The organism is Clostridium oryzae, from assembly GCF_002029235.1.
Classification (GTDB): Bacteria; Bacillota; Clostridia; order Clostridiales; family Clostridiaceae; genus Clostridium_AE; species Clostridium_AE oryzae.
Map to the genome: position 1 here is coordinate 1 of NZ_MZGV01000027.1, position 57,671 is coordinate 57,671.

Consider the following 57,671-nt stretch of genomic DNA (forward strand, 5'->3'; position numbering starts at 1 on the left):
TATATAAACATTGGAGGTATGTTATGAGTAATATGTTTTTTAATATAATAAAAGGAAGACGTTCAATTTATGCTATAGGCAAAGAAAAGATAGTACACAATGATAAAATAGTAAATATAGTTAAGGAAGCACATAAATATGTTCCGGCTGCATTTAACGCCCAAACATCCAGGGCTGTGGTTCTATTTGATCAAAATCATGAGAAGTTCTGGGATATAACAAAAGAAGCTTTAAGAAAGGTAGTGCCTGAAGATTCTTTTGCGCCTACTGAGGAAAAGATAGATTCTTTTAAAGCAGGTTATGGTACTGTTTTATATTTTGAGGATTTAAATGTGGTTAAGGCACTTCAAGAAAAGTTTCCTCTATATAAGGATAACTTCCCCATATGGTCACAACAAGGAGCAGGTATGGTTCAGTTTGTAATATGGACTGCACTTGAAGAAGAAGGATTGGGAGTGACATTACAGCATTATAGTGAATTAGTTGAGCAGCAGGTAAAACAACAGTGGAATGTTCCGGATAATTATAAATTTGTTGCTCAAATGCCATTCGGAAAACCACTTGCTCCAGCAGGAGATAAAGATTTTCCAGACCTAGATGAACTTGTAAAATCATATTAATAAACTAAGAATGAAGAATTGAAAATTGAAGGAAAAAATCTGTTGTACAGAATTTCAAAAAATGTACGCTTAAACGGTGACAGTTAAATTTTTACAATTATTAATTCTTCATTCAATACATCTAATTTGTTTTTAGACCTTTCGAAGTAAACAAAATAGATATATAATAGTAGTAAGTTAATGGGATTAGATGAAAGGGGTTTTTAAAATGGCTTTAATTAAATGTGATTTTTTTTCTGAAGCTCTTGGAATGTCTACAAGTATGCATGTTATTTTACCTCAAAATACTCAGGGACAAATTGGAATGAATGGAGCAGAAAGCAAAGATAGATATCCTGTGCTTTATCTTTTGCATGGATTGTCTGATGATGACAGTATATGGTGCAGAAGGACTTCTATAGAAAGATACGTTTCTGAACTTGGAATTATAGTTGTTATGCCTAATGTAGGTAGAGGTTTTTATACTGATATGGAAAAGGGATATAAGTATTTTACGTTTATATCCGAAGAACTTCCAAAGGTCGTAGCGTCTTTTTTTCATGTATCTGATAAGAGGGAGGATACATATGTAGCTGGACTATCCATGGGAGGATACGGTGCTTACAAATTAGCCTTAACCTATCCAGAAAGATATGCAGCAGCAGCTAGTCTTTCAGGAGCTATGAATATCATGGAGACGAAGCATCTTGGAGAAGAATTTAATAACATATTCGGCGATGAAAAAAATGTTTTGGGCAGTAAAAATGATTTATATTATCTTGTACAGGAATTAGACAAAAAAAATATACAAAAACCTAGATTATTTCAATGCTGCGGTACTGAGGATTTTTTGTATCAGGACAATATTGATTTTAAAAATATGATTGAAAAGCGCAACTTTGATTACACTTATTTTGAAGAACCAGGTATACATGAATGGGGCTTTTGGGATAGGAATATTCAGAAGGTTTTAGATTGGATGCTAAAAAAATAAGACAATACATACTTTTTAATTATTTTTAATTTGTAATGGTTATAAAATTTATCTAGTGTTTAGAAGGAATCCAGATTGTTGGGTTCCTTTTATCTTTGTAAGATAACTGTAAGATTACAGTTATTGAGATAGTGAACTATTGAAAATATAATAGGGTATGTATTTAGATTCAGTATAAAGGGGTGTATATAATTGGAAATATTAAAAGTTGAGAATTTATCTAAGATATACGGAAAGGAGGAAAGCAGGGTCGAAGCATTAAAAAATGTTTCGCTGTCGGTTGAAAGAGGTGAATTTACTGCCATAATAGGAGCATCTGGTTCAGGTAAAAGTACACTGCTTCATATGTTAGGCGGATTGGATAGACCTACTTCAGGTAAAGTATATATAGATGGAGAGGATATTTATAGATTAAACGAAGAGAAATTATCAATTTTCAGAAGGCGAAAGATTGGATTCATATTTCAGTTCTTTAATTTAATTCCCGTATTAGATGTAGAAGAAAATATTTCCCTTCCGGCACTTTTAGATAGAGAAAGAATAGATCAGAGTTACCTAGAAGAAATAATTGAAATACTGGGCTTAAAAGAGAGAATAAACCATCTTCCTTCAGAGCTGTCTGGAGGACAACAGCAGAGAGTATCTATTGGAAGAGCGTTAATTAATAAACCTTCAGTGATTCTTGCAGATGAACCTACTGGAAATCTGGATAGTAAGAATAGTAAAGAAGTTATTGAACTTTTAAAACTTTCAGCAAAAAAATATGATCAGACACTTATTATAATAACTCACGATATAAGTATAGCAGAACAGGCTGAACGAGTTATTACTATTTCAGACGGTGAAATAAAATCGGATGAAAGGAGGTAAATGCAGTGCTTAAAGATTATAAACAAATAACAGACAAGTATTTAATGCATAACAGAAAGAGAACAGTATTTACAATATTAGGAGTCATATTGTCTGTTGCGCTGATAACCGCAGTTGGACTTTTTATGAGGAGTCTTCAACAGACTTATATTGATCAAGCTATAAAAGGGTATGGTTCTGCTCATGTTATAGTGCGGCAGGCTGACACAAATATGTACAATAAACTCAAAGGAAATGCAAAGGTTGAAAGTATAGGAGTAGTACAACAGAAAGGCGTCTACAAATTAAATAGAGAGAAAAGTATAGCGGTAAATAAATACAACTCAGTTTCACTAAAAGTATTACCTGATAGTTACAGAGCTATAAAGGGAAGACTTCCCGATAAAGCTGGGGAGATTGCTGTTGAAAAATGGAGTCTTAACTATTTTAATGGTACACCGCGAATAGGAAAAATGATAAGTTTAAAGGATTCAAATGGAAGTGCAAAAAAATATAAATTGACGGGGATTCTTCCTGATACAGGATATAGTCAGTATATGGGACAAGCATCGGGAATGATTTATGGAAATAAATTTGAGGCTGAAAAAGCCGATTTATATATATCTATATATAAGAAGGCGGGTATAGGTGCTACGGCTAGGAAAATAGCAAAACAATATAAAAATGCTTCCATAAATAGTGATCTACTAAACTACATGGGTCAGGGAACGCAATCAACAAATAAGAATCTCTATGCAATCGCCGCAATAATAATTGCTGTAATAGTTATTGCGACATCAGCTGTAATTTACAATTCATTCCAAATAAGCGTAATGGAGCGAATAAAGCAGTTTGGTCTAATAAGAACAGTTGGTGCAACCCCTAAGCAGATAAGAAAGATAGTATTAAGAGAAGCTGCTATCATAAGTTTAATCGGAATTCCGCTTGGAATTGTTTCGGGGATAACAGCATTACTTATTGTAGCAAAGATATTTAGTATAATGTCAAATGCAGCCTTCGGAAGTATGCATATAGTAATAGATTATTATACGCTAATTATAAGTGCATTAGTCGGAGTATTTTCGATATATGCATCTGCTATGCTGCCAGCAAGTTTTGCCGGAAAGATTTCTCCGCTGCAGGCTGTCAGCAGCAGAACATCTATAGTTAAGGAAAAGATAGGTAAAAAAAGGGGTAAAATTGCAAAGAAATTTTTAAATATAGAAAGCTTGATGGCTTTTAAAAACATAAAAAGGAATAGAAAGAGATTCAGAGTAACTGTATTTTCTGTAGTGTTAAGTATAACTCTCTTTATTTTCTTCTTTAGTTTCATAAACATGCTGGGTAATTTTTCAAATGGGAACTCAGAAAGCATCAAAATGCACTTTGAAATACGGAGTGTAGCAAGTAAGGATGGTACAAATACCATTAATGAAAATGTCATTAGAAAGATAGAGGATAATAGATATGTTAAAGATGTATTTAGGGCTTATGGAACTTATGCCTCAAAAGTATTGATTGATAAAGATAAGAGAAATAGTTTTATTGTAAGTAAAGAGCAAAAGTTTTATGATAACTTAAGCTATGCTGGAAGAGATATGTCAAGCTTACATGCACTGTTTGATATCTATGACAGTCATAAGCTAAGTTCAATTAAACAGTATGTAACTTCAGGAAACATAGACGAGGACAAAATGCAACTAGAGAATGGAGTAGTAATAGTAAAGAATACTACCTTTATAGTAAATAAAAAGTATTATCATGGAAATGCAACTCAACTTAAAAAAGGTGACAGTTTTTATGTAGACAAAGAGGCTCTTTCTAAGGGAAGGGTTGAAATGCCAATAATTACAGATAAAGATTATGTTAATAGCAACTATGAGAAAAAGAACATGGTTAAACTTAAAGTTGCTGGAATTGTAGAGGACTGTCCCTATGAATTCTCCAGTAGCAGACAAGACAATCTTTATGTTATAATACCTAAGAGTGTAATGCAAAAAGCTATAAACAAAAGAATAGATAATTTAGATGTTAAAATGCTGGATATAAGACTTAAAGATAAAAAGTATATAGATAAATTTAATAGTTTTGCAACAAAAATATGTGATAAGAATGGGTTGCAACTAATAGACATATCTACAGTAGCTGAGACACAGTATAACAGTTTTCTTCAGTTACAGGTTCTCGTATATGGTTTTATCGTAGTAATATCGTTGATTGGTGTAGTCAATATAGTAAATACGATAACCACGAATTTAATTCTAAGGAGGAAAGAAATAGCTACATTAAATTCTATTGGTATGACTTATAAAAATGTAAGCTTTATGATATTAATTGAGGGCATGCTTTATGGTGTGTATGGAAGCTTTTATGGTTGCATAGCAGGTACCGGCTTTTCATATCTTTTATATAGAGCTATGAACAATTTGATGAGCTTTAAATGGACTGTCCCTTGGAATGCGCTTATCATTTCTGTAATAGCTGCAGTTGTGGTAGGAGTTGTATCTGTTATTAAACCGCTTAATAGAATAAAAAAGGAAAATGTTATTGAAGTTATCAGAGAAGAAGCTTAAGGAAATTGCAAAGGAGATTTTTATGGGAAGGATATTGCTTTTGGAAGATGATGAGGCACTGGCACTTGGAATTGAATATACACTTTCTGATGAAGGGTATGAAGTAACGAGATGCTCATCAGTAAAATCTGCTAAGGAAACTTTTGATGAAACAAAATTTGATATAGCACTGTTGGATGTTATGCTTCCAGATGGAAACGGATATGATGTATGTAAATATATACGGACCACAAGCAAACTTCCTGTGATATTCCTTACAGCGTGTGATGAGGAAGTAAATGTGGTATTAGGACTTGAGATCGGCGGGGATGATTACATCACAAAACCTTTTAGAGTGAAAGAACTGATATCGCGAATAAAAGCTGTGCTAAGAAGAACAGAAAAAACAGCTTATAAAAAAGTGTCTTATAGATCTAAGGATATATTGTTTGATATGGATTCTATGAAAGTATATCTAAAACAGGAGGAAGTTGAACTTTCAGCTCAGGAATACAAATTGCTTCAAATTTTTATGGCTAATCCTAAAAAAGTAATGTCCAGAGAGGAGATTTTGACAAAACTTAGTGATGGTGCTGCGTATTTTGATACCAACACCCTCTCTGTTTACATAAAGAGGATTAGAGAAAAAATAGAAGTGGATTCTTCACAGCCTCAGTATATAAAAACTTTAAGAGGGATTGGGTATGAATGGGTTGTAGAGGTGGAGGCGGTAAAAGAATGACAAGATATTTTTTAAATCCAGAATTGAAAAGAAGCTCATTGATTATTGCAGCTAGTATGCTCATATTTACAGCTGCAATTTTTGTGCTCTTAAGTATAAGTTATGACAATATAAAGGATAGCTATATAAGAAATAATATGGCACTAGTGGGAGGAATAGTTGACAAGCATCCTGAACTTAAAGACGAAATCATACCTCTGATTACCCAAAAGCAGACATCTTCAAATATAGCTAAAGGAAAAAGAATTCTTAAGGATTTTGATTATGACCAAAGCTTAAATATAAGTCTTATACAGGGAATAAATAGTGATTATAATTTTATTAGAATAAGCTGTATTATCATTCTGTTGACATTAGGAATAGTTATAGTTATATTTAACTATATAAATCATGTAAACATGTATAAAAAAATAAGAAAGCTTATAGTTGCTTCAGAAAACATAGCAAATTTCAATTATAAAATTGATATTTATGAGGAGAAAGAAGAAGGACTTTTTTCGAGACTGGCAGTTTCTTTCAGTAATATGAGACAGATAGTAAAAAATAATTATGAGCAGGTAAACAAAGAAAAGAATTTCTTGGTTAATATTCTTTCTGATATATCTCATCAACTAAAAACCCCTATTTCATCGCTGATAATTTATAATGATATATTGTTGAATAGAAAAGTAAGTGAGGCCGATAGAGTAAAATTCTTGGAAAACAGTGGAAATCAGCTTAACAGGATTGAATGGTTAGTTAAAAGTCTGCTTCAGCTTGCAAAATTGGATGCTGGGGTAATAAAATTTCAAAGAATAAATAGCGATTTAACTGAAACAGTACAAGCTGCGGTGGCATCACTGGGAGCTAGGGCAGAGGAGGCTAAAGTTAATTTGGTATTTAATGGAATTGGTAAGCCAATTATGATGAAGCATGATACTAATTGGATGTGTGAAGCATTGATTAACATTATAAAGAACGCTATAGAACATACATCAGCTTTTGGAAGAGTTACTGTAATTTTGGAAAAAACTCATGTATGTGCAAGAATTATCATAGAAGATAACGGAGAAGGTATTGAAAAGGAGGAACTTCCGCATATATTCCAAAGGTTCTATAAAGGCAAGGAAAATAAAAATTCCGAATCAGTTGGTATAGGACTTGCTCTTGCAAAATCTATTGTAGAAAGCCATGAAGGGATTGTAAGCGTTGAAAGCTGTAAAGGTCAGGGCACTAAGTTTAGTGTTGTTTTTTTAGGATAAAGTAAAAAAGAGAAAAGAGTTAAGAGTAAAGAGAAAAGTGAAGGATGTAATTCAGCTTGCAGCTGAATTACAGAAAATTATACTTTGAAACTGAATATTGGGTGAAACTTCTAACAGAAACAGGTTACATAAAACAAAATTCTAGAAATTCTGCACAGCAGAATTTCTTCCTTCACTTTACTCTTTTCTCTCTGCTCTTTACTCTTTATTGGTTCTTTTTCCAATGTGATTCTTAAGTTTCTCATCAATTGAAAGTCCGTCTATCTTTTCGTCAATTCTTATTACTGTAATAACTCTTGTACAGCCAGAATTGAAAGGCATTTTATGAATCTTTTTCAGCAGGTCAAATACATCATCGTATTCGCCTTCTATTGTAGTGCTCATTGCACCTACTTCGTATTTAAGACCGCTTTTTCTAATATAGTCAATAACCTCGTCAACATATCCGTAAAGCTGTTCCTCACTTTCAGCGGGAAGCAGCGGCATTACTGCTACATCTGCTATTACCATTATTCATCACCTCTTAATGGGCGTCTTCCTTTTGTTACGATGGAATAGAGCCTGTCTACTGGTAATAAACCGATAATTATTACGCAGATAAGTCCTTCAATTGCGATAAATACACCATTCACCATTAATGAATATAACCAAGGATTCATATCACCTGCATAGCTAGCAAAGAAAACTATACCGGATATAAAGTGACACAAAAATCTGCCGAAAATAGCAACAATAGCACCTAAAACTTTATTATTTCTAAAATATCCTATAATTCCAAGTGCCATAAATGGAAGCGGATAATCAAAAAGAACTTGAACAGGATGCAGAATATAAGGATCCATTATTAATGTTATCATTCCATAAAGAAATCCAGTAAGGTAACCAACTTCTGCTCCATAGAAAAGAGCTATAAGGAGTATAGGTACCATGCTTCCGATTGTAATGCTGCCGCCTTGAGGCAAGTGGTAAATTCTAAAGATTTTAAGTACAGTTGCTAATGCTAAAGCTATACCTATTTGGGTGATCATTTGAGTACTAAGCTTTACTTTTCTTACTTTTATTGCTGCACCAATAAGCAATAAAATAGCTAGCAGTGTAAATAATGATGTTGGATGTGCAAAGATTTCGTTTAAATTTTTCATTAAGATACCTCCAATTTGTGCTTGAGATACCAAAGAAAGCGAAAAATAAAAAAACCGCTTTCCTAGGAATGCGGTTAAATAATCAAAATGATAAGACCAATGATTAAATCGCTTCCCTACGCTGGTATTATCCAGATCAGGTAAAAGGGTTTAGGAATGAAATTCCACGTCTCAGCCCGAGGGCACCCCTAGCACTTCTATTAATTTTTACGGGTTCATTATACTACACAAATATATTTTTGTATACTGTTTGAAATGAATTATTATTATAGAATAAATTAGATATAGAAGAAAATTATAATAGAATTTTACTCAAAAAATTGTAGAATTTTACACAATATGATATTATAAGTTATAAAAATGTTTTTAACTGGAGGATGAAATATGAAATTGAAAATCAAAGGAAAAATTAATGCAATGATAGCTTCTGTAATTGTAGTATTGAGTATTATAATTATGGTAGCCGTGTATTATAACGTCTTGAAAATGACTAACAGTATGTATGCTAGACAGCTTAGTGGGTATGGCTCATTAATGCAGGAAATGCTTAACGATAAATATACAGGCAACTGGAAAGTAGAAGGAGAAAATTTATATAAGGGAGATAAGCTTATTAATAATGATAATGAGTTTGTGGACATAATCAAACAGAAAACTGGAGAAGAAGTTACTATTTTTTCAGGTGATACTAGAGTAGCGACTACGATAATTAAGAATGGTAAGAGAGCAGTTAATACGAAGGCTTCTGATGAAGTGGCGAAAAAAGTACTAAAAGATGGGAAGCAGTATAATGGAACGGTGGAAATATTAGGACGTGATTATAAAACCAGATATATTCCTATAAAAGATGAGAGTGGCAACAATATTGGAATGCTTTTTCTAGGTATAGATAAAGGCGCAGTGAATAAAACTATCTTTACGACAGTAATATATATATCTGGTATATTAGCATTAATGATTATAGCAGCAATGTTAGTTTCTACAATAGTGTTAAACAAGATTGTAAAAGCATTGAACGCTGCAGTAGAACATATGGAAAAACTATCAGAGGGCGATTTCACTACTGAAATATCTGCTAAGCACCTTAAGCTCAGTGATGAAGTTGGAATACTCACGAAGAGTATGCAAAATATGCAGGTTTCTGTGAAGAAGCTTATTTATAATATTAAAGAAAACTTTAATGACATAGGAGAAGAATCTAAAACATTGCATTCTATATCAGAGGAACTGGCAAAGGCTTCTGGAGATGTATCAGAAACAATAAATCAGGTTTCTTATGCGAATACTGAGGAGGCTCATGAGCTTGTAGATATAAACAGTAATTTAAATATTTTCAGCGGTGAAATTGATAAGGTAGTAAAAGAATTAGAGGAAATGGATGACAATGCTAAGAACATTGAAAAAATGGCTGAAAACGCAAAAAAAGAATTGCCTAAGGTGGTAAATTCCATAAAATGGGTAAATGACTCATTTGGTAATTTCTCTACGAAAATGAGTGAGTTTGGAGAAAATATAAATAAGATAAACAGTATAATAAGTTTAATTAATAGCATATCTGACCAAACTAATCTATTAGCATTAAATGCTTCGATTGAAGCATCAAGAGCAGGAGAAGCGGGTAAAGGATTTGCTGTAGTTGCAGAGGAGATAAGAAAATTAGCAGAACAGACAAAGCAATCTTCCAGTGATATAAATAATCTTGTGAACCTGCTTTCAAAGGAAACTGCTACTATAATAAATGAAACATCGCAGCTGAATGGTGAGTTAAATAAAGAAGCTGCTGAGATGAAAAATTCTATTGAAGGGCTTAATAATATTACTGATGAGGTAGAAGAAATAATACCTAAGATCATAAACGCAAATAAGGCAATCGAAAATATTGATAAGAAAAAGAATATAATAGTTGATAGTATTGAAGCAACCACTGCTACGGCAGAGGAAATATCTGCATCGTCAGAGGAAATAGCAGCATCATCAGAGGAGATGAGTTCTTCTGCGGAAGAGGTTTCAAAAGTTGCAGCAAATATGAAGGAAATGACAGTTAGGCTTACTGAAGAAATAAATCAATTTAGAGTATAACCTGAATTTTGAAAATAAAGATTTAATAATAACATTTGCTAAGGAGATCAAAATGAGACAACGAAACAGATTTTCTATTTTATTACTAATTAGTTGTATGCTTGTAATGGTATCATGTACAAAGAAGAAATTTAATCAGATGGATAAACCTACTAGAAATGACGTTACCGCAGAGATAGTGACTAATAAGGGAACAATAAAAGTTAGACTTTTTCCTAATGTGGCACCTAAGGCAGTTGAGAATTTTACAAAGCTAGCTGAGAAAAAATATTATAATGGCGTTATTTTTCATAGAGTAATAAACAACTTTATGATTCAAGGAGGAGATCCTACTGGAACTGGAGCTGGCGGACAAAGCATATGGGGAAAGCCTTTTAAGGATGAGTTTAGCAATAAAGTTCATAATTTTAGAGGAGCTCTCTCTATGGCCAATACTGGTAAAAACACTAACGGAAGTCAATTTTTTATAGTTCAAGCTCCTAAAATATCAGATGACATTGAGGCATACATGAAACAAAATAAATTTTCAGAAGCTCTTATAAATAAATATAAAAAATATGGCGGAACTCCATGGCTTGATAATAAACATACTGTTTTTGGGCAAGTATATTCAGGTATGGATGTAGTAGATAAAATAGCCAAGCTGCAGGCCGATGAAAATGGAACTTCTAGCGAAAAAATTACTATTAAACAGATAATTATATCTAAATAAGGTTAACAGTGTGAAGAGAAGCTGCATATAATGTAAGTAATAATATGGTTGGAAGGTATGATATGGCCATGACTGCACTGATACTACAATATGTGCTTTTAGTTTTCTTTATTTTAGCCATTGCGTATTTTATATTCTTTTTGAAGGAAAAAGGGATAATTCGAAGCAATGACTATTATGGTATAACCTATACCATACTATACCAGCTTGAAAATAATGAAGCTTCTACAGAAAACGTAAAGAGAATACTTAGGGCAGTTGCAAATGCTGTTGATTTCGTAGAAAAGAATTATAAAACTGATAATAACAAAATAAAAGAGGAAAAAGCTTTGGCATATTCTAGAGAACTAATTAGGGATCTCAAATTGACTAGTGAAATAGGAGATAGATCTCTCAGGTTTATAATAAGACTTGCATGTGCTTTGGATAAAAATTAATATAAGAAAAGTGTCAATCAGCTTCATATGTTATATGAAGCTGATTGCTATTTCTGTATAAAACTATAAATGAAAAGAGGGATGTATTATTTTAACTAAATAATAATATATACATAATTTTTATGATAAGGTATAATCTGTATGTGTGTTGATAAAAACTTAGGATTATATAAAATGCAAAGCTAGGTATTTTTCTGGTATTATAAAAATTACTAGTAGATTATTGAGGACTGCAAATATCATAATGCCTTGACATAGCGGCAAATATCTGTAATTATAATTGATGAGTTAATGATTTGTAAAACTGTGCTTTCCAATTTGAATTTTGAGCAGCAATGACAGGTAAAAATGAGGAAGGATGAGAACATAGGGATGGAAAATATAAATTACAGTAGTTACGATGTAACTGATCTTACATCTTTAGAAAAACTAGAACCAGTAAGAATAAGACCAGGTATGTATATAGGCTCTACTGGAAGCAAAGGTCTGCATCATTGCATATGGGAAATATTGGATAATGCTATAGATGAAATAACTAATGGGTTTGGTGATAGAGCTTCTGTTATCCTCAATAAGGATAAGAGTGTTACGATAATAGATAATGGTAGAGGAGTTCCTACAGGAATCCATCCTGTGAAGAAAAAATCAGGAGTAGAGATGGTATACACTGAACTTCATACAGGCGGAAAATTTGATAATAAAAATTATAAAACCTCGGGAGGTTTACATGGAGTTGGAGCTGCAGTAGTTAATGCTTTGTCAAAATGGATGGAAGTAGAAGTGCATCAAAATGGTAAAATATACAGACAGCGTTTTGAATATGCGTATGATAAGCAGCTTAAAAAGGTCATGCCAGGAACGCCTGTAACAAAACTTGAACAAGTAGGTGAAACTAATGAAACAGGTACAAGAGTTACATTTATGCCTGATAACGATGTGTTTACGACAACTGAATTCAAGTATGAAATAATCGATGAAAGACTTCAGGAATTGGCATTTCAGAATAAAGGCATAACATTAATATTTATAGATAGAAGAAAAGATGAACCAATTACAAAAGAATATTATTCTCAAAGGGGACTTTTGGACTTCATAGATTATTTAAATGAAAGCAAAACGGTTTTACATCCGGAACCTATTTTATTCGACGGACAAAAGGAAATAAATGGACTATCGATGTATGGAGAAGTATGTATTCAGTTTACAGATTCTACTACAGAATACATAGCTAGTTATGTAAATAATATACCAACCACAGAAGCTGGTACGCATGAAGCAGGTTTTAAAACGGGTATGACAAGAGCCTTTAAGGAATGGGCAAGAAAGCTTAATGTCATCAAAGAAAAGGATAAGGAATTTGAAGGCGATGACTTAAGAGAAGGAATGACAGCAATAGTAAGGATAAAGATAAGCAATCCAATGTTTGAAGGACAGACAAAAACAAAGCTTGGAAATAATGAAGCATACACGATGATGAATGAACTGTGTTATATTAAATTTTCACAGTGGATTGAAGACAATAAAGACACTGCTGTTAACATAATGAATAATGCTGTAGATGCAGCGGCTAGAAGAGAAAAAATTAAGAAAATAAGTGACGCTGAGAAAAAGAAAATAGGCAAAGGTACAGCACCTTTAGCTGGGAAAATAGCTGTATGTACAATAAAGAATCCTGAAATAGATGAGTTCATAATAGTTGAGGGAGATTCTGCAGGAGGAAGTGCAAAACAGGCAAGAGATAGAAGATTCCAGACGATAATGCCATCAAAAGGAAAGATAATGAATACAGAAAAACAAAAGCTTGAAAATGTACTTGCTAGTGAAGAATTAAAAATATTTAACACAGCAGTAGGTACAGGTGTGCTAGATAATTATTCTGAAAAAGATTTAAAATACCATAAGATCATAATAATGAGCGATGCAGATGTGGATGGCTACCATATCAGAACTTTATGGATGACTTATATATATAGGTATATGAGGTCTATAATTTCTAATGGTCATCTTTTTATAGCACTTCCGCCTTTATATAAAGTATACAAAGAGACTAAGAAGGAACTTATAGAGAAATACGCATACAGTGATGATGATCTGGAAAGCGTTAAAAAAGAAGTAGGAAAAGGCGCGCTTATACAAAGATACAAAGGGCTTGGTGAAATGAATCCTGAGCAATTGTGGGAAACTACCTTAAACCCATCAACTAGAACACTGCAGCAGGTTACAATTGAGGATGCTGCTAAAGCTGAAAAAATGATATCACTGCTTATGGGAGATGTAGTGGAACCAAGAAAAAATTATATGTATAGGTATGCTGAATTTTAGGATACACGGGAGGAAAATAATTTGGCTAAGAAGAATAATGATATTCCAAAAGATAATAATATTATAAGAGTGCCACTGGAAGAGGCTATGCCAGATAACTATCTTCCATACGCAGTAGAAGTTGCAAAAGATAGAGCTCTGCCCGATGTAAGAGATGGATTAAAACCAGTGCATAGAAGAATACTATATGGTGCATATATGCTTAAAGCTTTTCCTGACAGACCTTATTATAAGTCTGCAAGAATAGTCGGAGATATATTAGGAAAATATCATCCGCATGGTGATAGTTCAGTATATGATGCCATGGTAATCTTAGCTCAAAACTTTACAACCAGGGCGCCGCTAATAGATGGACATGGAAACTGGGGATCTATAGATGGTGATAGTGCAGCAGCGATGCGTTATACTGAAGCAAGGCTTACACCTATTGCTCTAGAAATGATTAGGAATATTGACAAAGACATAGTGAATATGGTGCCTAACTATTCAGATAGTGAGATGGAACCAGAAGTGCTGCCAAGCAGATATCCTAATATTTTAGTAAATGGGGCTTTTGGTATTGCAGTTGGTCTTGCGACGAATATACCACCGCATAATTTAAGGGAAGTAATAAATGCTTTGCTAGCTTATATAGATAATAATGATATAACTACCAGCGAACTTATGGAATATATAAAAGGGCCGGATCTTCCTACTGGGGGAATACTAATAGGAAAAAACTCATTGCTTTCAGCTTATGAAAAAGGTGAAGGCAGAGTAACGCTGAGAGCTAAGGCTAAGATAGAAAAATTAGATACAGGAAGGCTTGGAATTGTAATAACAGAATTCCCGTATAGAAAGAACAAGTCTAAGCTGCTTCAGACTATATCAGATATGACAGCTGATAAAAAACATGCTAAGGCTCTTGAACCTATTACTGATATAAGGGATGAATCTGACAGAAATGGAATAAGAGCAGTAATAGAACTCAGAAAATCAGTTGATTACGATGTTGCTGATAAAGTACTTAAATATCTATATAAAAAGACTGATTTACAGAGCAATCTTAATTTTAATATGGTAGCTTTGGCAAATGGAAAGCCAGAAACCTTAGGCTTGAAAAGCATACTTAAATATTATCTTGAGCATCAAAAGGAAGTTATTACAAGAAGAACTAGAAAAGAATTGGAGAATGCTGAAAAGAGATTCCATATTGTAGAAGGATTTTTGAAAGCTATAGGGATTATGGACGAAATAATCAAATGCATAAGGGAGTCTAAATCGAAAAAGGATGCACAGATTAATTTAGTTAATAAATTTGGCTTTTCGGATTTACAGGCAGAAGCTATATTGGAACTTATGCTTTATAGACTTACAGGATTAGAAATAACTACGTTCGAAAAGGAATATAAGGAACTTCAAAAGACTATAAACAGGCTGAAAAATATACTTTCCAACGAAAAAGAATTACTTAAGGTTATTAAAAAAGAAATTATTGAAGTAAGAGATAAATTTGGAGATGACAGAAGAACTGAAATAATAGAAGATGATGATGAAGCCAAAATCGATGTAGACGAATTAGTAGTAGTAGAAGACGTTATGGTAACTATGTCTAATGAAGGATACATAAAGAGAACACCATTAAAATCTTATAATAGGTCTAATACGAGTACTGACGATATAGAATATAGAGAAGGAGATTTTAACAAGTTTCTTCTTCAGTCAAATACAAAAGAGAGCCTATTACTCTTTACTAATAAAGGTAACATGTATAGGTTAAAGACGGTAGATATTCCTGAATATAAATGGAAGGAAAAGGGCGAGAGAATAGAGGATATTCTTAAGATATTAAAGCTTGATGTAGAAAAAGTGATTTCAGTATATTCAGTGGATAGTTTTCCTAAAGAAAAATCAGTATTTTTCTTTACGTCTTTAGGGATGGCTAAGGTTACTTCTTTGGATAAGTTTGAAAGCAGCTATACGAAATTAAGCGCGTTGAAACTGCGAAATACTGAAGAACTGATATATATTGATATTCTGGATGAAAATAATAAAAAGCCGGAATGTATAGAATGCAGTACTCAGGCTGGAATGAACTTTAAAATAAAGGTTCCTGTTTTAGAGGATGCTGATAGAGCAGTTCTTGGTAACCAAGTGATAAGTATGGATGAGAAGAACAAAATAACTAATATTGATATTGTAGAAGATATTCAGGAAAAGAATTTTGATGTTGGAGTTAATGCTGACGGTGAAATATGCATATTAAAGGATAACAGGATAAAAAATATATGCAGAGTGAAAACTTCCAGCAGCGAGGAATTACTTATATTTAATAACAATGGATTAGCTGTAAAGATTCCAGCGTTTATGCTTCAAGACTTAGAGGAAAAAATTGATTTATCCAGTATATCTGATTTTGATCGTGAAAAAGACAAAGTTGTAGGCATTGTATCGTTGAAGCATCAAGATGAAAATTCCTACGTATACTTCTTTAGCAAAAATGGTATGATTAAAAAGACGATAGCTTCAGAATTTAAAGGTGACTATTCGTCAACGACTGCTTACAAAATAAAAGATACACAGGACGAACTTATTACAGTAGATATGGGTATAGATGAGGAAGCTATAATAATAACAAAACGTGGTATGAGCATAAAATTCAGTACAGAAGATGTAAACGCAACAGGTAAGGTTACTTCTGGAGTGATAGGAATAAGCCTTAAGGAGGATGATTCAGTTATTTCTGCAGCACTTATTAAAGAGGGTAACAGCTCAGTCACGCTGAAATCTAAAAGAGGAGAAACCGAAACTGTTGATATAAATGACATAAAGCTTCAAAATAGAGCTGGAAAAGGCAGCAATATAATGCTTGTTGTGCTAGGTGATGAGGTAAAAGATGTTAAGATTGTATAAAATGTAAAATGTACAATTGAAAAATTATTAACTTAAATATATAATACAAGTAAAATATATACGGATAAGAGTCATTAAATGCTCTAGACGGAATAGTTAAGAGAAAGTGCATTAAAGAGGTGTGTTATGAAAAAAGTATTAATATTTTTAGTGGAGGACTTCGAAGAGATTGAGGCCATTACAGTAGTTGACGTTATGCGTAGAGCAGGCGTACAGTGTGATATGTGTTCTGTATCAGATGAATATGTAACAGGTTCTCATGGAATAACAGTGAAGGTAGATGTCATTATGGATTGCGTCGAAGCAAGAGATTATGATGTAGTTATTCTCCCAGGTGGACCTGGCACAGAAAATCTAAGAAAGAACGTGCGAATTTTAGAGTTTGTAAAGGATTTCTACATGAGCGGAAGATTGACAGCTGCTATATGTGCTGCTCCAGCTGTATTCGCTGATGCGGGAATAATAAATGGGCATAAAGTAACTTCGTATCCAAGTGTGCAAAATGAACTTAAAAACAGCATCTATCTAGAAGAGTTAGTTGTGGAAGATGGGAACCTACTAACAAGCAGGGGACCGGCTACTTCGCTGCCGTTTTCATATGCTATTCTTAAGCATCTTGGACTTGAAGAAGAAGCAGAAGCCTTAAAGGAAGGCATGATGTACAATTTCCTTAAAGAAAACCAATAAAGACAATTACAAATTAGGAATTAGGAAGGAATTCTGTCTTGCAGAATTTTGATTAAAATTATTCATAGCGTTAGTGGGTGTTTAACTGCATAGTTCATAAAATTGTGATTGATTTATTTATTTTCATTTAATCATATTATAGGGTATAATAAAGCTATCTCAAGCGAAAAAAAATATTGCTTGAGATAGCTTTTTTTAATTGGAGATGAAGAATTAAGGATAAAGGACAAAATTCTGATGTGCAAAATTTCAAAAATTCATAATTTCTCATTCACAATAGACTTAAGGGGGAATTGCTACGGAAAGATGGATGCTTAAAAATATTAAATTTAACTATAAAGCTTTTTCTGATGAAATAGGTACCAGTCAGCTTTTGGCGAAGCTTTTAGTAAATAGAGATATATACGAAAAAGATAAGGCTATTAGATATATAAATGCCGATTTGAAGAATCTCTATGATGGAAGTCGCATGAAAGACATGGATAAAGGTGTAAATATCATTAAGTCATCTATAGAAAAAGGATTGAAAATACTTATAGTGGGAGATTATGATGTGGATGGTGTCATAAGTACATATATTTTATTTTCAGCCTTGTCCGAGTGTGGTGCAAATGTAGAATTTAAAATACCTGACAGAGTTAAAGATGGTTATGGTATTAATGAAAATATAATTAAGGATGCGAAAGACCGAGGAGTGGATACTATAATAACCTGCGATAATGGAATTGCAGCCTTTAGTCAGCTGAAGTTAGCTGTGGAATTAGGCATAAACGTAGTAGTTACTGACCACCATGATATTCAGTTTGAAGAAATGGAAGATGGAACCAAAAGAGAGATACTGCCGGAGGCTGATGCTGTAATAAATCCTAAACAGAATCAATGCACATATCCGTTTAAAGCATTGTGTGGAGCTGGAATAGCATATAAATTTTCTAAGGTTCTTTATAAAGCTGTCGGTATAAATGAACTTAAGGCTGATAGATTCATAGAATATGCAGCAATAGCTACAGTATGTGATGTAGTGGACCTTATAGATGAAAATAGAATTTTAGTTAAAAGTGGACTTCATAAACTTAATAATACGCAAAATATAGGATTGAAAGCATTGTTTAAGGAAGTTGGAATTTGGGATAAAGAAATAACTGTTTATTCCTTAGGCTTTATAATAGGACCAAGTATTAATGCTTCGGGTAGACTTGAGCAGGCTTTGTGGGCACTGAAGCTATTAATTAGCGAGAATGAGCATGAAGCTGAAGAATTAGCTAAAAAACTGCATGCGCTAAATGTAGAAAGACAACAGATCACTAATAAAGGACTTGAAAAAGCTATAGACATTATTGAAAATTCAGAGATAAAAGACCAAAAAGTTAAAGTAATATATATGCCTGATATTCATGAAAGTGTGGCGGGGATAATTGCTGGCAGGATAAAGGAAAGATATAATTCACCGACCTTTGTAATAACAAAAGGTGAAGAAGGTGCAAAAGGATCTGGAAGATCTATAGAAGAATATAATATGTTTCAGGAGATGTTAAAATGTAAGCATTTACTGCAGAAATTTGGAGGACATCCTATGGCAGCAGGTTTGTCGCTTAAAGAAGAGGATATAATTCCGCTGCAGAAAGAGATTAATGAACGATGCACACTAACAGATGAAGAAATGATACCTAAAATAATAATAGATATGCCTATTGAGCTTAGAAGTATTAATTTGAAGCTAGCTGAAGAATTAAGGATAATGGAACCGTTTGGAAAAGGAAATTCCAAGCCTGTTTTTGCATGTAAGAGTTTAAAAATAATTAAAGCTGCTGTTTTAGGAGCAAAGAAAAATGTTATCAAAATGAAATTAGGATCTACAGCAGGCAATTATAATGGTGAAGGTATACTTTTTCAGGAAGCTGATAAATTTGAAGAATTCATTTTAACGAATTTTGGACGGGAGCAATTGGAAAAAATATATGCCGGAAGAAATAATTCTGTGATTATTGACATAGCTTTTAATATAGATATAAATGAGTATAATGGAAATAAATCGGTTCAGCTTAATATAAGAAGCTATAGGAAGAGTTAAAAAGAGTAAAGAGAAAAGTGGAGGAGGAAATTCTGCTGTGCAGAATTTCATTTTGATCAATAATTGACTGGTAGTGTTGAGAAGTTCTATAATTTAAGGAGAAACTGCATAAAATGCGAAAATTCTTATATTGCGGCTTCTAAAATATCATTGCAAAATAGGTTTGACTCTAGGATATTTTAGAAGTCAGAATATATTAGAACCTACGCAATTTATCTACATAAGAAACTGTAAAAGCGGAGGTATTTTGATGAAGAACTATAAAATAATAATGACTGGGGGAGGTTCCGCTGGACATGTAACACCAAATCTAGCATTAATCCCTAAACTGAAAGAGAATGGGTTTGATGTTCAATATATAGGAACTGAAAATGGTATAGAGAAAAAGATAATAATGGATCAAAACATAAAATATCATGCTATTTCTAGTGGAAAATTAAGAAGATATTTTGATGTTAAGAATTTTACAGATCCATTTAAGGTTATTAAGGGAATATTCGAAGCAAAAAGCATAATCAAAAGAGAAAAGCCGGATGTGGTGTTTTCAAAGGGAGGATTTGTAAGTGTTCCCGTAGTAATGGGGGCATTTTTTAATGGAGTCCCAGTGGTATCTCATGAATCAGATATGACTCCAGGACTCGCGAATAAAATATCACTGCCCTACTGTTCTAAAATATGTGTGACTTTTCCTGAAACTCTTCAACATATAAATAAAGATAAAGGAGTGCTGACAGGAACACCTATAAGAAAAGAACTGCTTGAAGGCAGCAGAATAAAGGGAATGAGATTTTGCGGTTTTGATAAAAGCAGACCTATACTTTTGATAATAGGCGGCAGTCTTGGATCAAAAGTCATAAATGACGCTATAAGAAAGAATATAAATCAAATATTAGAAAAGTATCAGGTTATCCATATATGTGGAAAAGGGAACCTTGACAGCAGTATAACTTCAGAAGGTTACAGACAGTTTGAATATATCAGCGATGAGCTTCCAGATCTTTTAGCATGTGCAGATATTGTAGTATCAAGAGCAGGCGCAAATGTAATATACGAACTTCTTGCTCTTAAAAAACCTAATTTACTTATACCGCTGTCAAGAAAATCTAGCAGAGGCGATCAGATATTAAATGCTAATTCATTTAAAAACAGAGGCTTCAGCGTGGTACTGGAAGAGGAAGAATTAACTGAAGAAAAGTTAATGAGTTATATTGAAGAATTGTACTTAAATAGAGGAAAGTTTATAGCAAAAATGAATGACAGCGGTATTGAAAACGCTGTGGATAAAATCGTCGATGTAATTATGAGCCAAGTGAAGTGATTTTATAAGGTGTTATACAAAAATCATAATAGTGTTTCTTTAATGGTTATATTACAGCTAGAATTAAATCTTAATACAGAATATGTGCAAGTGTATTATAATCTAGTATATATAAAGAATAATATCAAAACTATATAAGATAATTTAAAACTGTATTATTTCAAAATAGTAAGAAAATATAACACAATGACAAATAAATAGCTGAAAAATAGAATTTTTTATTTAAAACAGCATATAAGTAATATTGAAAAAAAATAAAATTAGTTTATAATTGTAGTTAGGCTGGGTAAGAATATATTATAGCGAGGTGATTTTATGAAAAAAATAAGCGTAATATATTGGACTCAGTGGGGAAATGTAGAAGCTCTTGCTGATGCTGTAGCTAAAGGTGCTAAGGGAGCTGGAGCAGAAGTTAATATTGAACAGGTTTCAGATGCTAACTTCAGAGAAGTAAAAGATTGTGATGCCATAGCATTTGGGAGTCCGTCTATGGATAATAATCAGATAGAGCAACAGGAGATGGAACCTTTTGTGGATAAATTCAAACTCTTGCCTAATGATGGTAAACCAATAGTACTTTTCGGTTCCTATGGATGGGATGAAGGAAAGTTTATTAGAGATTGGGAAGCCAAAATGAAAGACTTTGGATTTAATGTTGTCGGTAAACTGGCAGTAAAGGAAACACCAACTGAGCAGCAGCTTGAAGAAGCAAAGAAGCTAGGCAAATTATTGGTAGATTCCATTTAGCTTTATGCTGAATGGTTTATAGAATTTTTTGCATATCATTTGAACCTTTTGCTAAGGAAGAACGTGATTTCACGTTTTTCCTTAGTGAAAATTAGATATGTTTTGTTATTGAAATAATATGGACAAACATTCTACAATATGTGCAAAAATTCTGTTATATATTCAAATTTTATGGTATATTATAAATTGGTTACAATAAGAAAACCATAATAATTTAACAGTATCAATTAAAAATCTTAGAAAGAAGGTATTCTTCAATGAGAAAAATGAAGACAATGGACGGTAATACTGCAGCAGCTCATATATCTTATGCATTTACTGAAGTTACTGCAATATATCCGATCACACCATCATCTCCAATGGCAGAACATGTAGATGAATGGGTAGCACAGGGAAGAAAAAATATATTTGGACAACCTGTAAAAGTTGTAGAAATGCAATCAGAAGCTGGAGCTGCAGGCGCAGTTCACGGTTCACTACAAGCTGGAGCTTTAACAACTACATACACAGCTTCACAAGGTTTATTATTAATGATACCAAATATGTATAAAATTGCTGGTGAAAGATTACCAGGAGTATTCCATGTATCAGCTAGAGCATTAGCTACTTCATCACTAAATATATTTGGAGATCATCAAGACGTTATGGCAGCAAGACAAACTGGTTTTGCAATGCTAGCAGAAGGATCAGTTCAAGAAGTTATGGATTTAGCAGCAGTAGCTCATTTAACAGCTATTAAGACAAGAACTCCATTCTTAAACTTCTTTGATGGATTCAGAACTTCTCATGAAATTCAAAAGATTGAAGTCCTTGAATATGATGAACTTGCTAAATTAGTTGACTGGGATGCTGTTAAAGCTTTCAGAGCAAGAGCATTAAATCCAGATCATCCTGTAACTAGAGGAACAGCTCAGAATGCTGATATCTACTTCCAGGAAAGAGAATCTGTTAACAAATTCTATGATGAATTACCAGATGTAGTTGAAGATTACATGGCTGAAATTACTAAATTAACTGGCAGAGAGTATCATTGTTTCGATTACTATGGTGCACCAGATGCAGACAGAGTAATCGTAGCTATGGGTTCAGTAACAGATGTTGCTGAAGAAACAGTTGATTACTTAAATGCACATGGACAAAAAGTCGGTGTTGTTAAAGTAAGATTATTCAGACCATTCTCAAATGAAAAATTGTTAGCAGCTATTCCTAAGACAGTTAAGAAGATTGCTGTTTTAGATAAGACTAAAGAGCCAGGATCAGCTGGAGAACCATTATACTTAGATATTAGAAATGCATTCTTCGGTAAAGCAGATGCACCAATTGTTATTGGTGGAAGATTTGGTTTAGGTTCAAAAGATCCAAATCCAGGTCATATTGCTGCAGTTTATGAAAACTTAGCAAAAGCTGAGCCTAAAAATGGTTTCACAATTGGAATTAAAGATGATGTTACAAATACTTCATTAGAAGTTCATGAAGATATAGATGCTACTCCAGAAGGAACTACAGCTTGTAAGTTCTGGGGATTAGGATCAGATGGTACTGTTGGAGCAAACAAGAGTGCTATTAAGATAATCGGAGACCATACAGATATGTATGCTCAAGGATACTTCTTCTATGATTCAAAGAAATCAGGAGGAATAACAGTTTCTCACTTAAGATTTGGTAAGAAAGCAATCAAGTCACCATATTTAATCAACAAAGCAGATTTCGTTTCTTGCTCAAATCAATCATATATCCACAAATACAACGTACTTGATGGATTGAAGCCAGGTTCAACTTTCTTACTTAACACTATCTGGAGTCCAGAAGAGTTAGAAGAAAAATTACCTGCAGCTTACAAGAGATTCCTTGCTAATAACAACATCAAGTTCTATATAATAAATGCAGTTGGAATAGCTCAGGAAATCGGTCTTGGCGGAAGAATCAACATGATAATGCAGTCTGCATTCTTTAAACTAGCTAAGATAATTCCATTAGAAGATGCTATAAAATACTTAAAAGATGCTGTTGTAACTTCTTATGGTAAGAAGGGTGAAAAAGTTGTTAACATGAACAACGCAGCTATCGATAAAGGTGTTGAAGCTATAGTTGAAATCAAGATTCCAGAAGCTTGGAAGAATGCAAAGGATGAAGCTCCTGCAGAAATCAAACATGCTTCAAAATTTGTAAAAGATATAGTTATCCCAATGAACAGACAAGAAGGAGATGCTCTTCCAGTATCAGCATTTGCAGGAATGGAAGATGGTACATTCGAACCAGGCACTGCAGCTTTCGAAAAGAGAGGTATTGCAGTAAATGTTCCTGAATGGGATATGGACAAGTGTATTCAGTGTAATCAATGTTCTTTAGCATGTCCTCATGCTGCTATAAGACCAATCTTATTAACTGAGGCTGAAAAGAATGCTGCTCCAGCAGGGACTAAAGTTGTTGCTGCTAAGGCATTAAAGACTGAAGCACCATTATTCTTCTCAATGGGTGTAAGTCCACTTGATTGTTCAGGATGCGGAAACTGTGCTCAGGTTTGTCCTGCACCAGGAAAAGCATTAGTTATGAAACCACAAGAATCACAATACGATCAGTTAGATCCATGGGATTACTTAGTTTACGATGTTAAAACTAAGAAGAACCCAATGAACAAAAATACAGTTAAAGGCAGCCAATTTGAAACACCATTACTTGAGTTCTCAGGTGCTTGTGCAGGTTGTGGAGAAACTCCATATGCAAAAGTTATAACTCAGTTATTTGGTGACAGAATGATGATTGCTAACGCAACTGGATGTTCATCAATTTGGGGAGGTTCAGCACCTTCAACTCCATATACAGTTAATCAGAAGGGACAAGGTCCAGCTTGGGCTAACTCTTTATTCGAAGATAATGCTGAATATGGATTAGGAATGTTCACTGGAGTTAGTGCTATCAGAGAGAGATTAGCTGAAAAAGCTAAAGCTGCTATAGCTGCAGGAGATGCTGCTAAAGATGCTCTTCAAGAGTGGTTAGACAACAAGGACGAAGGAGAAGGAACTAGAGAAAGAGCAGAGAAGTTAGTTGCGGCTCTAGAGAAATCCGGAAGTGCTATAGCTAAAGAAATATTAGCTGAAAAAGACTACTTCGTTAAGAGATCAAACTGGATCTTCGGAGGAGATGGATGGGCATACGATATCGGATACGGTGGAGTTGACCATGTACTTGCATCAGGAGAAGATGTAAACATATTTGTATTTGATACAGAAGTTTACTCCAACACAGGCGGACAGTCTTCTAAATCTACTCCAACTGCTGCAGTAGCTAAGTTTGCTGCAAGTGGTAAGAAGACTAAGAAGAAAGACCTTGGAATGATGGCTATGTCCTATGGCTATGTATATGTTGCACAGGTTAATATGGGAGCTGATAAGAACCAGGTTCTTAAAGCAATATCAGAAGCTGAAGCTTACCACGGTCCATCCTTAATCATTGGTTATGCTCCATGCATAAACCACGGATTAAAGATTGGTATGGGTAACAGCCAAGAAGAAGCTAAGAGAGCTGCTGCATGCGGATATTGGCAGATGTACAGATACAACCCAGAATTAAGAGGAACTGGAAAGAACCCATTTGTTCTTGATTCTAAAGAGCCAACAGCAGACTTTAAAGAATTCTTAATGGGAGAAGTAAGATACTCTTCACTTGCTAAGGCATTCCCAGAAGCTGCAGATGCTTTATTTGAAAAGACTAAGAAAGATGCTATGGAAAGACTTGAAGGTTACAAGAAGTTAGCTGGAAAGTAATTTATAGCTGCTGATATAAAAAGCTGTTTATCGATAATTTTCGGTAAACAGCTTTTTTAAATGAGGAACTAGAAAAGAGAAAAGAGTAGAGAGTATAGAGAAAAGAGAAGGACGAAATTCTACTGTTCAGAATTTCTAAGATTTTAACCGTAACCCCTCATTCCTAATTACTAGCCCTGTTTACAATTTAGCAAAAAAAAATGGAAGAACATAGCATGTCCAAGATAACTGTATTAAATAAAGTATAGCTATTAATGAATACGAATACACAACAATTAGTGAATTAAATTATGTATAAAATATGAATAATTAGACATTGAAAATATTTGTAAATCGGATAAAATTATATCTATGCTTAAACAAATTGTGGATAAATAGCGGATTTGAACATTAATATTATTTGACAAAAATATTTTAATCGGACTTGATACTAATTTAATTACCCGCAGTTATTTATTCATATGTAGAAGAATACAGAAAGGACGCATACATAATGATAGAAAAATTTTTTAATTTACTTACGGGTGAGCCCTTAGCAAATGAAATGAAATCGCATGAAAAGTACAATGTACCATTTGGACTGGCTATTATGACTAGTGACTCGGTATCATCTGTAGCCTATGCCGCTGAGGAAATTTTGATTGTACTTCTCCCTGCATTAGGAGTAGCTTCATATCATTGGCTAGGATATGTATCACTGGCAATTATAGGCCTTTTGCTTGTGCTCACCACGTCATATATACAAATAATAAAGGAATTTCCAGGCGGCGGCGGAGCCTATGTGGTTACGAAGCAGAATATTGGTATTCTGCCTGGATTGGTGGCTGGAGCTGCGCTGCTTATAGATTATATTATGACTGTAGCAGTAAGTGCAAGTTCTGGTGTGGCAGCGATTATATCGGCTTATCCAAACTTGATGCAGTATAAAGTACCGTTTGTTGTTGGGTTAATAATTTTATTGTGTATATTAAATTTAAGAGGTGTTAGTGAATCTTCTAAGATTTTTAGTATTCCTACGTATTTATTTATTTTTAGTATGTTATTTATGATAATATTCGGTATTATCAAATATGCTATGTATGGAGCACCAGACCCAATGCTTAAGGCAACACTAGGCCCTGGCAGTGATTTGAGTTTATTCTTAATACTTAAGGCGTTTTCATCTGGTTGTACAGCATTAACTGGACTTGAGGCTGTAAGTAACTCGGTACCGAATTTTAAAGAACCAAGTGCTAAAAATGCTACCAAGGTAATGCTTATATTAACTTGCTTAATATTTGTGATTTTTGGCGGTACTTCGCTTTTAGCTAATTTCTATCATCCTATATATAATCAAAATACCACCGTGCTTGCACAGATAGCTTACGGAGTTTTTGGCGGTTATAAATTTATGTTTTATGTAATTCAGTACACAACAGCCGTAATACTTATAATGGCATGTAATACTGCTTTTACTGGTTTTCCAATGTTAATGTATATAATAGGAAAAGATGGATATGCTCCAAGACAGTTTACGGTAAGGGGAAAAAGGCTAAGTTTTTCAGCTGGTATAATATTTTTAGCTGGTGTAGCTATAATATTAACTTTGATATTTCAAGGGGACACACATAGACTTATTCCGCTATATTCAGTTGGAGTGTTTTTATCCTTCGTTTTAGCTCAGACAAGCATGGTAATTCATTGGAGGAAGTCTAAAGCTAAAGGATGGAAAAAAGGAATAGCTATTAACGGAATAGGAGCAATTATTACGTTTATAACTACCTGCGTAATAGTCAAAGTAAAATTTGGTGAAGGTGCTTGGATAGTAAGTATTCTTATACCGGTATTAGTTGCATTTATGATATTGATAAAGAGCCATTATAATTATGTAGCAGAATGCCTTAAAATTTCAGGCAGTGAACTTCCTGAAATAAAATTAAATACAGAATACAACCATGTTGTTGTAGTGCCGATAGCAAGTATAAATAAGGCTACAGTAAATGCTCTTAAATATGCTAGAAGTATTTCACCGGATGTTATAGCATTGAATGTATCTCCAGATAAGGATGCTATAGAAAAGCTTGAAAAGAGATGGCATAAGATGGATACAGACATACTGCTGGTATCAAAATATTCTAGCTACAGAGCCATAGTTGGACCGCTCATAAGTTATATAGGAGCTATAGTAAAGGCTTCATCGGATAGTGAGAAAATTACAGTAGTTCTTCCAGAATTTATAACTCACCAGTGGCTTGGCGGATTGCTTCATAACCATACGGGGTTTGTATTGAGAGAAGCTCTTTTGAAATACAATAATGTAGTAATTGCTACGTATCCGTACCATTTTAATACAAGGCCTTTAAAACAGTTCAAATTTAGCAGAAACAAATAAGAGTAAAGAGAAGAGAGAAAAGAGTAAAGAGAAGGAAGAAATTCTGCTTGCGGGCAGAATTTCGGTTAATTTATTTAGTTCAATTAGAAAGTAGTTTTTTTAAAAGAAAGATACTTTTAAATTAAAGAAAGTTGCAGGAACGTACTTGGATTTGTTTGCACAAGTCTGAGTACGTTCTCTTTGTTTATAGCTTTTTCGTTACAGAGATTTGTTGAAGCAACAGCATTTTTATTAACTAATCTTTTATAAACGTAGTTATATCTGAGCAAATAACCTAAATCACAAAACGTAAACAAAATAAAGTACACTATCCCTATAATGAAATAGGCTTCGAAAGGAGGCGATTTCCACCTTCACTTTTCTCTTAACTCTTTTCTCTTTACTCTTAAAAAGCCTTGCTATTATTTTAAATATATTTTATTATTACCAGTAGAGAAAAATAATGCATAAACAATAGGACTTTAGAAAAGGTGGGTAAAGTTAAAGATGAAACAAGCTTTTGTAATAGGCATAGCTGGTGGTACTGGGTCCGGCAAAACAACGCTGGCTGCCAGACTAAAAGAAGGATTCGAAGACGAAATAATCCTGTTAAGCCAGGATAATTATTATAAGTCGTTTGATAAATTAAGTTTTGAAAAAAGGACTAAATTAAATTATGATCATCCGGATTCTTTTGACACTGCTTTTATGATTGAACAGCTTAGAGAATTAAAACAATTTAAACCTATTGAGAGACCTGTATATTCTTTTGTAGAGCATTTAAGGTTAAAAGAGAGAATAACTGAAGAGCCTAGAAAAGTAATTATAGTTGAAGGTATACTTATATTTGAAAATCAGGAATTAATGAATTTAATGGATATGAAAATATTTGTTGATACAGATGCGGATCTGCGATTTATAAGAAGGATGAAAAGGGACATTCAGGAAAGAGGAAGGGATGTTCAGTCAGTAATAGATCAGTATTTAAATACAGTGAGACCTATGCATGAAGCATTTGTTGAACCTAGTAAGAAAAAAGCTGATATAATCGTTCCCATGGGCGGTATGAATGAGGCAGTATTATCCATATTAACGGATAAAATAAAGGGAATACTAAGGGAGAGTAAAGAATAAAGTATCAAGAGAAAAGAGTAAAGTGAAGGAAGAAATTCTGCTTGTCGAGCAGAATTTCGGCTAATTGATTTACTTACATTAAAAAGCAGCTTTTTATAATAAAGTTGTTTTCAAATAAAGAAAGAGTTTCTTTATTATATGTAGAGATATAATAAAAATCCAATGAAATTCAGCACAGCTGAATTTCTTCCAAAACTTTTCTCTTTACTCTTAACTCTTTTCTCTTTACTCTTTTTTCTTTACTTATTTGAGGAATAAGGTTAAAATTAAAACATGAAAAGAAAAGGAGGTGAATCGTATCTTAGTGCAAGCACGTAGGATACGAAATGCTAATGGATAAAGAATTGTTAAATGGCTGCGGCTGTGGTGATGAAGCATGTGGTTGTGGCGAACATGAACATGAGCATCATCATGATGATTGCGGTTGTGGCTGTGGCTGCGGAGAAGAGCATGAACATGGTCCCATCGTAGTTGACTTGGAAGATGAGGAAGGAAACGTTGTACACTGCGAAGTTGTCGATGGGTTTGAATATAAAGATAACGAATACGTTTTAGTTCAAAATCCAGATGATGGTTCAATCTACTTATTTAAGGTAGTTGGTGAAGGCGAAGAAGGAGAACTTGTTGTCCCTGACGATGAAGAATTTGACGAAGTTACAGCATACTATGAGGAAACTCTTTCTAAAGAGGATTAGACTTTATTCTCTAGAGGACAATATATATTGTCCTCTTTTTTAATTTACATAATTTAGGATGCAAGGTAGGAAAGATATGAAAAAACTAGCGATGTTTGATGTGGACTATACCCTTACAAGTAAAGAAACTATGATAGAATTTTATAAATTTATGCTAAAAAGAAACATTAAATACATAAAGAATGTACCTGCAACGACAAAAGCTTCTTTATTGTATCTCGTTAAAGATAGAAATTTAAAGCTTTTTAAAGAATCATTTATGTCATTTATACAAGGAATAACCGAAGAAGAAATGGATCAAATAGTTCAAGAATTTTATGAGAAACGAATAAAAAATATACTATATAAAGACGGAATAGAAATGCTTAAGCAATTAAAGTATGAAGGTTATGATGTGTATCTAATATCGGCTTCCCCTGAATTTTATCTTAAGACACTATATGAAATAAAAGAAGTAGATATGATAATAGGAACGAGATATAAGGTAGACAACGGAATATATACCAGTCGTATAGTAGGAGAGAATTGTAAAGGCCAGGAAAAAGTTATACGATTAAAAAGTTATTTAGAGAGTAATGGTATAGAGGTTGACTATAAAAATTCTTTTATGTTTTCGGACTCCTTATCTGATCTTCCGCTGCTTAGACTTGCAGGAAAATCATTTCTCATAAATTTTAAAAACGGAAAAGGTAAGGACTCCTACAGTGGTATAGGAATACTAAATTGGAAATAATTAAAATAATAATATAAACTTCGATGAACTATTGTATTTTGCTCACCGGAGATATATAGAAAGAAGAGTTGGTTTATGAGTGAATGTTTTAGTAAATTTTACATCAAGAATGGACAGCTAGTGGCACAGCAGAATTTTGAAAACGAAGATATGAGCAAGGACAAGAATGTTTATGAGGTGATCAGAATAGTTAATGGTATTCCCCTTTTTATGAGCCAGCATATGGATAGGCTTCGTAACTCTGTGAAATTAGTAAATAAAATTATGCTGGAAGCTCCATCTCAAATCGCCTCAGAAATAGAAAGGCTCATAGCAAAAGAAAAAGTTGATCAAGGCAACGTGAAACTTATATTTAATTATGGAAAGACTGAAAATGTGTATTTATTCTTTATAAAACACAGCTATCCAACACAGGATATGTATAGGAATGGAGTAAACACAATATTGTACCACGGTGAACGTGAAAATCCTAATGCTAAGGTAGTAAGTTTAGATTTTAGGAGAAAAGTAAATGATAAGATAGCTGAGAAGAAAGTTTATGAAGCAATATTGGTTGATAATAATGGCTTTATAACAGAAGGAAGCAGATCAAATATTTTTATGCTATTGGATAAAAAGATTATAACTGCACCTCTTGAAACTGTTCTGCCTGGAGTTACAAGGAGCGTTGTAATAGATATAATTAACAGCAAGAAATTTGAATTTGCTGAAGAAAAATTGCATTATAGCGATATTGAAAAATTAGACGGGCTTTTTATAACTGGTACTTCTCCGCAAATTCTTCCGATAAATAAAGTAGATGATCAGTTATTTTCATCTGCAGAGAATAGTCTTGTAAAGGAATTAATGAAAGGCTATGAGCAGAAGATGACAGAAGATCTGAAAAACTATAAAGCGAATAGTTAAAAGTGAAAGCCGGTTAATAATTGAGTAATACAGAATTAAAAGTGCTGAAATTTGACTATATAGCTTCAAAAATTCAGCACTTTTCCTTAATTATTATTGAGTATTTATTGCTTTTTTTAGATTTTATGAATTATTTGGTAAAGATATTAAAAATAATTACGATAAATAAACAGCTAGGTAATAGTTGATTAAAAAATAAGTATAATTATATTAAAAAAATCACTGATATGTTATACTTAATGTATAAAAATGAATAGAGAGGTATAGTTCTATGTCTGTGAAATATTATAAAGGTGATTCTTTGGAGAAATGTATAAATCAGGCTGTCGAAGAATTGAAAATTTCTAAAGACGAATTAAAATATACAGTAGTGGAGAAAAAAGGTTTTTTTAAAAAAACCTATGTTATATCCGTAGAAGCTTCAGATGAAGAAACTGTAAAAACGGAAGAAACAAACACTCTTGGGGAGAATGATGGGAGTGTATGGGTTAATAACGGAAAGATATTTGTAAAAAATGCAGCTCATAATGGAAGGCCTCCAGTTGTAATTCCTTCAGAAGGAATGATACTTATGGTCAATGGCGAAGAAGTTAAAAGGCAGATGGAAGTTAAAGGAAATGATGATATAGAATGCATCATTGACAAAACCCAGGCTAAGAGATATTTGAACGTTAAAATAACTGACGATAAAATAGAAGCATATGTAGATGTAGAATATAAGCCGGAGACACTTTATAAGCTTAAGGACGTAGAAAAAAGAAACAAATTATTGTTAGAAAAAGAAGTATTAGAGGAAAATTATCCGGATAAATTTACTGAGGAAGAAATTAAACAAGAACTTAGTAATTTAGGCGTAAAATATGGTATAATACAAGAAAATATATCAAAAGCTGTGGAAGGAACAAAAGGTGCATTGCTTATAGCTAAAGGCGTAGAGAAGATCGATGACACTGATGATGAAATTAAATATCTATTCAAGAGCAGTGCTGTAAAAACAAATGATGATAGCTTAAATGATAGAGTAGATTATAAGAATATGAATTCCATCGATTCAGTGGAAAAAGGTGCTATTATTGCAGAGCATATACCTGGAGAAACTGGACAAGACGGCATTGATGTTTATGGTAATAAGATACCTAAAATACAAGGAAAACGAAAACCTTTGAAGACAGGAAAGGGCTGCATTCCAAAGGGAGAAAACGCTGTAATGTCTCTTGTAAACGGAAAACCTTCTACCAGAAATGGAGTATTGAGTGTTAACGAAGTACATGAAGTTACCGGTGATGTAGATATCAAAAACGGAAACGTCAAATTTGTTGGAGATGTAAACATAACTGGGGATGTGCAGGAAGGTATGGTGGTTGAAGCCGGAAATAATGTAACGATATCTAAAAACATCAATGGTGCTAAGGTTAGGGCCGATGGAAATGTGTACATAAAAGGAAATATTATAGCTTCTAATGTAACTGCGGGAGGGGCGGATGTAATAGTTCAACGAAGGATAAAAGATCTTTCACTTCTTAAGGAGACATTAAAAAATATAGAGTTAGCTCTTAATGAAATTAAAGACCATAAATTACTTGGTACTGAAAAGCAGGATGGTGAAATAATTAAACTTCTTATCGATAGTAAGTTTAGAACTATTCTTAGGACGTGCATTCAAATTATAAATGATTATTCCTATGATGAAAGCAATGGACAGAGTAATGGCATTGTAAATTTTATCAAACAAAAACTAATTGGACTTGGACCATTATCAATAAAACATGTGTCTGAATTTGATGTACTTTTGCAGAAGATAGATGAAAAGCTTGATAGTCTCAATAAAGAGGCTATAATACCTGTTGTAGTTGAGATAGCTTATAGTCAAGACAGTACAGTATCAAGCTCTGGAGATGTTATAATCACAGGAAATGGTGAATACGTATCTAACATTTCAGCGTATAACAGCATACAGTTTACTGATGAGCGAGCAATTGCCAGAGGAGGTACTCTAACGGCAGGAAATCAAATTAGATGCAAAACTGTAGGAAGTTCTGCAGGAGTTACAACTGTTCTGCAAGTTGAGAAGACCGGTAATATTTGGGCTTCTACAGTTTATCAGAACACTAGACTTATAGTTGGAACTCGCGAGTTTGTTGTGGACATGCCATGTAGAGAATTGCATGCATATTTAGATAAAGAAGGAGATTTGGCTGTAGATAAATTTAATTTGTAGGAGGACTAAAATTGGATAAAGAAATAAAAATATTAGTTTTTACAGTAAATGATGAATATTATGCAGCAGATATAGGCGAGGTTGAAAGGATTATTGGCTATGAAAAACCAACTAAACTTCCAGATACTCCTTCATTTACTGAAGGAGTAATAAATCATGAAGGGCATATATTAGCAGTAGTCAATTTAGCTAAGCGTTTTAAGCTCCCTGAAAATTCCGGAGCAAATGATAAAAAGATTATAGTAGTTAAGGGTGAAAATGAACAAGATAGTGTCGGAATTATTGTAGATTTAGTATCTGAAGTTAAAGATGTATTAGAAAGCAGTATAGAGTTACCAAAGGAATCTATTTCAGGAATTTCAAGAAGATATATCAAAGGACTCATAAAATTCGAAAACAAAATACTAATATTCTTAAATATGGGTTCAATTTTAACAGATGAAGAAAAAGAAGAGTTAATGCAGTGATAGATATGGAAACTAAAGAGATAAAAGTAGGAATAGCTGATTTAAATGTTACTACCTGTCCTGGAAAGATAATAACTGTCGGTTTAGGTTCGTGTATTGGTATAGCTATATATGATTTTAGCTTAAAACTCGGAGGCTTGGCGCATATAATGCTTCCTGATAGCACGCAATTTAATAATGTAACTAACCCATATAAATTTGCTGATCTGGCAATACCTATTTTAATTGAAAAGTTAGAAAAAATGGGTGCCAAAAGAATAAACATGAAATCCAAAATTGCTGGCGGCGCTTCAATGTTTAATTTTTCTGATAAAAAGATGACTATGGATATCGGGAGCAGAAATGCAGCAGCAGTCAAAGTGGCTCTCGGCAAAGAAAATATCAAAATGCTTTCAGAGGATACAGGAGGAAATAGGGGAAGAACTATGATACTTGATGTTGAAACTGGAAAGGTGATGATTCGAACTGTAGGAATGCCAATTAAAGAGATCTAATGGGGTGATTAAGATGAATATTATCAGAGTTATGGTAGTTGAAGATTCCGCACTAATGAGAAAAATTATTTTAGATACTATTAACAGTGATCCCCATATGGAAGTTGTGAGTATTGCAAGAAACGGCAAAGAGTTTATGGAAAAACTAAATTCTGATAAGCCGGATGTAATCACTCTTGATATACATATGCCTATAATGGACGGAATAGAGGTGCTTAAGGAATTGAGGGCAAAAGGTATTTCATTACCCGTTATTGTGTTAAGCGGTGTTTCAGAGGCAGACACAAAACTTACAATGGAATGTCTGCATTATGGAGCGATTGATTTTATAGCTAAACCATCAGGGAATATGAAGTTTAATTTTGATAAATTGAGAGAAATGATGACTACTAAAATAAGGTTAGCCTACGAGGGAGCAGCACAAAATGTTCCGTTAACTGAAAAAGTAAAACTAGGGCATAATGCAGTAAATAGATTTGAAGCTAAAAACAAAGAAGCTTATGAAAAGAAAAGGATAGAAGCATTAGTTATGGGGGCTTCTACAGGAGGTCCTAAAGCATTATATTCAGTAATAACTGCTTTGCCAAAGGAATTAGGAATTCCAATACTTGTAGTTCAACATATGCCGGCAGGTTTTACAAAGGCTTTTGCTGAAAGATTAAATACTAATAGTAAGTTGAATGTGCTGGAGGCTGAAGATGGGCAAAGCATTTTAAAAAATACTGTTTATATTGCACCAGGAGGATATCATATGGAGGTGTCTTCCGATAAAAAGATACATTTAAATAAGGAACCTGCAATATGGGGAGTAAGACCTGCAGTTGATAAACTATTTATTTCTGCTTCCCATGTTTATAAAAATACACTAATGAGTGTTGTACTTACAGGTATGGGCAAAGATGGAGCTGCTGGTACTGTAGAGATAAAGAAAAATGGAGGCTTTACAATATCTGAAGATGAGTCCACATGTACAATTTATGGAATGCCTAAGGCAGCATTTGAAACAGGTATGGTGGACGAGGTTGTACCACTTAATAAAGTTCCAAATGAAATAATAAGAATAGTTACTAGTTAATGGAGGAGCTTATGGACTTTGAATACTTTGAAAAATGGGCATTGAAAGAGTTTGGAATAAATTTATCAGCGTACAAGCCTAACCAATTGCATAGGAGAATAAGCAGTCTCATGTCTAGGGTTGGTGTACCAAATTTAGATGAATACATGGTACTTTTAAAGAAAGATAGTGCTCAAAGGCAGAGATTCCTAGATTTCATAACTATAAATGTAACAGAATTCTTTAGGAATCCGGAAATATTTGAGGAATTGAGTGAAAAATTACAAACAGAACTTATTCCTAAAAATAGAAGCCTGAAAATTTGGAGTGCAGCTTGTTCTATAGGTGCAGAACCATATTCAATAGCTATATTGCTTAATGAAATAGACCCTAATGGAAGACATAGTATTATTGCAACAGATATTGATTCGACTATTCTTGCTAGGGCAGAACAAGGAATTTATGATGCAACAGATATTAAAAATGTTAAACCACAATATTTAAATAAATATTTTACAAAACAAGAAAATAAATATAAAGTGGATGAAAAATTAAAAAAAATGGTGAAATTTAAGAAACACGACTTGATTCTTGATAGCTATGAAAAAGAGTTTGACTTAATCGTATGCAGAAATGTAGTTATATATTTCAATCAAGATGTGAAAAATGCTATTTATACTAAATTTCAAAACTCACTGAAAAAAGGAGGAATGCTTTTCGTAGGTGCAACTGAAAGTATCTACAACTACAAAGATTTTAACTTTGAAAAAGCTTCTACATTTATGTACAGAAAGATATAGGGTTAGGAGGAAAACAATATGGATACAGAACAATATATGTCTATGTTTCTTGAGGAATCAATGGATAATTTACAAACACTTAATGAGTCCCTATTGGAACTTGAACAGAATCCTGAGGATAAAAATAAACTTAATGAGATATTCAGAGTGGCTCACACAATAAAAGGTATGGCTGCTACAATGGGATTCAGTCACATGGCGGAATTAACCCATAAAATGGAGGATGTTCTTACTAAATTTAGGGATGGAGAACTAACGGTAACACAAAATGTTGTAACAGTTCTTTTTCAGTGTCTTGATACATTAGAAACTATGGTTCACAGTATTGAAGATGGTAATGGTGAACAGGCAGATATTACAGAGATAATGAACTCACTGGAAGCAGTGGTTGAGAGCAAATCTGATGCTCAAATAGAGCAAAAGGTTGAAGCAAAGGAAGCAGAAAAAAGCAGCAAGACTCAGCAGAGTCCAGCCACTTCCTTGGAACAGCTTCAGCTTAACGCTTATGATCTAAATATAGTAAAAGAGGCAAATTATAGAGGCTATAATGCCTATGAGATAAAGGTCAACTTATCTAAAACTACAATATTAAAATCAGCAAGAGCATTTTTGCTTTTCAAGACTCTGGAAGAGAATGGTGAAATAATTAAATCTATCCCTTCTACGCAGGAACTTGAAAATGAGGAATTTGATTTTGAGATTCTTCTTGTATATGTATCTCCAAACGATATTGAATCTGTTGAAGAAAATGTAAAGAGTATCGCCGAAATCGAAAGCGTTGAGATTAAAGAAATCGAATTATCAAAGATGCAAGTTGCTGAAAAGAAAAAAGAGGAAAAGCCTGCTGACACAAGTAAAGCTAAACCAAAAGCAGCTCCGGCTGCAAAAGATAATAAACCAGCTAAGAAACAAGAAAATAAAGAGCCTGCTCATAAGAAAGCTCATCAGTCTGTAAGGGTAGATCTCGAAAGACTTGATAAGTTTATGAACATGGTATCAGAACTTGTTATCCATAGAACTAGATTAGAGCAGATTAGTTTAAATTATAAGTTGACAGACTTAAATGAGACACTGGAGCAAGTGGCAAGAACTACTTCAGATCTTCAAGATTTAGTTATGAAGATAAGAATGCTGCCTTTGGATATTGTATTTAATAGATTCCCTAGAATGATAAGAGACCTTTCTGTTGAATTGGACAAGGAGATAAACTTTGTCATTCAAGGAGCAGATACAGAACTTGATAGGACTGTTATCGATGAAATAGGAGAACCACTTATCCATTTGATCAGAAATGCTGCTGATCATGGTGTAGAAAAGAAAGATGTAAGAACCCAGCAAGGTAAGAATCCAGTAGGTACCATTAAGCTTATAGCTTACCAAGAAGGTACTAAGGCAGTAATAAGGGTTGAAGATGATGGTGCTGGAATTAATGTAGAGAAGGTAAAAGCAAAAGCAGAAAAAGTTGGAATTAACACAGATGGCATGACAGATAGTGATATTAAGAACCTTATATTTGCTCAAGGCTTCAGTACTAGTGAAAAAGTTACAGACATCTCAGGCAGAGGTGTTGGGATGGATGTTGTTAAGACAAAGATAAGTTCACTTGGAGGTACTGTGGATGTTATAAGCGAAGAAGGAAAAGGCTCTTCATTTATAATAAAACTTCCTCTTACACTGCAAATTATTCAGGCACTGCTTGTTAAAGTTGGAACTGAAACTATGGCTATATCTTTAGGCTATGTAGATAGAGTAATAGATTTTAAAGAAGAAATGGTTAAGAAGACAAACAATAAAGAGGTAATAGTATATAGAAATAATGTAATACCTCTAATAAGAGTAAATAAAGCTCTTGCTCTAGAAAGTGATACAAATAAAAATAAATATATAGTTATTGTACAAGTAGGCGAAAAAACTACTGGACTTCTTGTGGATTCTCTTTTAGGACAGCAAGAAATAGTAATAAAGCCACTAGGAAGAAGTTTAAAAGACTTAAAGACATATATCGGAGCTACAATACTTGGAGATGGGCTAGTAACCCTTATACTGGATGCAGGAGCTTTGATAGGATGATTAGTTAGACTTGTGTAAAGGAGGGGGAATATGGAAAGTAATGAATTTTCTGCTATGCAGCTTGATGCTCTTGCGGAAGTAGGAAATATAGGTGCGGGCAATGCAGCAACAGCACTATCTCAGCTCATAAGTAAAAAAGTTGATATGACAGTGCCCTCTGTAAATATAATTCCTTTTCAGGAGGTATTCGATAGAGTATCTAGTGAAGAAGTAGTTATAGGTGTTATTATTAGGGTACTTGGAGATACACCAGGTAATATTTTATTTACATTTGATTATAAAGCTGCGGTTAATGTTGTGGAACTACTTACCGATAATAAGGTAGAGAGTATTGATGAACTTGGTGAATCTGCACTATGTGAAATTGGTAATATAATTTCAGCCACATATATGAACGCTATAGGCAATTTTACCCAGCTGTCGATAACGCCTTCGGTACCTGCGATAACACAAGATATGCTCGGTGCAATTTTATCTACTACGTTTATTGAATCAGAGCAATTTGATGACTATGTATTAGACATAGAAACTATATTTTTAAATGAAGATTACGAAAATATAGGTGGACATTTTTATTATGTTCCTAAGCCTGGCTCCTTAGAGAAGATCTTAAAGGCACTGGGTGTAGGATAACTTTTATAAACAATTTGATAAAAATAAATTTGTATGTACACAAATAAGTATTTCAAGGAGGATATAAAATGGCAAAGGTTTTAATAGTTGACGATGCGGCTTTTATGAGGATGATGATAAAGGACATATTAGAAAAAAATGGATTTGAAGTAGTTGGAGAAGCAAACAATGGTATTAAAGCAGTAGAGATATTCAAAAAGGAAAAACCAGATGTAGTTACTATGGACATAACTATGCCGGATATGGATGGTATAGAAGCAGTTAAGCAGATAAAGGCATTTGATCCTGCTGCAAAAGTTATTATGTGCAGTGCCATGGGACAGCAGTCAATGGTAATGGATGCCATAAGAGCAGGTGCTAGAGATTTTATTGTTAAGCCATTCCAAGCAGATAGAGTACTAGAAGCTATCAATAAAGTTTTAGGCTAATTTAGATTGATTAAATGGAGGAGAGAATATGCAGATTATTGTTTTCGATCTTAATGATGAACAGTTTGCAGTAGAAACCTCTAAGGTGCAGAGCATTAATGATGCCATGGTAATAACTAAGGTTCCTAAAGCTCCTAAATATATAAAAGGGCTTATAAATCTAAGAGGTAACGTGATATCATTATTAGACATAGAGGTTCTGCTGGATACTCATACAAGTGACAAACCTAAAGAGAGTGTTATTATTCTTGATATGAAGGATGAACTTGTTGGTATTGCAGTAGATAATGTAAGTGAAGTATTGGAAATAGAAGACAAAAAAATAGAAAAGGTACAGGATGAGAAAAATAAATCATATATCAAAGGAGTTATTAATTTTTCTGATAAGATCGTAACTTTTATTGATATAGATGGTTTTAATTTAAATTAGCAATGAAATGAGGGAAATTTATGGCAGAAGTATTATCTCAAAATGAAATAGATGCCCTTTTATCTGCCCTGTCGTCTGGAGAATTACAGCCTGATGAGATTGCTAAAGATGAAGAAAAACAGAAAATAAAAGTGTATGATTTTAAAAGTCCTCAAAAGTTTTCTAAAGATCATTTGAGAACACTGGAGTTGATTCATGATAATTTTGCTAGAATAATTTCAAACTACTTGAGTGCACAGGTAAGAGTGAATGTAAAAGTTAATATTGAGTCCATTGAACAGATAACTTATGAAGAATTTATACATTCTGTATCTAACCCTACGATATTAACGATATTTAGAATGCCGCCTCTTAGTGCATCTATATTATTTGAAACAAGTCCTCAGTTTGTTTATCAGGTAATAGACCTTCTTCTTGGCGGAGATGGTGAAAGAAATTTCAAACTTAAGGAATTTAGTGATATAGATAAAAACATTATTAGGCAGGTTAACGAGGGAATAATATCAAATCTTAAGCTTGCTTGGGATGAAATATTGCCAGTTGAGCCTGAAATTGAAGGAATAGAAACAAATCCTGCACTGAATCAGACTTTAGCACCTACGGAGCCAGTCGCTCTTATTACTTTTTCTGTAGAGATAGGGAGAAATAATTCTTTAATTAATATATGTATACCATATTTAAGTATTGAAAAGATACTGGATAAGTTGGTTATACAATATTGGTTTCAGCAGTCAGACGATAATATACTTAATGAATCTAGAGAAAAGCTTAAGGATAGACTTCATATAGTTGATATAAACCTTACAGCTGTTCTTGGAAAGACAAATTTGACTGTAGAGGATTTTCTTAAATTAGGTAAGGGTGATATTATTACGTTGGATAATAAGGTATCCAGTGCAGTAAAACTGAAAGTTGAAGATGATGAGGTTTATTATTCTAAACCAGGAATTATTGGCAAAAGCAGAGGGGTTGAAATATTAGATATTATAGATAAGGATGTGGAAAATTATGAGTAATGGATTTCTTTCTCAAGAAGAAATAGATTCACTATTAAATGGTGGCGGCTCTGCTGCTGATGAACCTCAAGTTCAAGAAGAAATTATTACTGACATAGAAAAGGATTTGCTTGGAGAGATAGGAAATATATCTATGGGATCGGCTTCAACGGCCTTATCTCAAATAATAAATCAACAAGTTAATATTACTACGCCAGTGGTATCTGTGACTACGATAAATGAACTTAAGAATACCTTTGAGGTTCCTAATATAGCATTAGAGATTAAATTCACAGAAGGTATAGTAGGTAAGAATCTGCTTGTGATGAGAATACCTGATGCTGCGGTCATTGCTAACTTAATGATGGGTGGAGACGGCAAGGTTCAGACTAATGAGATATCAGAATTAGAGCAGAGTGCAGTATCCGAAGCTATGAACCAAATGATGGGTTCAGCGGCTACATCAATGGCGACAATGCTTACGAGAGAAGTTAATATATCGCCTCCAACTTCAATGATTTGGAATGATAATGAGAATATGCAGGTTGCGGACATTGATGGCGATGAGAAGATTGTAAAAGTATCATTTAAGCTCAATATAGGGGATTTAGTAGACAGCAATATAATGCAGCTTCTTCCAGTTGAAACAGCTAAGAAAATAGTCGGCATAATGATGGGACAGGATGTTCCTGATAATCAGCCTGCAGCGTCTAAAGCTCAGTCAGCTTCTGAACCACAGAGAACTGTACAAGCAGCACCGCAAAATGATTATGTACCGCCTGTTCAGGAGAAACCAATAGAAAGTCATCCTGCTGTGGAAGTTCATAGAGCAGATTTTCAGCCGCTTGGCGGAAGCAAATCATCAGGCCAGCCTAGAAATATAGATTTAATTCTAGATGTACCATTAGAGATATCAGTAGTGCTGGGTAAGGCTAAAAAGAGTATTGGTGACATACTTGCTCTTGGAACCGGTTCACTTATTGAACTTGATAAACTAGCTGAAGAACCAGTAGAAATTCTTGTTAATGGTAAGCGGGTTGCCTTTGGTGAAGTTGTAGTTGTAGATGAAAATTTTGGAGTTAGAATAACCAATATAATCAGTAATTCGGATAAAATTAAGAGTTTAGGTAAATAATAAAAATGTGTGCTAATATCTTTCGATTATGCACACATTTTTTAATTTGAAATGTAAAATGAGGAATTAGGAATGAAGGCAGAAATTCTACGCAGCAGAATTTCATAAGTGATTCCTAATTCTTCATTCTTAATTATTAAATGAATGACTCTTCTTAAGTGCAGTGTTTAACTTGTATTTCAAAGAACTTTTTTTCTGTTAACTATAAACTTTAAGTTGGCATAACCGATAATAGATATAAATGATGCGTATCTAAAGCTCAAATAAATACAAGGGCTTATAGGGCATTTCGCTGGTGCATTTTATATGGATTGAAATGCTAGGAGGTTATTTAAATGAAAATAGACGGAATAGGAACAAACAACATAATAGAACTTTACACTAAGAACAAAACTAATAATGTAAAACCCAAAACCAATGTGGGTGAAGATACTATAGAGATTTCTAATGTAGGTAGAAATTTAAATACTATGTCTGCTGGATTAAAAGGTGATGTATCTGAAGCACATATTGAAAAGCTCAGAGAAGCAGTAAGCAGCGGCACCTATAAACCTGATGCAAAACTTGTAGCTCAAAAAATGATAGATATTATTAAGGGGAGAGACGTTTAATGGACTACAATCAATTAAATGAGGTATTAATTAAAGAAAAAGATGCTTTAGAAAATTTACTTCAACTATTGGAAGAACAATATGTACTATTACTAAAAAATGATGTTTTTGGTTTAGAGAGTATTACAGATAAAATTAATGCAGCCAATAAAAGTATTGCTACTACTGAACTGGAGAGAAGAGGACTGGTAAAAGGTACAACATTGCAGAAGGCAGTAGACGCATCAGAAAGAGAAGACATTGATGATAACTTCAGAAAGGTTAGAAGACTGGTAAATTTATTAAAAATACAGAAAGAGAATAATGAGCAGCTGATTAAACAGGGGTTGTCTTTTAGTAGTAAAATGCTTATGTTTATAAACCCTGATAGAAATACTAAAGTTTATAATTCTTATGGAAAAATGAAAAGGTAAAGAGGTGTTTTAATTGTCAGGATTATTTTCAACATTAAATACAGGAGTAAGAGGCTTGACTACTCAGCAGGGAGCTATTGATGTCACAAACCATAACGTAGCCAATGCAAATACTGATGGGTACACAAGACAGAGGGCACAGATCGTTGCCACAAGACCGGAAGGAATGCCGTCCATGAATAATGCTGTATCTGCAGGTCAGCTTGGAACAGGCTCTGAAATAAATAAAATTAACAGAGTCAGAGATGAATTTGTAGATTATCAGGTTAGACAGGCAAATTCAGTGTATGGTGAAAATCTCGTACAGCAAAAAGCTTTTTCAGAAATTGAAGGAGCGTTTGATGAACCAAGCGAGGATGCGCTTTCAAAGGATTTTACCACATTCTTCGGTAACTGGAGTGAGCTTTCTACAACTCCTGAAAGTTCAAGTGCAAGAACTGTTGTAATTGAGCAGGCAGCTACAGTAGCTAATGATATCAGAAGTACATATAAGAACATTAGTGATATAAAGAATAACACGGATGGTCTTATTCAATCTACTGTCTTTAGCGTAAATCAGAAACTAAATGATTTAGATCAGATAAACCAGCAAATAAGGAGAGTAACTCAGGCTGGAGAGACAGCTAATGATTTATTGGACAAAAGAGATGTACTGCTGGATGATCTTAGCCAAGAGTTTGGTATTACTATCGATAAGGATGATTACAGTTCTATTAATCTGTTAGCAATAGATGATGGTGGAAAAGCACCATCAGGCGGAACAGTTTATCAGCCTAAATTAATAAATGCTACCGATACAAAAGATGAGAAAAGGCTATCTTATGTGAATACTATAACTCAGGCAAAGGATAGTGACGGTCACGATATAGCCGGCTGCTATGAGGTATCCTATTATGAAAATGGAGATAAAACAGGCGCCCATACATTGAAATCTATTAAAGTTAATATGTCTGCTTCAGAAAAGGAAGAGTTAGAAAATAATAGAGTCATTGTTACTGATTTAGATGGTAATGCTATTAAAAATACTGATGGTTCAGCTCTTTCAGGTACTGTTAGTTACAGTGATTTATATGTATTTAAGCCTAGAACAGGAGAGCTTAAAGGATACAGTGAAATAAAAGGCAATGTGGATAAGTACTTAACAAAGCTAAATAATGTGGCAAAGGCTTTAGCATGGTCTGTAAATGCTGTTGAGAGTGGAAGTGACAAAATTGATGATGGTAAAAAGACTCCTCCGATATTTGTCAATAATTCTAAAGCAGAATATGACACCACCTCAGGTAAAGATGTACTAAAGGATGGCTATTATGCTGATACAACAGCTGAGGATGCTATTACAGCTGAGAATATTTCTGTCAATAAAGAATTAATTGAAGATCCAATGAAAATAAAGGTTAATAAAGGTACTAATGCTGACGGTAAGGGAGACGGCAAGGTTGCCACTGCTGTATCGGATATCAAGGATGCTCTCCTTATGGTGCAGAATATTGGCGGTTCAATAAATACAAGAAAAGATTTAGTTAACGGTAAAGGCTTTGATAGTGACGGCAGACTTAATAATAATGCCGATGGTACCACAGTACCTAAATTTCTTAAGGATCTTGTAGATGCTTTAGGAACTCAATCACAAAGTGCAACAAGTCAGGTTAATCACCAGAAATCTCTGCTTAATATTTTTGAACAAAACAGAGCGTCAACTTCAGGGGTTTCTTTAGATGAAGAAATGTCAAACTTGATTCAATACCAGCATGCATACTCAGCTAGTGCTAAAATCATATCCACGGTAGATGAGCTATTGGATGTAGTAGTAAATGGACTTAAGAAATAATTTATGTTTAAAGAGGTGAAAATATGAGAATTACTAATAAAATGCTTTCAAATAATTTTCTTAATGATATGCAGGTTAATTTAAACAATCTTCAGACATTACAGCAGCAAATGACATCAGGCAAGCAAATAAGGAAACCTTCCGATGATCCTTTTAAAGCAGCAAGAATTATGCAGTTGTATGCAGACATAGGAGCTAACGAGCAGTATAATTCAAATATCACTTCGTTGAAAAACTGGCAGGAAACAACTGATACAGCCTTGAATGATGCGGGAAATGTATTGCAGAGAATAAATGAACTTATGGTTGCAGCAGGAAATGCGGCTTATGGCAGTAATGAAATGAAGGCTATAAAAGATGAGGTAAACCAAAAAGTAGAAGAGTTCTCTCAGATTATGAATACAAACTACAGCGGACGATATGTATTTGGGGGCAGCAGGGTAGATACAAAGCCAACTACGTACACTACTGACGCTCAGGGAAATACACAGATTAATTATAATATTCTGCCAGTTTCAGGAGATCAACCGATTTCTGCAGCTGATCAAAAGACTCAGCTTCAGAGCAGAATGTCCGTTGAAGTTAGTACAGGAGTTACAGTCGATTACAATGTGCCAGTAACTGATATAGTAAGTTTCAATTCGGATAAGGGTACTGCAAGAAATATTATGGATATGTTTAAAACCATTACAGCAAACCTTGATGGAAATATTGTTGCAGATGGAACCACAGCAACATCCAGCGATTTAACCTTAACAGCAGATATGACATTAAGTAGCAGCATGACATGGAATGGAAGCGCTGTGACTACAACGGATGGATCTGTTTATCATGCGGGAGATTCCATACCTGCAGGAAAAACGATACCTAAAAATTCAGTAGTAAAATCAGGAGCTGTAATACCAAAAGGTACTGTAGTTAGCGGCGGTAAAGATACACAAAATCAGGCAAAGGATGCTATACTTGGAGACACGCTGCAAAGTGTTAAGGATTCAATAAACAACATCCTCTCTGTAAGGGCTTCTGTTGGTGCAAAAGAAAACAGAATGGAAACTGCTAAGACTAGAAACGAAGCAGAAAATGATAATATGAAGGCAGTATTAAGTTCAACAGAGGACATAGATATAACTGAGACAACAATGAAATATGCAACAATGCAGACAGTATATCAGGCTTCTTTGCAGACAAGTGCAAAAGTTATACAGCCTACATTGTTAGACTATATAGGCTAAAATTGGAGGAAAAATGGAAGCTAAAACTAAATATCATGGTGTTAGACACTATTCAGAAGAAGACATTATATTATTTGATAAAGGTCTTCCAGGTTTTGAAAACTTAAAAAAATATATACTATTTCCTGTTGAAGATAATGAGAGCTTTCAGATTCTACATTCAATAGAAGACATGAATATAGGTCTTATAGTCATATCTCCCTTTGAAATACTGGAAAACTATGAAGTGGATATTCCTGAGAATGTCGTTAGTCAATTAAAAATATCAGATGCTAAAGATGTATTCATTTATAACACTGTAAACCTGCATTCCCAGCCTAAAAAAATTACTGTTAACCTTAGAGCACCGTTAATTATAAATATAAAAAATAAACTTGGTCAGCAAATAATATTAAATAATGATAAGTATGCTATAAAGCATCCTATGTTTAAGGTATGATATCATGTTAGTTATTGCTAGAAAAAAAGGTGAAACAGTATTAATAGGTGACAATATTGAGGTTACGGTGGTAAAGGTAGATGATGGTTCGGTTAAGCTTGCAATAAATGCTCCGAAGGATATAAGCATTTTAAGAAAAGAACTTTATAAAGAAATAGGAGAAGAAAATAAGACAGCCACGGAGTTTGATGCAAAAATTCTAAAAACTCTAAAAAATAAGAGGTGATAACATGGATGTTATTGGAAATGTTCAAGGAGGAACTCCTCAGATAGGAGTAGCTGTTACAAATGAAACTGTTTCTCAATCTGCCAGCGTTGAGGAACAGAATGATAATAAAAATGGAGAAAATCAACAGAATATAAAAGAAAAAGATGTAAAAAATGCTGTAGATAAACTAAACAAGTTTATAGAGAGCAGTAAAACACATCTTGAGTATGAAGTTCAGAAAGACTTTAACCAAATAATTGTAAAGATAGTTGACAACAAAACAGAAGAGATAGTAAAAGAGATACCTCCCAAAAAGGTTCTTGAGATGATTGCTAAAATGTGTGAGCTAGCGGGAGTCCTAGTAGATGAAAAAGCATAAACGCTAAAAAAGTTTGTTTTAGGTGGTGATTTTATGGAGTTTTGGGTTAACAGAATAGATACGAATTTACGCCAAAAAGTAAATGATGAAACCAGTTCTGGTAAAGTACATACAAAACAAAACATAGTCATCGATAATAATAATCAACAAAAGGAAAAAGAATTTAAAAAGAACAAAAAACAGGAAAAGAAAAAATTCAGCATAGAAAAGTATTCTAAAAAAAAGATAAATATAGATGCAGTAAAGATAGAAACTGTAAAAGTACAGGCCGAGAAGGAAAGCACAGCCATGGGGTTGGAAGAAAATAAGGGGATTTTTATTGACAACTTAAGCTAGCGTTCCATTAATATAACCGTGCTGCGGTTAATCAATTAGGAGGGTAAATATGGCATTGAATAATCCATACAGTGTATATAAAAAGAATAGTGTTAATTATGCTTCAAAGGAACAGTTGTTACTTATGCTAGTAGAAGGTGCAGTTAAGTTTATTAAAATAGCCAGACAAGGTATATTAGACAAAAATGTAAAGGTTGCTCATGAAAATATGATAAAAGCTCAGAACATCTATTATGAACTTATGATATCGTTAGATGAAAAGAGTGCAGGCAAGTGGGCAGTTAGTCTAAAGCAAGTATATGATTTTATTATTAAAAAGCTTGTAGAAGCTAATATAAAAAAAGATGTTTCTATAATAGATAACGAGATACTGCCATTAGCTGAAAATATTAAAGATACCTGGGAGCAGGCTTATGAAATTTCAAAATCTGGAAACCCTTTATAGAATAGCAATTTTTAATTTATAGAGATAAAGTACTATAAGGAGTGATGAGATGGATAATAGTACATTAAGAGAGAAGTTACTCCAGTATAAAAACCTGACAGAAGAATTGACAACTGCAGTAAATAATGAACAGCCTGATGCAATAGATAGTCTGTTTCAGAAGAGACAGTATATAATAGATGAAATTGATGCTTTAGGTTATGATGGGGACGAATTTAGAAAGATAGCTGAAGAATTTCAGTTATTAAATAAAAGTAAACAGCTTGAAGATGCAATTTATAAGAAAAAGGATGAAATGAGAGAAAATTTGAGAAAGCTTAAGGAAAGAAAAGTTGCTAATAAGAGTTATTATAATAGCTCTAATTCAATCAAAAGCTTTTTCAATACAAGGATTTGAGGAGGTAATGGAAAATGAGTAGTGTAAGCAGTACAAGTTCTAGTACAAGCTATAATAGAATGACTGGACTTGCAACAGGAGTAGATACAGATAAATATGTTGAGCAGATGATGTCTGGTGATCAGACTAAGCTAGATAAGGCTAATCAGAATGAGCAGTACACAGAATGGCAGCAGGAAGCTTATGTAGATATTATTACAAAGCTAAAAGACTTTTATAAAAAATATCTGGATACAGCTACTGCTACATCGGACACAAGTATGCTTAATGCAAATAATTTTAATGGTGTGGCCGCTAGTGTAAGTGATGATGATTCAAAATATATTTCAGCAAGTACTTTACCTGGTGCAGCTAAAGGAATATACAGTATAGCCATAGAGAAGTTAGCTTCAGGTGCTAAGGTAGAAAACACATCTGGTACGTTAACGGCAGGTGATCTTTCCATAAAAATAGGAGATAAGACATTTAATGTTAATGTAACCTCTACTATGACAATGGATGATTTTATAAATAGCCTAAAAAATACATATAGCGGTGATGATGCATTAACAAATCATGTGAATATTAATTATAGTCAGCTTACAGGAAAATTATCATTAGAAACAAAGGACACTGGATTTACAGCGGAGATGCAGATTTCAGGGACTGCAGCAGGTATATTTGGTGGAGCAGCAACTAGTAATGGTAATGATGCTGTTGTATATATTACTGAACCAGGGATGGCTAATCCTGTAAAGAAGACAGAAAGCAGCAATAAATTCACAATAGATGGAGTTACTTATAATCTTCAGAGTCCATCTCCGACAGATTCAGCTTCTTCTAGTACACTCGTTCCGCCTATTACTGAAGAAGGTATAACAGAAAAAGGTGGAGTTGTTTATAACACTACAAGAGCATCAGATGGAACCCTGACAACAACAATGTATGGACAATCTAATATAAGCGTAAAAGCAAATGCAGATGATTCCTATAAAAAAATCAAGGCCTTTTTCGATGATTATAACACACTTATAGGCGATATAAATACGAAACTAACTGAGAAGAAGGATAGTGATTACCAGCCGCTTACGGATGCCCAGAAAAAAGATATGACAGAGGATCAGATAACAAAATGGGAGACGAAGGCTAAGAAGGGAATACTTAGAAATGATACTGTGCTTAGTGGTATGCTTACAAGTTTAAGAGAAGCTGTTTACGGTACAGTAAAAGGAGCAGGTTTAACCAATACTCAGATAGGAATAACTACCACTTCTGACTACAAAAATGGCGGTAAAATTCAAATTGATGAAAGTAAATTAAAGGATGCTTTAGAAAATAGAGCAGATCAAGTTTTCGACTTATTTTCTCAGTATAGTTTTAATGGTTCAAGCAGCGATGATACTAAAGGAATTATACGTAAATTCGGAAAAATTGTTGATGGCGTTGTAGGTTTTGATGGTACTCTTATTCAAAAAGCTGGTTATACAGATACAAGATGGGAAGTGACCAATGACCTGAGTAAGAGTATAACTGAGCAGAAAAAGAAAATTACTTTGATGAAGGAAAATTTTGCAGAGAAGCAGCAGCGATATTATAACATGTTTGCTACGCTTGAAGCTAATATGAACAAATTAAACTCTCAAAGCAGTTGGCTTTCATCAGCATTAAGTTAATAAACAAAAAAATTATAAAAAAAATTATAAAAAAATAAAAAAAACTATAAAGTGTATTTATGCGGCTACGATAAATATATTAGTTAATCTAATTTGCTAATAAGCCAAAAGGCTTGTTATATATATTAAGTGATAGAGTTGGCCGACTCAACATAGGTTAACAGATATCAAAAAGTGGACAAGGATGTCCAAAACAAATTCAAGGAGGAATTTATTATGGTAATTCAACACAATTTAGGTGCAATGAACGCTAACAGAATGTTAGGAATCAACAACAGTGCTACTTCAAAGGCAATGGAGAAATTAAGTTCTGGTTACAGAATCAACAGAGCTGGAGACGACGCTGCTGGACTTTCAATATCTGAAAAGATGAGAGCTCAGATCAGAGGTCTTGATCAAGCTTCAAGAAACTCACAGGATGGTATTTCATTAATCCAGACTGCTGAAGGTGCTTTAAATGAAACTCAGAGCATACTTCAAAGAATGAGAGAATTAGCTACTCAGGCAGCTAATGATACTAACAACACAGTTGATAGATCTGCTATAAACACAGAACTTAAATCATTAGTTGATGAAATAGACAGAATATCAAAATCAACTCAGTTCAATGAAACTAACTTACTTAATGGTAGTTTAGCTACAGGAACTAAGGCTCTTGTATTCCAGATCGGTTCAAATGCTGCTACAGCTACAAATGGATTAGCTATGTCAATACACATTCAAAGCATGAGTGCTAATGCATTAAGTGTTACAATATCCACTTCTGCTACAGATACTAACGGTATATCAGTTAGCTGTCATACTAGTGCAACTAAGGCTATATCCACAATTAATGCTGCAATTAAGCAGGTATCCAGCCAGAGAAGTCAGCTTGGTGCTTGGCAGAACAGATTGGAGCATACTATCGCTAACCTTGATAATGCTTCAGAAAACTTACAAGCAGCAGAAAGCCGTGTAAGAGATGTTGACATGGCTAAAGAAATGATGGAGTACAGCAAGAACAATGTTCTTACTCAGGCTGCTCAGGCAATGCTTGCTCAAGCAAACCAGACTCCACAGAACGTTCTTTCCTTGTTAAGATAATTATCTTTAACTTAGAAAAAAGGATTAGATTATATCTAGTCCTTTTTTTATAAAATGAATTTTGGAGGAAACCTATGAATTTTTTCGAAAATAATATAGAATTATTAAGAAAAAAAGGAAACATAAATTTAAAACATATAGATAGAAATGATAATTATTCATGTGATACAGCGAATGATGGACAAAAGATAATAAAAGTAAATAAAAATGGAAAAGAGATTTATCTTGGAAGTAAATACAACAATAAGAGCCTTATAGACAAGTTTCTTCGAAGCTACGATTTAGAAGACGGAGATGCTATGTATGTTGTAATAGGCTTTGGAACTGGATATCATATAGAGGAACTGTTAAATAAAAGTCAGTATAACAAAATAATTGTATTGGAATCAGATATTAATATAATAAGAACAGCTTGTGAAGAAAGAGATTTAAGAAAGATTTTAACCAATCCTAGAGTACTAATAAACACCTATTCTAATGAAAGTCAAATAATTGATATTTTTGAAAAAGAAGTCGATAGGAGTTATCCTAATTATATATATTATAATTTTTATGCAAACTATGATAAGCTTTACCAGCAAGAAATAGATATGGCCGCTAGAACTGTAAAATTTGTTACGGAGATGATGATAGCTTCAGCTGAAACAAATTTGACTTTTAAGAATAAAGTACTGGATAATTACTTTAAAAATATTAAGACCATTGCTAGGAGTGTACCGACCTTCAAATTCTACCAAAAGTTTAAGGGTACTACTGCTGTGGTAGTCTCTTCTGGACCATCCTTGAAAAAGAATATAAATGTTTTAAAAAAATATCAGAATAAAGCTATAATAATATGTGCTGCAAGAAGCTTAAAGGAACTATTAGATAATGGAGTAAGACCAGATTTTGTATGTGCAGTGGATCCAGGAGGAATAATGGAACAGCTTATGGGACCAGTTATGGAAGAAAACATACCAATGGCATGCTTTGAGCAGTTAAATAGTCATTTGGTTGAGAGATATAAAGGAAAGAAAATATTTTTTCTGAACCATCTTATAAGTAGCTTTAGTTATATATTTAATGTAAAATTTGATTCTTTGCCAGTAGGCGGATCAGTAGCCCATTTATGCTCTTCTCTTGCTGGTTATATGGGAGCAAAAAATATCGTTTTTGTAGGACAGGATCTAGCATATACTGATAACAAATATCATTCAGATAGCTCAAGCAATGAAAAACTTATTGGTCAGGTAGCTTCTATAAATAGAGCTGAAGCTTTTTATGTGGAAGGAAATGTAGAAGAGAAAGTACTTACCAGCAGAAGTCTTTCTATATTCAGAAAATGGTTTGAAATGTTCATAAGAACTAATAGCAACATCAGGTTTATAAATTGTACTGAAGGCGGAGCCAAAATTCAGGGAACTGAAATTATGAGTTTGGAAGAATTTTTTAATTCAAATAGCGGCGAAGATGAAACCAGAGATAAAGAAAGAATTCTATCTATATTATCTGAAAAGGTCGAGCCTGATTATAGCAGTATAATAAAGAAGATGCAGCAATTCAGAGACAAGCTGGTTTCTATGAGGGATAAAGCTTTAGATGGTGTTAAAAATGCTGATATTCTTCTTCAATACTATAAAGATTGTAAAAAGAAAAACATAAATTCTGTACTGAAGAAGCTGGATGATATTGATTTGCTTTATGCTAAGGAAGAAGAAATACTCTATTTAATAAACTTATGCGCATATGAGTATATGAAAAGTGTAGTATTAAATAAGGAAACTAGGACTAAAAATTTTGAAACAGAACGTGATAAGGGAATTCGAATAGCTACAAGAAATATTTGTATATACAAGGGGTATGCAGCTGGGATAGATGTTATACTCGGAGAACTGGATTATTTACTAGAAGATATGAAAAAGGAGAAGGAGAAATATGCGCAGTCTTAATATTCAATTTTTTTCTACAAAGGAGACTGTAAATAACGAAACACTGCTGACAGTAAAGGTAAATAATAAACTTCTTCATAGTTTATATTATCCTTTAAAAGAAGCTGAAAAGTATGTAGATGGACTTAATATTGAATCAAATGAAAAAACTTTAAATGTAGTTTTTTATGGATTAGGTCTTGGATATCATATAAAAGCTCTTGCAGACAGGTTTGGAGATAAAATTAATATAACAGTGTTTGATCTGTCAAAAGAGCTGTATGAAGAACCTGAAATAAAAAATAGTAAGTTTATAAAGCAGCTTTTTAATATGAAAAATGTTGATATACATTTAAGGGATTTCAGCAAAGAATTTTGTGAAGCTTTTTCTGAGGCTGTAAGCAAGTGTGATGGTTTTTATATTTATAGGCCATCGTTAGAATTGATACCTGAAGCAGCAAAAAAATTTTCGGAAATTATTTTAGAGTATGAGGCTGAAAAAAGTACAGAATTAAAGAATAAAGAATTGCTGGATTTTAATAGTGAAAATAATAATAAATTAAAAAACGTTAAGACGATGCACCAGTTTTTTAATGAGCATAATTTTAAAAATCAGAATGTAATTATTGTGGCAGGCGGGCCATCACTTAATATGAGTATAGATAAGCTGAAAGAGTTAGCGGCAACGGGTAATTTTTTTATAATAACTATGGGTACGCCTCTTAAGATGCTTTTAGAAAACGATATAAAGCCTGGTATGTTTTGCTCCACCGATCCATTAGAGCATGTATTTAATCAAATAAATGGATTAGATACTGAAAAATTTAATATACCTATGTGCTTTTTGTATACATCCTCATATAAAGCTGCAGAAAGTTATAAAGGGTCTAAATATATATTTTATAATTACGATAAAATAAATGATATAAGAATAGATTGCGGAAATTCTGTTGCTACGGCTGCCTTATCAATAGCAATAGCAGGAAAACCTAAAACTGTAATATTTTTAGGACAGGATTTAGCATATATCAATGGAAAAAGACATGTGGACAATACAGTATACGGAAAGGAACATTATCATCAAGTAGATAGTAGGGATTTTTTATCTGAAGCAGTTAGTGGTGATAAAATTTATACAAATAATTTTTTTTATTCTGTAAAGCGATGGATAGAGAGAACTATATCTACAACTGAACATATAAGGTTTATTAATTGCAGTAAAGGTCTAAATATTGCAGGTTGTGAAAATATAGATATTGAAATACTGGAGGATGTATTAAATGGATAAGAAATTTGAATTATTAATGACTGTATCAGAAAGTATAAATTACCTTTTAGCTAAAGCAGAAGAAATAAGTACCTACTTTGCTGAAGGAAGAGATTCAGATGCTTCAAACCATATTGGAGTTTTCATAGATGATTTAAGTCTTACAATAAAGGCAATAAATCTAACGGAGAATGTCCAAAAAGAAAAAATAGATACTAGTGAAATAAATGAAGTATTAAATTCAATGGTTGAGGCTTTTGAAAACAGTGACTTTATTCTTTTAGGAGATCTTTTTCAATATGAATTGTCACCAATATTACAGAAATGGAACGATAAGATCAGTATGAACACATTTAACTAAGGCGGTGAATTCAATGACATATTACACTGGTAAAAATATACTTATAATAGGCGGTACGGGTACGATAGGTACTGGAATAGTAGAAGAGCTTTTAAAAAATCACAATCCAAAGGTAATAAGAATATTCAGCAGGGATGAATATAAACAGTTTGTAATGCAAAATGAGTATAGAGATAAAGGTATTAATAAGCTGAGGTTTTTAATAGGCGATGTAAGAGATTATTATAGACTAGAAAGAGCCATGGCTGATGTTGATGTAGTATTTAATCTTGCTGCCATGAAACATGTGCCTTCCTGTGAATATAATCCAGATGAAGCCATAAAGACTAATGTAAATGGCATGGAAAATGTTGTTAAGGCAGCTATGTATAATGATGTAAGTACAGTAATATTTACCAGCAGTGATAAAGCTATTAATCCAACAAATTCATACGGAGCGACAAAGATGCTGGCAGAAAAATTAGTACAGGCTGCAAACTACAGCAAAGGTCCTAGAGACATGAAATTTGTAGCAGTAAGATTTGGAAATGTAATGGGCTCCAGAGGCTCTGTAATACCTCTCTTTAAGCGTCAGGTTGTGGAGAACAGAAGAATTACTGTCACTGACGGTGCTATGGATAGGTTTATGATGACTAGAGATCAAGCAGTGAAGCTGACATTAAAAGCTGGAGAGATAGGCATAGGCGGTGAACTTTTTGTACTTAAAATGCCTGTTTTAAAGCTTGGTGATTTAGCTGAAGTTGTGGTAGAGGAGACTGGAAAGAAGTATGATATAGATTCTGCAAAGGTTAAGATAGAACATATAGGCATTAGAGCAGGAGAAAAGATGTATGAAGAGCTTATGACCTACGAAGAGTCAAAGTATGCCTATGATTTAGGTGAAATGTATGCAGTTATACCGGTTAGCTTTAATGCGCCTTATTATGAACGCAAGTATCAGCATTATACGCATTGTGAACCAGGCTCATATTCCTCCCATAACCAGAACAGCTTAACTAAAGAGCAGGTTAGGCAGCTTATACTTAATGCAAATTTGATATAACAGGTGAAATGAACTATGAACATATTATTGACAGCAGTAGGAAAAAGAGTGCAGTTAATAAAGCATTTAAAAAGCGAATTCAGAGTTATAGGTGTAGATTGCAGCAGCTTGGTGGCTGCTGCAAATTTCTTAGACGCCTTTTATGAAGTACCAAGATATAATCAGCAGGGATATGTAGACAGTCTTATAGATATTTGTGATAAGGAGCAAGTAAAGGCTGTTATTCCTCTGTATGAAACAGAATTTATGCTTTTAGTCGAGAACAGAAAAAGGTTTGAAGAACATGGAATAATATTAATATTAAGTGATAAAAGAGTTATTGAAACCTTTAATGATAAATGGAGTACCTATAATTTCTTTAAGAGTAATCAAATACCTACTCCCGACACGTTTACCGACGAAGAGATACTGAAGAAAATAAATAGCGGTGACGTTATGAACTATCCTTACATAATTAAACCTGTGGATGGTATGGGCAGCAGCAATGTTTTTAAAATAAATAATGAGAAGGAATTGAGGTTTTTTATTGACTATGTAGAGAAACCTGTAGTTCAGAGTTTTGCAAAAGGAACAGAATATACCATAGATGTATTCTGCGATTTAAATGGAAAAGTTGTTTCTGCCGTACCTAGAATAAGGCTTGATGTACGTGCTGGTGAGGTAGCAAAAACCAGGACAGTATGTCATAGGAGGATTATTGCTGAAACTATTAGTTTATGTAAAAGAACTAAGTTTGTTGGACCTATAACAATACAATGTATAGTTAACATAGCTGAACATCGACAGGAAAACATAAATTTCATAGAAGTTAATCCAAGGTTTGGAGGCGGTGTTCCAGCAACTTTTGCAAGCGGTATAAATTATTGTAACTTCATTAAGTGTTTAGTTAAAGGTGAACCTATTGATTCTGTAATCGGGCAGTTTAACGAAATTACTATGCTAAGGTACGATGAGGCGGTCATATTATGATAAAACTTATAGCTTTTGATTTAGATGATACTTTGTATGACGAAAGTACTTTTGTAATTGGCGGCTTTAAGGCTGTATCTAAATATATTGCAGCTAAATATCACTTAAATGAAGAACAGCTTTTGGATTCCTGCATGGAGGTTCTTAACACTAAAGGCCGAGGAAAGATATTTGATGAATTGTGCAAGAAATATAATTTGCAGGAAGATATAGCATATCTAATTAAGGTATATAGAAACAATGAAGAACCGCTTAAATTGTTTTCTGATGCAGAAGAAGTTCTTGAGAGCCTAAAGAAGTCCAACTATAAAACCGCTATTGTGACTGATGGAATGGCTTTTGTACAGCGTAACAAAATAAAAGCGTTAAAGCTGGAACAGCTGGTTGATTATATTGTAGTCACTGATGAGCACGGAGCCGAAAATTGGAAGCCAAGCAGTTATGCATTTAAACTGCTGCTTAGTAAATTTGATTTAATGGGTTCAGAAGCTGTATATGTGGGAGATAATCCGAAGAAGGATTTTATTGGTGCCAGAGCAGCTGGATTTAAGACTATTAGAATAATAAGAGAAATTGGAGTCCATAGGAATCTTTTTCTAGATAGAGAGCATGAAGCTGATATAAACATGAAAAATCTCACGGAAATAGAACATTATTTAAAGGGGGAATCACTTTGAAGGTTATATGTGTTGTGCAGGCAAGGATGGGGTCAGAAAGACTGCCAGGTAAGGTTATTAAGAAACTTGGCGGAAAGCCTATGGTACTTTTTACATTGGAGAGGCTCAGCAAAAGCAGATACATTGATAAATTGGTGCTGGCAACCTCTGATAAGAAGCAGGATGATCCGCTTGCTCGGGAAGTTAGTGAAGCAGGCTTTGATGTCTTTCGAGGTGATGAAGACAACGTGCTTAAAAGATATGCAGAAACAGTAAAAAAGTATATGGGTGACGAGCAATGTGCTGTAGTTAGAGTTACAGGTGACTGCCCATTTATTGATCCAGTAATTGTCGATAATGTAATTACCAATTTCCTTTATAATGATAATGATTATGTTAGGCTTGACGTGCCAGATAGTTTTATTAGAGGCTTTGATGTAGAAGTGTTCTCTAGCAAAGCAATGCTAGAAGTTTACAACAAAGTAAAAGATGTAAACACTGAAGAGTATGCTCCTTACAAGGAACATGTTACATTATATATGTATAGACATCCTAAAGAATATCATGTTGGGTATGTGAAGGGAAATGAGAAATTTTCTAAGGATTACAGACTGTGCGTAGATACTAAAGAAGATTTCCAATTGGTAGAGAATATATGTAAGCATTTTCAAGATGAATATGTTAGTGCTAGTAATATAGTTAGTTATTTGGATGAAAATCCTGAAGTTTCAGCAATTAATAGTGAGATTAATCAGA

Annotated in this window: 53 protein-coding genes and 1 riboswitch (1 of these 54 running past the window's edge); of the genes, 51 read left to right on the plus strand and 2 right to left on the minus strand. The window is 33.6% G+C overall.

Annotated elements, in window-relative coordinates; all coding sequences use genetic code 11:
• The first annotated feature begins 23 nt into the window (after positions 1–23).
• The 6 genes from CLORY_RS12715 (at position 24) to CLORY_RS12740 (ending at position 6,977) form a co-directional block, all read left to right on the plus strand.
• Positions 24–620 carry a nitroreductase family protein gene (locus CLORY_RS12715; RefSeq protein WP_079425115.1) on the plus strand — a complete coding sequence of 199 codons (597 nt, stop codon included), beginning with the start codon at positions 24–26 and terminating at the stop codon, positions 618–620.
• 208 nt (positions 621–828) lie between these two features.
• On the plus strand, positions 829–1,593 hold the full coding sequence (locus tag CLORY_RS12720; protein ID WP_079425011.1) for an alpha/beta hydrolase: 765 nt from the start codon (positions 829–831) through the stop codon (positions 1,591–1,593).
• Positions 1,594–1,785: 192 nt separating this feature from the next.
• Positions 1,786–2,463 (plus strand): ABC transporter ATP-binding protein, encoded by a 678-nt coding sequence (locus tag CLORY_RS12725; RefSeq protein ID WP_079425013.1) that lies wholly within the window; start codon positions 1,786–1,788, stop codon positions 2,461–2,463.
• Positions 2,464–2,468: 5 nt separating this feature from the next.
• A complete protein-coding gene (locus tag CLORY_RS12730) occupies positions 2,469–5,015 on the plus strand; it encodes an ABC transporter permease (RefSeq protein WP_242954409.1) in 2,547 nt (848 codons plus the stop codon).
• A gap of 22 nt (positions 5,016–5,037) precedes the next feature.
• The gene (locus tag CLORY_RS12735; RefSeq protein WP_079425117.1) at positions 5,038–5,736 is read left to right on the plus strand and encodes a response regulator transcription factor; all 699 of its coding nucleotides are present in this window, start codon (positions 5,038–5,040) and stop codon (positions 5,734–5,736) included.
• Complete coding sequence (locus CLORY_RS12740; RefSeq protein WP_079425015.1) at positions 5,733–6,977, plus strand: sensor histidine kinase; 1,245 nt, start codon at positions 5,733–5,735, stop codon at positions 6,975–6,977. The genes CLORY_RS12735 and CLORY_RS12740 overlap by 4 nt, the downstream gene beginning before the upstream one ends.
• Positions 6,978–7,175: 198 nt before the next feature.
• Here CLORY_RS12740 and CLORY_RS12745 read toward each other — a convergent pair whose 3' ends face one another.
• Both CLORY_RS12745 and thiT read right to left on the minus strand, forming a co-directional pair.
• Positions 7,176–7,487, minus strand: coding sequence for an MTH1187 family thiamine-binding protein (locus tag CLORY_RS12745; protein WP_079425017.1), 312 nt, complete (start codon positions 7,485–7,487; stop codon positions 7,176–7,178).
• Positions 7,487–8,119 carry an energy-coupled thiamine transporter ThiT gene (gene thiT, locus CLORY_RS12750; RefSeq protein WP_079425019.1) on the minus strand — a complete coding sequence of 211 codons (633 nt, stop codon included), beginning with the start codon at positions 8,117–8,119 and terminating at the stop codon, positions 7,487–7,489. The genes CLORY_RS12745 and thiT overlap by 1 nt, the downstream gene beginning before the upstream one ends.
• Positions 8,120–8,215: 96 nt before the next feature.
• Positions 8,216–8,319, minus strand: a riboswitch (TPP riboswitch).
• 184 nt (positions 8,320–8,503) lie between these two features.
• On the opposite strand from thiT, the gene CLORY_RS12755 reads away from it, so the two are divergent.
• The 45 genes from CLORY_RS12755 to CLORY_RS12975 all read left to right on the plus strand — a co-directional run.
• Positions 8,504–10,198, plus strand: a complete 1,695-nt coding sequence (locus tag CLORY_RS12755) for a methyl-accepting chemotaxis protein (protein WP_079425021.1) — start codon at positions 8,504–8,506, stop codon at positions 10,196–10,198.
• A gap of 52 nt (positions 10,199–10,250) precedes the next feature.
• The gene (locus tag CLORY_RS12760; RefSeq protein ID WP_207652211.1) at positions 10,251–10,910 is read left to right on the plus strand and encodes a peptidylprolyl isomerase; all 660 of its coding nucleotides are present in this window, start codon (positions 10,251–10,253) and stop codon (positions 10,908–10,910) included.
• Positions 10,911–10,972: 62 nt separating this feature from the next.
• On the plus strand, positions 10,973–11,347 hold the full coding sequence (locus CLORY_RS12765; protein WP_242954410.1) for a hypothetical protein: 375 nt from the start codon (positions 10,973–10,975) through the stop codon (positions 11,345–11,347).
• 372 nt (positions 11,348–11,719) lie between these two features.
• The gene (locus CLORY_RS12770) at positions 11,720–13,669 is read left to right on the plus strand and encodes a DNA gyrase/topoisomerase IV subunit B (RefSeq protein WP_139376034.1); all 1,950 of its coding nucleotides are present in this window, start codon (positions 11,720–11,722) and stop codon (positions 13,667–13,669) included.
• Positions 13,670–13,690: 21 nt separating this feature from the next.
• The gene (locus CLORY_RS12775; protein WP_079425025.1) at positions 13,691–16,561 is read left to right on the plus strand and encodes a DNA topoisomerase IV subunit A; all 2,871 of its coding nucleotides are present in this window, start codon (positions 13,691–13,693) and stop codon (positions 16,559–16,561) included.
• Between the two features lie 126 nt (positions 16,562–16,687).
• A complete protein-coding gene (locus CLORY_RS12780; protein WP_079425027.1) occupies positions 16,688–17,248 on the plus strand; it encodes a DJ-1 family glyoxalase III in 561 nt (186 codons plus the stop codon).
• 310 nt (positions 17,249–17,558) lie between these two features.
• Entirely contained in the window at positions 17,559–19,319 is a 1,761-nt protein-coding gene (recJ, locus tag CLORY_RS12785; protein ID WP_079425029.1) for a single-stranded-DNA-specific exonuclease RecJ, read from the plus strand.
• 250 nt (positions 19,320–19,569) lie between these two features.
• On the plus strand, positions 19,570–20,637 hold the full coding sequence (locus tag CLORY_RS12790) for an undecaprenyldiphospho-muramoylpentapeptide beta-N-acetylglucosaminyltransferase (RefSeq protein WP_079425031.1): 1,068 nt from the start codon (positions 19,570–19,572) through the stop codon (positions 20,635–20,637).
• Positions 20,638–20,952: 315 nt separating this feature from the next.
• Entirely contained in the window at positions 20,953–21,384 is a 432-nt protein-coding gene (locus CLORY_RS12795) for a flavodoxin (protein ID WP_079425033.1), read from the plus strand.
• A gap of 257 nt (positions 21,385–21,641) precedes the next feature.
• Positions 21,642–25,148: a pyruvate:ferredoxin (flavodoxin) oxidoreductase gene (nifJ, locus tag CLORY_RS12800; protein ID WP_079425035.1), complete on the plus strand. Its 3,507-nt coding sequence runs from the start codon at positions 21,642–21,644 to the stop codon at positions 25,146–25,148.
• A gap of 493 nt (positions 25,149–25,641) precedes the next feature.
• Complete coding sequence (locus tag CLORY_RS12805; protein WP_079425037.1) at positions 25,642–27,519, plus strand: APC family permease; 1,878 nt, start codon at positions 25,642–25,644, stop codon at positions 27,517–27,519.
• Positions 27,520–28,005: 486 nt separating this feature from the next.
• Entirely contained in the window at positions 28,006–28,632 is a 627-nt protein-coding gene (udk, locus tag CLORY_RS12810; RefSeq protein ID WP_079425039.1) for a uridine kinase, read from the plus strand.
• Positions 28,633–28,964: 332 nt separating this feature from the next.
• Entirely contained in the window at positions 28,965–29,327 is a 363-nt protein-coding gene (locus CLORY_RS12815; protein WP_079425041.1) for a DUF1292 domain-containing protein, read from the plus strand.
• Positions 29,328–29,403: 76 nt separating this feature from the next.
• The gene (locus CLORY_RS12820; RefSeq protein ID WP_079425043.1) at positions 29,404–30,060 is read left to right on the plus strand and encodes an HAD-IB family hydrolase; all 657 of its coding nucleotides are present in this window, start codon (positions 29,404–29,406) and stop codon (positions 30,058–30,060) included.
• 75 nt (positions 30,061–30,135) lie between these two features.
• A complete protein-coding gene (locus tag CLORY_RS12825; RefSeq protein WP_079425045.1) occupies positions 30,136–30,966 on the plus strand; it encodes an aminotransferase class IV in 831 nt (276 codons plus the stop codon).
• Positions 30,967–31,237: 271 nt separating this feature from the next.
• Positions 31,238–33,184 (plus strand): DUF342 domain-containing protein, encoded by a 1,947-nt coding sequence (locus CLORY_RS12830; protein ID WP_079425047.1) that lies wholly within the window; start codon positions 31,238–31,240, stop codon positions 33,182–33,184.
• Positions 33,185–33,195: 11 nt separating this feature from the next.
• Complete coding sequence (locus tag CLORY_RS12835) at positions 33,196–33,651, plus strand: chemotaxis protein CheW (RefSeq protein WP_079425049.1); 456 nt, start codon at positions 33,196–33,198, stop codon at positions 33,649–33,651.
• A gap of 5 nt (positions 33,652–33,656) precedes the next feature.
• Positions 33,657–34,145: a chemotaxis protein CheD gene (locus tag CLORY_RS12840; RefSeq protein ID WP_079425125.1), complete on the plus strand. Its 489-nt coding sequence runs from the start codon at positions 33,657–33,659 to the stop codon at positions 34,143–34,145.
• A gap of 13 nt (positions 34,146–34,158) precedes the next feature.
• Positions 34,159–35,220 carry a protein-glutamate methylesterase/protein-glutamine glutaminase gene (locus tag CLORY_RS12845; protein WP_079425051.1) on the plus strand — a complete coding sequence of 354 codons (1,062 nt, stop codon included), beginning with the start codon at positions 34,159–34,161 and terminating at the stop codon, positions 35,218–35,220.
• 11 nt (positions 35,221–35,231) lie between these two features.
• A complete protein-coding gene (locus tag CLORY_RS12850; RefSeq protein ID WP_079425053.1) occupies positions 35,232–35,999 on the plus strand; it encodes a CheR family methyltransferase in 768 nt (255 codons plus the stop codon).
• Between the two features lie 18 nt (positions 36,000–36,017).
• Positions 36,018–38,069, plus strand: coding sequence for a chemotaxis protein CheA (locus CLORY_RS12855; RefSeq protein WP_079425055.1), 2,052 nt, complete (start codon positions 36,018–36,020; stop codon positions 38,067–38,069).
• Between the two features lie 30 nt (positions 38,070–38,099).
• Positions 38,100–38,702 (plus strand): chemotaxis protein CheC, encoded by a 603-nt coding sequence (locus tag CLORY_RS12860; RefSeq protein WP_079425057.1) that lies wholly within the window; start codon positions 38,100–38,102, stop codon positions 38,700–38,702.
• A gap of 68 nt (positions 38,703–38,770) precedes the next feature.
• Entirely contained in the window at positions 38,771–39,130 is a 360-nt protein-coding gene (locus tag CLORY_RS12865) for a response regulator (protein ID WP_079425059.1), read from the plus strand.
• Between the two features lie 28 nt (positions 39,131–39,158).
• Positions 39,159–39,560: a chemotaxis protein CheW gene (locus CLORY_RS12870; RefSeq protein WP_079425061.1), complete on the plus strand. Its 402-nt coding sequence runs from the start codon at positions 39,159–39,161 to the stop codon at positions 39,558–39,560.
• A gap of 20 nt (positions 39,561–39,580) precedes the next feature.
• Positions 39,581–40,576 (plus strand): flagellar motor switch protein FliM, encoded by a 996-nt coding sequence (gene fliM, locus CLORY_RS12875; protein ID WP_079425063.1) that lies wholly within the window; start codon positions 39,581–39,583, stop codon positions 40,574–40,576.
• A complete protein-coding gene (gene fliY / locus CLORY_RS12880; RefSeq protein WP_079425065.1) occupies positions 40,569–41,690 on the plus strand; it encodes a flagellar motor switch phosphatase FliY in 1,122 nt (373 codons plus the stop codon). Before fliM ends, fliY begins: the two co-directional genes overlap by 8 nt.
• A 335-nt stretch (positions 41,691–42,025) precedes the next feature.
• Entirely contained in the window at positions 42,026–42,301 is a 276-nt protein-coding gene (gene flgM / locus CLORY_RS12885) for a flagellar biosynthesis anti-sigma factor FlgM (protein ID WP_079425067.1), read from the plus strand.
• Entirely contained in the window at positions 42,301–42,714 is a 414-nt protein-coding gene (flgN, locus tag CLORY_RS12890) for a flagellar export chaperone FlgN (RefSeq protein ID WP_079425069.1), read from the plus strand. The genes flgM and flgN overlap by 1 nt, the downstream gene beginning before the upstream one ends.
• A 13-nt stretch (positions 42,715–42,727) precedes the next feature.
• Positions 42,728–44,542, plus strand: coding sequence for a flagellar hook-associated protein FlgK (gene flgK / locus CLORY_RS12895; RefSeq protein ID WP_079425072.1), 1,815 nt, complete (start codon positions 42,728–42,730; stop codon positions 44,540–44,542).
• A gap of 23 nt (positions 44,543–44,565) precedes the next feature.
• Positions 44,566–45,774, plus strand: a complete 1,209-nt coding sequence (gene flgL, locus CLORY_RS12900) for a flagellar hook-associated protein FlgL (protein WP_079425074.1) — start codon at positions 44,566–44,568, stop codon at positions 45,772–45,774.
• A gap of 13 nt (positions 45,775–45,787) precedes the next feature.
• Entirely contained in the window at positions 45,788–46,213 is a 426-nt protein-coding gene (gene fliW / locus CLORY_RS12905; RefSeq protein ID WP_079425076.1) for a flagellar assembly protein FliW, read from the plus strand.
• Positions 46,214–46,217: 4 nt separating this feature from the next.
• Positions 46,218–46,439, plus strand: coding sequence for a carbon storage regulator CsrA (gene csrA / locus CLORY_RS12910; protein WP_079425078.1), 222 nt, complete (start codon positions 46,218–46,220; stop codon positions 46,437–46,439).
• 4 nt (positions 46,440–46,443) lie between these two features.
• Positions 46,444–46,800, plus strand: coding sequence for a flagellar protein FlaG (locus CLORY_RS12915; RefSeq protein ID WP_079425080.1), 357 nt, complete (start codon positions 46,444–46,446; stop codon positions 46,798–46,800).
• Positions 46,801–46,833: 33 nt separating this feature from the next.
• A complete protein-coding gene (locus CLORY_RS12920) occupies positions 46,834–47,136 on the plus strand; it encodes a hypothetical protein (RefSeq protein WP_079425082.1) in 303 nt (100 codons plus the stop codon).
• A gap of 49 nt (positions 47,137–47,185) precedes the next feature.
• Positions 47,186–47,581: a flagellar export chaperone FliS gene (fliS, locus tag CLORY_RS12925; protein WP_079425084.1), complete on the plus strand. Its 396-nt coding sequence runs from the start codon at positions 47,186–47,188 to the stop codon at positions 47,579–47,581.
• Positions 47,582–47,630: 49 nt separating this feature from the next.
• Positions 47,631–47,978, plus strand: a complete 348-nt coding sequence (gene fliT / locus CLORY_RS12930; protein ID WP_079425086.1) for a flagellar protein FliT — start codon at positions 47,631–47,633, stop codon at positions 47,976–47,978.
• A gap of 14 nt (positions 47,979–47,992) precedes the next feature.
• Complete coding sequence (gene fliD / locus CLORY_RS12935; RefSeq protein WP_079425088.1) at positions 47,993–49,630, plus strand: flagellar filament capping protein FliD; 1,638 nt, start codon at positions 47,993–47,995, stop codon at positions 49,628–49,630.
• Positions 49,631–49,846: 216 nt separating this feature from the next.
• Positions 49,847–50,713, plus strand: coding sequence for a flagellin N-terminal helical domain-containing protein (locus CLORY_RS12940; RefSeq protein WP_079425090.1), 867 nt, complete (start codon positions 49,847–49,849; stop codon positions 50,711–50,713).
• A gap of 74 nt (positions 50,714–50,787) precedes the next feature.
• Entirely contained in the window at positions 50,788–52,641 is a 1,854-nt protein-coding gene (locus CLORY_RS12945; RefSeq protein WP_079425092.1) for a motility associated factor glycosyltransferase family protein, read from the plus strand.
• Positions 52,628–53,908 carry a motility associated factor glycosyltransferase family protein gene (locus tag CLORY_RS12950; protein ID WP_079425094.1) on the plus strand — a complete coding sequence of 427 codons (1,281 nt, stop codon included), beginning with the start codon at positions 52,628–52,630 and terminating at the stop codon, positions 53,906–53,908. Before CLORY_RS12945 ends, CLORY_RS12950 begins: the two co-directional genes overlap by 14 nt.
• Positions 53,901–54,248 carry a DUF8042 domain-containing protein gene (locus tag CLORY_RS12955; protein WP_079425096.1) on the plus strand — a complete coding sequence of 116 codons (348 nt, stop codon included), beginning with the start codon at positions 53,901–53,903 and terminating at the stop codon, positions 54,246–54,248. Before CLORY_RS12950 ends, CLORY_RS12955 begins: the two co-directional genes overlap by 8 nt.
• 13 nt (positions 54,249–54,261) lie before the next feature.
• The gene (locus CLORY_RS12960; protein WP_079425098.1) at positions 54,262–55,290 is read left to right on the plus strand and encodes an SDR family NAD(P)-dependent oxidoreductase; all 1,029 of its coding nucleotides are present in this window, start codon (positions 54,262–54,264) and stop codon (positions 55,288–55,290) included.
• Positions 55,291–55,305: 15 nt separating this feature from the next.
• Positions 55,306–56,259, plus strand: a complete 954-nt coding sequence (locus CLORY_RS12965) for an ATP-grasp domain-containing protein (protein WP_079425100.1) — start codon at positions 55,306–55,308, stop codon at positions 56,257–56,259.
• Positions 56,256–56,936 (plus strand): HAD family hydrolase, encoded by a 681-nt coding sequence (locus CLORY_RS12970; RefSeq protein WP_079425102.1) that lies wholly within the window; start codon positions 56,256–56,258, stop codon positions 56,934–56,936. The genes CLORY_RS12965 and CLORY_RS12970 overlap by 4 nt, the downstream gene beginning before the upstream one ends.
• A protein-coding gene (locus tag CLORY_RS12975) for a cytidylyltransferase domain-containing protein (protein WP_079425104.1) crosses the window boundary here: on the plus strand, positions 56,933–57,671 show its 5' portion. 11 nt of this gene lie beyond the right edge of the window; 739 of the gene's 750 nt are visible here — the first part of the coding sequence; the start codon lies at positions 56,933–56,935; its stop codon lies beyond the right edge, outside the window. The genes CLORY_RS12970 and CLORY_RS12975 overlap by 4 nt, the downstream gene beginning before the upstream one ends.

Bases quoted from the DNA above. Each gene is read 5' to 3' on its own strand.
- CLORY_RS12715 (WP_079425115.1), top strand. From the start codon at position 24: ATGAGTAATATGTTTTTTAATATAATAAAAGGAAGACGTTCAATTTAT.
- CLORY_RS12720 (WP_079425011.1), top strand. From the start codon at position 829: ATGGCTTTAATTAAATGTGATTTTTTTTCTGAAGCTCTTGGAATGTCT.
- CLORY_RS12735 (WP_079425117.1), top strand. From the start codon at position 5,038: ATGGGAAGGATATTGCTTTTGGAAGATGATGAGGCACTGGCACTTGGA.
- CLORY_RS12740 (WP_079425015.1), top strand. From the start codon at position 5,733: ATGACAAGATATTTTTTAAATCCAGAATTGAAAAGAAGCTCATTGATT.
- CLORY_RS12745 (WP_079425017.1), bottom strand. From the start codon at position 7,487: ATGGTAATAGCAGATGTAGCAGTAATGCCGCTGCTTCCCGCTGAAAGT.
- thiT (WP_079425019.1), bottom strand. From the start codon at position 8,119: ATGAAAAATTTAAACGAAATCTTTGCACATCCAACATCATTATTTACA.
- CLORY_RS12755 (WP_079425021.1), top strand. From the start codon at position 8,504: ATGAAATTGAAAATCAAAGGAAAAATTAATGCAATGATAGCTTCTGTA.
- CLORY_RS12760 (WP_207652211.1), top strand. From the start codon at position 10,251: ATGAGACAACGAAACAGATTTTCTATTTTATTACTAATTAGTTGTATG.
- CLORY_RS12765 (WP_242954410.1), top strand. From the start codon at position 10,973: ATGGCCATGACTGCACTGATACTACAATATGTGCTTTTAGTTTTCTTT.
- CLORY_RS12770 (WP_139376034.1), top strand. From the start codon at position 11,720: ATGGAAAATATAAATTACAGTAGTTACGATGTAACTGATCTTACATCT.
- CLORY_RS12780 (WP_079425027.1), top strand. From the start codon at position 16,688: ATGAAAAAAGTATTAATATTTTTAGTGGAGGACTTCGAAGAGATTGAG.
- recJ (WP_079425029.1), top strand. From the start codon at position 17,559: ATGCTTAAAAATATTAAATTTAACTATAAAGCTTTTTCTGATGAAATA.
- CLORY_RS12790 (WP_079425031.1), top strand. From the start codon at position 19,570: ATGAAGAACTATAAAATAATAATGACTGGGGGAGGTTCCGCTGGACAT.
- CLORY_RS12795 (WP_079425033.1), top strand. From the start codon at position 20,953: ATGAAAAAAATAAGCGTAATATATTGGACTCAGTGGGGAAATGTAGAA.
- nifJ (WP_079425035.1), top strand. From the start codon at position 21,642: ATGAGAAAAATGAAGACAATGGACGGTAATACTGCAGCAGCTCATATA.
- CLORY_RS12805 (WP_079425037.1), top strand. From the start codon at position 25,642: ATGATAGAAAAATTTTTTAATTTACTTACGGGTGAGCCCTTAGCAAAT.
- udk (WP_079425039.1), top strand. From the start codon at position 28,006: ATGAAACAAGCTTTTGTAATAGGCATAGCTGGTGGTACTGGGTCCGGC.
- CLORY_RS12815 (WP_079425041.1), top strand. From the start codon at position 28,965: ATGGATAAAGAATTGTTAAATGGCTGCGGCTGTGGTGATGAAGCATGT.
- CLORY_RS12820 (WP_079425043.1), top strand. From the start codon at position 29,404: ATGAAAAAACTAGCGATGTTTGATGTGGACTATACCCTTACAAGTAAA.
- CLORY_RS12825 (WP_079425045.1), top strand. From the start codon at position 30,136: ATGAGTGAATGTTTTAGTAAATTTTACATCAAGAATGGACAGCTAGTG.
- CLORY_RS12830 (WP_079425047.1), top strand. From the start codon at position 31,238: ATGTCTGTGAAATATTATAAAGGTGATTCTTTGGAGAAATGTATAAAT.
- CLORY_RS12840 (WP_079425125.1), top strand. From the start codon at position 33,657: ATGGAAACTAAAGAGATAAAAGTAGGAATAGCTGATTTAAATGTTACT.
- CLORY_RS12845 (WP_079425051.1), top strand. From the start codon at position 34,159: ATGAATATTATCAGAGTTATGGTAGTTGAAGATTCCGCACTAATGAGA.
- CLORY_RS12850 (WP_079425053.1), top strand. From the start codon at position 35,232: ATGGACTTTGAATACTTTGAAAAATGGGCATTGAAAGAGTTTGGAATA.
- CLORY_RS12855 (WP_079425055.1), top strand. From the start codon at position 36,018: ATGGATACAGAACAATATATGTCTATGTTTCTTGAGGAATCAATGGAT.
- CLORY_RS12860 (WP_079425057.1), top strand. From the start codon at position 38,100: ATGGAAAGTAATGAATTTTCTGCTATGCAGCTTGATGCTCTTGCGGAA.
- CLORY_RS12865 (WP_079425059.1), top strand. From the start codon at position 38,771: ATGGCAAAGGTTTTAATAGTTGACGATGCGGCTTTTATGAGGATGATG.
- CLORY_RS12870 (WP_079425061.1), top strand. From the start codon at position 39,159: ATGCAGATTATTGTTTTCGATCTTAATGATGAACAGTTTGCAGTAGAA.
- fliM (WP_079425063.1), top strand. From the start codon at position 39,581: ATGGCAGAAGTATTATCTCAAAATGAAATAGATGCCCTTTTATCTGCC.
- fliY (WP_079425065.1), top strand. From the start codon at position 40,569: ATGAGTAATGGATTTCTTTCTCAAGAAGAAATAGATTCACTATTAAAT.
- flgM (WP_079425067.1), top strand. From the start codon at position 42,026: ATGAAAATAGACGGAATAGGAACAAACAACATAATAGAACTTTACACT.
- flgN (WP_079425069.1), top strand. From the start codon at position 42,301: ATGGACTACAATCAATTAAATGAGGTATTAATTAAAGAAAAAGATGCT.
- flgL (WP_079425074.1), top strand. From the start codon at position 44,566: ATGAGAATTACTAATAAAATGCTTTCAAATAATTTTCTTAATGATATG.
- fliW (WP_079425076.1), top strand. From the start codon at position 45,788: ATGGAAGCTAAAACTAAATATCATGGTGTTAGACACTATTCAGAAGAA.
- csrA (WP_079425078.1), top strand. From the start codon at position 46,218: ATGTTAGTTATTGCTAGAAAAAAAGGTGAAACAGTATTAATAGGTGAC.
- CLORY_RS12915 (WP_079425080.1), top strand. From the start codon at position 46,444: ATGGATGTTATTGGAAATGTTCAAGGAGGAACTCCTCAGATAGGAGTA.
- CLORY_RS12920 (WP_079425082.1), top strand. From the start codon at position 46,834: ATGGAGTTTTGGGTTAACAGAATAGATACGAATTTACGCCAAAAAGTA.
- fliS (WP_079425084.1), top strand. From the start codon at position 47,186: ATGGCATTGAATAATCCATACAGTGTATATAAAAAGAATAGTGTTAAT.
- fliT (WP_079425086.1), top strand. From the start codon at position 47,631: ATGGATAATAGTACATTAAGAGAGAAGTTACTCCAGTATAAAAACCTG.
- fliD (WP_079425088.1), top strand. From the start codon at position 47,993: ATGAGTAGTGTAAGCAGTACAAGTTCTAGTACAAGCTATAATAGAATG.
- CLORY_RS12940 (WP_079425090.1), top strand. From the start codon at position 49,847: ATGGTAATTCAACACAATTTAGGTGCAATGAACGCTAACAGAATGTTA.
- CLORY_RS12945 (WP_079425092.1), top strand. From the start codon at position 50,788: ATGAATTTTTTCGAAAATAATATAGAATTATTAAGAAAAAAAGGAAAC.
- CLORY_RS12950 (WP_079425094.1), top strand. From the start codon at position 52,628: ATGCGCAGTCTTAATATTCAATTTTTTTCTACAAAGGAGACTGTAAAT.
- CLORY_RS12955 (WP_079425096.1), top strand. From the start codon at position 53,901: ATGGATAAGAAATTTGAATTATTAATGACTGTATCAGAAAGTATAAAT.
- CLORY_RS12960 (WP_079425098.1), top strand. From the start codon at position 54,262: ATGACATATTACACTGGTAAAAATATACTTATAATAGGCGGTACGGGT.
- CLORY_RS12965 (WP_079425100.1), top strand. From the start codon at position 55,306: ATGAACATATTATTGACAGCAGTAGGAAAAAGAGTGCAGTTAATAAAG.
- CLORY_RS12970 (WP_079425102.1), top strand. From the start codon at position 56,256: ATGATAAAACTTATAGCTTTTGATTTAGATGATACTTTGTATGACGAA.